Origin of the sequence: Okeania sp. (assembly GCF_035285525.1) — a bacterium.
Lineage (GTDB): Bacteria > Cyanobacteriota > Cyanobacteriia > Cyanobacteriales > Microcoleaceae > Trichodesmium.
Genome location: NZ_JAYKGW010000182.1, coordinates 1 through 57,671 on the forward strand (window position 1 = coordinate 1; position 57,671 = coordinate 57,671).

45 protein-coding genes and 1 pseudogene are annotated in these 57,671 nt (G+C 34.1%); 17 read left to right on the forward strand and 29 right to left on the reverse strand.

The window, feature by feature from the left end:
- Nucleotides 1–673: formylglycine-generating enzyme family protein (locus tag VKJ25_RS17675; RefSeq protein WP_324237954.1), on the forward strand; the 673-nt coding region annotated here is incomplete at its 5' end.
- Here VKJ25_RS17675 and VKJ25_RS17680 read toward each other — a convergent pair.
- From VKJ25_RS17680 to VKJ25_RS17690, 3 genes are all read right to left on the reverse strand, one after another.
- Entirely contained in the window at nt 663–815 is a 153-nt protein-coding gene (locus tag VKJ25_RS17680; RefSeq protein ID WP_324237955.1) for a hypothetical protein, read from the reverse strand. The genes VKJ25_RS17675 and VKJ25_RS17680 overlap by 11 nt on opposite strands.
- Nucleotides 816–854: 39 nt before the next feature.
- Nucleotides 855–1,340 carry a hypothetical protein gene (locus VKJ25_RS17685; RefSeq protein WP_324237956.1) on the reverse strand — a complete coding sequence of 162 codons (486 nt, stop codon included), beginning with the start codon at nt 1,338–1,340 and terminating at the stop codon, nt 855–857.
- Nucleotides 1,341–2,182: 842 nt separating this feature from the next.
- Complete coding sequence (locus tag VKJ25_RS17690) at nt 2,183–3,760, reverse strand: NAD(P)H-quinone oxidoreductase subunit N (protein ID WP_375340342.1); 1,578 nt, start codon at nt 3,758–3,760, stop codon at nt 2,183–2,185.
- A gap of 788 nt (nt 3,761–4,548) precedes the next feature.
- On the opposite strand from VKJ25_RS17690, the gene pirA reads away from it, so the two are divergent.
- Nucleotides 4,549–4,713: an arginine synthesis PII-interacting regulator PirA gene (gene pirA / locus VKJ25_RS17695; RefSeq protein ID WP_324237957.1), complete on the forward strand. Its 165-nt coding sequence runs from the start codon at nt 4,549–4,551 to the stop codon at nt 4,711–4,713.
- 574 nt (nt 4,714–5,287) lie between these two features.
- Here pirA and rpiA read toward each other — a convergent pair.
- A complete protein-coding gene (rpiA, locus tag VKJ25_RS17700; protein WP_324237958.1) occupies nt 5,288–6,001 on the reverse strand; it encodes a ribose-5-phosphate isomerase RpiA in 714 nt (237 codons plus the stop codon).
- A gap of 308 nt (nt 6,002–6,309) precedes the next feature.
- Here rpiA and VKJ25_RS17705 point away from each other — a divergent pair, with 308 nt between their 5' ends.
- The 5 genes from VKJ25_RS17705 to VKJ25_RS17725 all read left to right on the forward strand — a co-directional run bounded on the left by VKJ25_RS17705 (nt 6,310) and on the right by VKJ25_RS17725 (nt 13,095).
- A complete protein-coding gene (locus VKJ25_RS17705; RefSeq protein WP_324237959.1) occupies nt 6,310–6,651 on the forward strand; it encodes a TIGR03792 family protein in 342 nt (113 codons plus the stop codon).
- A 304-nt stretch (nt 6,652–6,955) separates the two neighbouring features.
- The gene (locus VKJ25_RS17710; protein ID WP_324237960.1) at nt 6,956–10,606 is read left to right on the forward strand and encodes a tetratricopeptide repeat protein; all 3,651 of its coding nucleotides are present in this window, start codon (nt 6,956–6,958) and stop codon (nt 10,604–10,606) included.
- A 285-nt stretch (nt 10,607–10,891) separates the two neighbouring features.
- Entirely contained in the window at nt 10,892–12,208 is a 1,317-nt protein-coding gene (locus VKJ25_RS17715) for a DNA methyltransferase (RefSeq protein ID WP_324237961.1), read from the forward strand.
- Nucleotide 12,209: 1 nt separating this feature from the next.
- Nucleotides 12,210–12,881 carry a hypothetical protein gene (locus VKJ25_RS17720; RefSeq protein ID WP_324237962.1) on the forward strand — a complete coding sequence of 224 codons (672 nt, stop codon included), beginning with the start codon at nt 12,210–12,212 and terminating at the stop codon, nt 12,879–12,881.
- 7 nt (nt 12,882–12,888) lie between these two features.
- Entirely contained in the window at nt 12,889–13,095 is a 207-nt protein-coding gene (locus tag VKJ25_RS17725) for a hypothetical protein (RefSeq protein ID WP_324237963.1), read from the forward strand.
- Nucleotides 13,096–13,214: 119 nt separating this feature from the next.
- Here the strand turns inward: VKJ25_RS17725 and VKJ25_RS17730 are convergent, their stop codons facing one another.
- From VKJ25_RS17730 to VKJ25_RS17775, 10 genes are all read right to left on the reverse strand, one after another.
- Nucleotides 13,215–13,913: a prepilin-type N-terminal cleavage/methylation domain-containing protein gene (locus tag VKJ25_RS17730; protein WP_324237964.1), complete on the reverse strand. Its 699-nt coding sequence runs from the start codon at nt 13,911–13,913 to the stop codon at nt 13,215–13,217.
- A gap of 448 nt (nt 13,914–14,361) precedes the next feature.
- The gene (locus VKJ25_RS17735) at nt 14,362–14,931 is read right to left on the reverse strand and encodes a pilus assembly FimT family protein (protein WP_324237965.1); all 570 of its coding nucleotides are present in this window, start codon (nt 14,929–14,931) and stop codon (nt 14,362–14,364) included.
- 335 nt (nt 14,932–15,266) lie between these two features.
- The gene (hpsC, locus tag VKJ25_RS17740; RefSeq protein WP_324237966.1) at nt 15,267–16,235 is read right to left on the reverse strand and encodes a hormogonium polysaccharide secretion pseudopilin HpsC; all 969 of its coding nucleotides are present in this window, start codon (nt 16,233–16,235) and stop codon (nt 15,267–15,269) included.
- A 42-nt stretch (nt 16,236–16,277) separates the two neighbouring features.
- Nucleotides 16,278–17,000 (reverse strand): hormogonium polysaccharide secretion pseudopilin HpsB, encoded by a 723-nt coding sequence (gene hpsB, locus VKJ25_RS17745; RefSeq protein WP_324237967.1) that lies wholly within the window; start codon nt 16,998–17,000, stop codon nt 16,278–16,280.
- A gap of 193 nt (nt 17,001–17,193) precedes the next feature.
- Nucleotides 17,194–22,188 (reverse strand): hormogonium polysaccharide biosynthesis protein HpsA, encoded by a 4,995-nt coding sequence (hpsA, locus tag VKJ25_RS17750; RefSeq protein WP_324237968.1) that lies wholly within the window; start codon nt 22,186–22,188, stop codon nt 17,194–17,196.
- A gap of 813 nt (nt 22,189–23,001) precedes the next feature.
- A complete protein-coding gene (locus tag VKJ25_RS17755) occupies nt 23,002–23,829 on the reverse strand; it encodes a sulfotransferase family protein (protein WP_324237969.1) in 828 nt (275 codons plus the stop codon).
- A 446-nt stretch (nt 23,830–24,275) separates the two neighbouring features.
- Nucleotides 24,276–25,229 carry a hormogonium polysaccharide biosynthesis glycosyltransferase HpsE gene (hpsE, locus tag VKJ25_RS17760; RefSeq protein WP_324237970.1) on the reverse strand — a complete coding sequence of 318 codons (954 nt, stop codon included), beginning with the start codon at nt 25,227–25,229 and terminating at the stop codon, nt 24,276–24,278.
- 399 nt (nt 25,230–25,628) lie between these two features.
- Nucleotides 25,629–26,567, reverse strand: a complete 939-nt coding sequence (locus VKJ25_RS17765; protein ID WP_324237971.1) for a sulfotransferase family protein — start codon at nt 26,565–26,567, stop codon at nt 25,629–25,631.
- 2 nt (nt 26,568–26,569) lie between these two features.
- Nucleotides 26,570–27,766: a glycosyltransferase gene (locus tag VKJ25_RS17770; protein ID WP_324237972.1), complete on the reverse strand. Its 1,197-nt coding sequence runs from the start codon at nt 27,764–27,766 to the stop codon at nt 26,570–26,572.
- A gap of 13 nt (nt 27,767–27,779) precedes the next feature.
- Complete coding sequence (locus VKJ25_RS17775; RefSeq protein WP_324237973.1) at nt 27,780–28,721, reverse strand: sulfotransferase family protein; 942 nt, start codon at nt 28,719–28,721, stop codon at nt 27,780–27,782.
- A 276-nt stretch (nt 28,722–28,997) separates the two neighbouring features.
- On the opposite strand from VKJ25_RS17775, the gene VKJ25_RS17780 reads away from it, so the two are divergent.
- Complete coding sequence (locus VKJ25_RS17780) at nt 28,998–30,236, forward strand: glycosyltransferase family 4 protein (RefSeq protein WP_324237974.1); 1,239 nt, start codon at nt 28,998–29,000, stop codon at nt 30,234–30,236.
- Here VKJ25_RS17780 and VKJ25_RS17785 read toward each other — a convergent pair.
- From VKJ25_RS17785 to htpG, 7 genes are all read right to left on the reverse strand, one after another.
- Nucleotides 30,217–31,323 (reverse strand): glycosyltransferase, encoded by a 1,107-nt coding sequence (locus VKJ25_RS17785; RefSeq protein ID WP_324237975.1) that lies wholly within the window; start codon nt 31,321–31,323, stop codon nt 30,217–30,219. The two genes, VKJ25_RS17780 and VKJ25_RS17785, sit on opposite strands and share 20 nt — an antisense overlap.
- A 63-nt stretch (nt 31,324–31,386) precedes the next feature.
- On the reverse strand, nt 31,387–32,346 hold the full coding sequence (locus VKJ25_RS17790) for a glycosyltransferase (RefSeq protein WP_324237976.1): 960 nt from the start codon (nt 32,344–32,346) through the stop codon (nt 31,387–31,389).
- A 321-nt stretch (nt 32,347–32,667) separates the two neighbouring features.
- On the reverse strand, nt 32,668–32,931 hold the full coding sequence (locus VKJ25_RS17795; protein WP_324237977.1) for a glycosyltransferase: 264 nt from the start codon (nt 32,929–32,931) through the stop codon (nt 32,668–32,670).
- 13 nt (nt 32,932–32,944) lie between these two features.
- Nucleotides 32,945–33,949: a hormogonium polysaccharide biosynthesis glycosyltransferase HpsE gene (hpsE, locus tag VKJ25_RS17800; RefSeq protein WP_324237978.1), complete on the reverse strand. Its 1,005-nt coding sequence runs from the start codon at nt 33,947–33,949 to the stop codon at nt 32,945–32,947.
- Nucleotides 33,950–34,225: 276 nt separating this feature from the next.
- On the reverse strand, nt 34,226–34,462 hold the full coding sequence (gene rpmB, locus VKJ25_RS17805) for a 50S ribosomal protein L28 (protein WP_324237999.1): 237 nt from the start codon (nt 34,460–34,462) through the stop codon (nt 34,226–34,228).
- A gap of 225 nt (nt 34,463–34,687) precedes the next feature.
- A complete protein-coding gene (locus VKJ25_RS17810; protein WP_324237979.1) occupies nt 34,688–35,647 on the reverse strand; it encodes a sulfotransferase in 960 nt (319 codons plus the stop codon).
- 139 nt (nt 35,648–35,786) lie between these two features.
- The gene (gene htpG, locus VKJ25_RS17815; RefSeq protein ID WP_324237980.1) at nt 35,787–37,796 is read right to left on the reverse strand and encodes a molecular chaperone HtpG; all 2,010 of its coding nucleotides are present in this window, start codon (nt 37,794–37,796) and stop codon (nt 35,787–35,789) included.
- A gap of 474 nt (nt 37,797–38,270) precedes the next feature.
- On the opposite strand from htpG, the pseudogene VKJ25_RS17820 reads away from it, so the two are divergent.
- Nucleotides 38,271–38,594 (forward strand): annotated as a pseudogene (locus VKJ25_RS17820) (XisH family protein).
- An 81-nt stretch (nt 38,595–38,675) separates the two neighbouring features.
- Nucleotides 38,676–39,011: a XisI protein gene (locus VKJ25_RS17825; protein ID WP_324237981.1), complete on the forward strand. Its 336-nt coding sequence runs from the start codon at nt 38,676–38,678 to the stop codon at nt 39,009–39,011.
- Nucleotides 39,012–39,247: 236 nt separating this feature from the next.
- Here VKJ25_RS17825 and VKJ25_RS17830 read toward each other — a convergent pair whose 3' ends face one another.
- On the reverse strand, nt 39,248–39,454 hold the full coding sequence (locus tag VKJ25_RS17830) for a hypothetical protein (RefSeq protein ID WP_324237982.1): 207 nt from the start codon (nt 39,452–39,454) through the stop codon (nt 39,248–39,250).
- Between the two features lie 426 nt (nt 39,455–39,880).
- On the opposite strand from VKJ25_RS17830, the gene hpsE (VKJ25_RS17835) reads away from it, so the two are divergent.
- Genes hpsE (VKJ25_RS17835) through VKJ25_RS17845 form a run of 3 tightly spaced genes read left to right on the forward strand, consistent with a single transcriptional unit; the run spans nt 39,881 to nt 43,129 of the window.
- Entirely contained in the window at nt 39,881–40,852 is a 972-nt protein-coding gene (hpsE, locus tag VKJ25_RS17835; RefSeq protein ID WP_324237983.1) for a hormogonium polysaccharide biosynthesis glycosyltransferase HpsE, read from the forward strand.
- A 41-nt stretch (nt 40,853–40,893) separates the two neighbouring features.
- On the forward strand, nt 40,894–41,964 hold the full coding sequence (locus tag VKJ25_RS17840; RefSeq protein WP_324237984.1) for a nitroreductase family protein: 1,071 nt from the start codon (nt 40,894–40,896) through the stop codon (nt 41,962–41,964).
- A gap of 1 nt (nt 41,965) precedes the next feature.
- Complete coding sequence (locus tag VKJ25_RS17845; protein ID WP_324237985.1) at nt 41,966–43,129, forward strand: polysaccharide pyruvyl transferase family protein; 1,164 nt, start codon at nt 41,966–41,968, stop codon at nt 43,127–43,129.
- A 205-nt stretch (nt 43,130–43,334) separates the two neighbouring features.
- Here VKJ25_RS17845 and VKJ25_RS17850 read toward each other — a convergent pair whose 3' ends face one another.
- The 3 genes from VKJ25_RS17850 to VKJ25_RS17860 all read right to left on the reverse strand — a co-directional run bounded on the left by VKJ25_RS17850 (nt 43,335) and on the right by VKJ25_RS17860 (nt 46,250).
- Entirely contained in the window at nt 43,335–44,240 is a 906-nt protein-coding gene (locus VKJ25_RS17850; RefSeq protein WP_324237986.1) for an O-methyltransferase, read from the reverse strand.
- Nucleotides 44,241–44,410: 170 nt separating this feature from the next.
- Nucleotides 44,411–45,190, reverse strand: a complete 780-nt coding sequence (locus VKJ25_RS17855; RefSeq protein ID WP_324237987.1) for a photosystem II electron transport protein, Sll1252 family — start codon at nt 45,188–45,190, stop codon at nt 44,411–44,413.
- Nucleotides 45,191–45,737: 547 nt separating this feature from the next.
- On the reverse strand, nt 45,738–46,250 hold the full coding sequence (locus tag VKJ25_RS17860) for a hypothetical protein (protein ID WP_324237988.1): 513 nt from the start codon (nt 46,248–46,250) through the stop codon (nt 45,738–45,740).
- A 170-nt stretch (nt 46,251–46,420) separates the two neighbouring features.
- Here VKJ25_RS17860 and serA point away from each other — a divergent pair, with 170 nt between their 5' ends.
- Nucleotides 46,421–48,004: a phosphoglycerate dehydrogenase gene (gene serA, locus VKJ25_RS17865; RefSeq protein ID WP_324237989.1), complete on the forward strand. Its 1,584-nt coding sequence runs from the start codon at nt 46,421–46,423 to the stop codon at nt 48,002–48,004.
- A 466-nt stretch (nt 48,005–48,470) separates the two neighbouring features.
- Nucleotides 48,471–49,364 (forward strand): 50S ribosomal protein L11 methyltransferase, encoded by an 894-nt coding sequence (gene prmA, locus VKJ25_RS17870; protein ID WP_324237990.1) that lies wholly within the window; start codon nt 48,471–48,473, stop codon nt 49,362–49,364.
- Between the two features lie 233 nt (nt 49,365–49,597).
- Here the strand turns inward: prmA and VKJ25_RS17875 are convergent, their stop codons facing one another.
- Nucleotides 49,598–50,161 (reverse strand): hypothetical protein, encoded by a 564-nt coding sequence (locus VKJ25_RS17875; protein WP_324237991.1) that lies wholly within the window; start codon nt 50,159–50,161, stop codon nt 49,598–49,600.
- An 898-nt stretch (nt 50,162–51,059) separates the two neighbouring features.
- On the opposite strand from VKJ25_RS17875, the gene VKJ25_RS17880 reads away from it, so the two are divergent.
- Nucleotides 51,060–51,824: a Uma2 family endonuclease gene (locus tag VKJ25_RS17880; RefSeq protein WP_324237992.1), complete on the forward strand. Its 765-nt coding sequence runs from the start codon at nt 51,060–51,062 to the stop codon at nt 51,822–51,824.
- A 292-nt stretch (nt 51,825–52,116) separates the two neighbouring features.
- Here the strand turns inward: VKJ25_RS17880 and VKJ25_RS17885 are convergent, their stop codons facing one another.
- The 3 genes from VKJ25_RS17885 to VKJ25_RS17895 all read right to left on the reverse strand — a co-directional run bounded on the left by VKJ25_RS17885 (nt 52,117) and on the right by VKJ25_RS17895 (nt 54,049).
- Nucleotides 52,117–52,374 (reverse strand): hypothetical protein, encoded by a 258-nt coding sequence (locus tag VKJ25_RS17885; RefSeq protein ID WP_324237993.1) that lies wholly within the window; start codon nt 52,372–52,374, stop codon nt 52,117–52,119.
- A 151-nt stretch (nt 52,375–52,525) separates the two neighbouring features.
- A complete protein-coding gene (locus tag VKJ25_RS17890; protein WP_324237994.1) occupies nt 52,526–53,146 on the reverse strand; it encodes an endonuclease NucS domain-containing protein in 621 nt (206 codons plus the stop codon).
- A gap of 726 nt (nt 53,147–53,872) precedes the next feature.
- A complete protein-coding gene (locus VKJ25_RS17895) occupies nt 53,873–54,049 on the reverse strand; it encodes a hypothetical protein (protein WP_324237995.1) in 177 nt (58 codons plus the stop codon).
- Nucleotides 54,050–54,866: 817 nt separating this feature from the next.
- Between VKJ25_RS17895 and VKJ25_RS17900 the strand changes: the two genes are divergently transcribed.
- The gene (locus tag VKJ25_RS17900) at nt 54,867–57,113 is read left to right on the forward strand and encodes a recombinase family protein (protein ID WP_324237996.1); all 2,247 of its coding nucleotides are present in this window, start codon (nt 54,867–54,869) and stop codon (nt 57,111–57,113) included.
- Nucleotides 57,114–57,671: the final 558 nt, after the last annotated feature.

Below are 57,671 nucleotides of genomic sequence, written 5' to 3' on the forward strand. Positions count from 1 at the left end.
GGGAAGTTTTCTCATGGGTTCGCCAGAAAATGAAGCGGAAAGAAAAAGTAATGAAGGTCCGCAACATGAAGTTACTATCCAACCTTTTTATATGAGCAAATATCCGATTACTCAAAACCAGTACCAAACCATTATGGGAAATAATCCTTCTAGCTTTAAAGGAGGAAGTCGCCCAGTAGAATGGGTGAGTTGGCAAAATGCTGTAGAGTTTTGTCAGAAACTGTCTGAGAAAACAGGGAAAATTTATACTTTGCCCAGTGAGAGTCAGTGGGAATATTCCTGTCGCACAGGGACGACTACTCCTTTCTATTTTGGAGAAACTATAACCCCTGAGTTAGTTAACTATGACGGCAACTATCCTTATGGTAATGCTCCTAAAGGAAAATATCTAGCAGAAACGACGAATGTGGAAGCTTTTAAACCTAATGCCTTTGGTTTATATGATATGCACGGGAATATTTGGGAATGGTGTCAAGATGTTTGGCACGAAAATTATAATGGAGCGCCTACTGACGGAAGTGCTTGGGAAGTTGGGGGAGATAGTAATATAAGAGTACTCCGTGGCGGTTGCTGGTACGGCTATTCTAGAAGTTGCCGCAGTGCCAGACGTAACTACGGCAATGCGGTCATCCTCAACAACAATAGGGGTTTTCGTGTCGCGATCAAAAAATAGCAGATGAATCAGAGAAACTTAGCCAATAATTACGAGATAACTTCAGAATTAATCGACTAAGTTCCTCAGAAGGCAAAGCTAATAATTGTTCAATAATTCCTAATAATTCATCATCCAAAGAATCAAAACGAACCCGAAGCAAATTTTCTACAATTAATCTTTGACCTTGTTGTAAACCTTGTTATGTTCCTTGTTGTATCCCTTGTTGAGTAGCATATTCTAAACGTTGTAAATAAACTGGCAATAATTCCATAATTAACTCCTGATCTTCTGATTCTAAACCTTCATTTAATTCCAACATTGTTAGTAAACTATAAACTAATTCTAACACATTAAAATATAACGGACTGTCAATAGATAAATTTCTTAATTCCTGAATAGCTTCCTTTTGTACTTTTCCTTTATCTAACATTCTCAAACACAAAGTTTCCTCAGTTTTTGGTAATTGATGAACTGCTACTATTTTAGTTCTGTAAATATTTCCTAAAGTGTAAATACCAGAACAATTAAATTCGGGAGGGTTCTGAGCACCAACTCCAGCAATAATTGCCGATGGAATAGTAGGTGTAATTATCCATAATAGAGGTAAATTTATTTCATCAGTTTTCTCCTTTTTGCGATTAAATTCTCTTTCTAAACCTGCACAAATATCAAATAATTTTCCCAAACAACTACGAATTTCTCCAGGAGTAACTGCATTACGAAAAGGTTCAATAACACAGACATTGACAGCAAATTTTTCCAGTAAACCTAAATTTAATAAATTGTCTGGAGTCTGAGCATAAGGGATAAAATAAACATCAGCTTGTCTAATTTCTCCAGAGATATCTTTAACTGGTTTCTACTTGACCTCTGTTAGACAATAATTCGGTTAAATATTGTTTAGAGAATTGGTCATGGATAAATCTTGTCATTGATTAACTTGAAATTGTACTTTAATAAATACTGATATTATTTCAGTTATCAGTTCTCAGCCTTTTGAGTGAAAAACTATTTTATCTATTGCCAATGAGTATCTAAATATCAATCAAACCATAGAACTATTAGCATTAGATTTAGTTAAACTAGGATTTCAATTATATGATGCTTTACACTTAGCTTTTACTCAAATCTATAACCTTGATGTATTTTTAAACACCCATGATAAACTTTTATGAAAAACTAAAAAGTATTCTAAGTTAATAACTATAAATACAGAAAACCACTTGGTTTATTTAATAAATATTCTACAAGCGCAAAATGATGAAATTGACTAAAATTAGACAGCAAGAATATAAGGCTTTAATCAACTGATTAGGTGTTGTGGGAATTTTGCTTTTTATCCAATAATTTAAAGTAGTTTAGGTCGATTATACCAATGAACAAAATTTAGCAGACTTTAAACAATTTGCTAGAAAAAAAACGTACAGAATTAAAATAATTCAAAAAGCTGATAACTGAAAAAAATGCTCGACTAAATTTAGTCGAACATTTATCATTCCGAACTTTACTTCCTAAACACCAATCAAACTAATTCTTTGAAGACCAAGAAATATCTACTTTACTTACTACAGAATTAGTTTCCAAAGTCTGAACTAAAGCCGAATTTAACATCGGGGTTTTAGCAATAGAATTATTAGCTAAAGTAAACAAAGGGTTAGATAAAATTCCAGCTAAAGAAGTTGCCAAAACTGATACAATTAATCCTACTTGTAAAGGACGCATACCAGGAAGGTTCCAACGAATAGGAGGATAATTCTTAATAACATCCGACATCTCTTGCGGTTCTTTTACCACCATCATTTTCACCACACGAATGTAATAGTAAATAGAAGCCACACTGGTAATTAATCCTAACAGAACTAACCAATATAATCCAGCTTGCCAACCTGCCCAAAACAGATAAATTTTCCCAAAGAAACCTGCCAGTGGCGGTATACCACCCAAAGACAATAAACAAAGACTTAACCCTAATGTCAAAAGTGGGTCTTTTTGGTATAACCCTGCATAGTCACTAATTTTGTCTGTACCTGTACGGAGAGAAAATAAAATCACACAGGTAAAACCACCCAAGTTCATAAACAGATAAACTAGCATATAAAAAATCATACTAGCGTAACCTGCTTCAGTATTAGCCAAAAGACCAATCATTACAAAACCAGCTTGTCCAATAGATGAGTAAGCAAGTAGACGTTTCATGCTAGTTTGGGCAAGAGCAACGATATTACCCAATACCATACTCATAATGGCTAAAGCTGTAAATACAAAATGCCATTGTTCCGAAACTAATGGGAAAGCTGTAACTAACAAACGAATAGCTAGAGCAAAACCTGCTGCTTTAGAACCTACAGAGAGAAACGCTACAACTGGAGTCGGAGAACCTTCATAAACATCTGGAGTCCATTGGTGAAAAGGAACAGCAGAAATTTTGAAAGAAATACCCGCAATAGCAAATACTAAAGCAATAACTAAAGCTAAAGAAACTCCACTACCTCCATTTGCTATACCAGGGGCGATCGCTGTTAACCGAGTTTCTCCACCGGACAAACCATAGAGTAAAGAAATGCCATAGAGAAAAACGGCAGAACTAGCAGCTCCAATGAGTAAATATTTTAATGCTGCTTCATTGGAACGAGGGTCACGTTTGGTATAACCAGTTAATAAATAAGAGGAGATACTCAGAGTTTCCAAAGAGATAAAAATCATTACTAACTCATCTGCTCCAGAAAGGAACATTGCTCCCAAAGTAGCAGTGAGTAGAATACAAATAAATTCTCCCAGTGGAGTACCAGTTTGTTCTATATATGCTATGGACATTGATATAGTCACAATGGCTGATAGAGCAATAATGCCTCTAAATACTATGCTCAGAGCATCAGCATTAAAGCCTCCTAAAAAACCGATAGTATTGGTACTGTCCCATTGAGTATATAAGGCCACAATTGCTCCAAAGAGACCAACCATGGCAGCATAAGGAGTCCATTTAGTAGAATTACGTCCCACTATCAGGTCTCCAACGAGAACTACTAGCAGGGTAATAAGGACTATTCCTTCTGGTAGAATAGTACCCGCATTGAGTTGGGCTGCAATATCAGAGAAATTTATCATTTTAGATAATTTGAAGTTTTCCAGTAATTAAGAATTTTTGCTAATTCATAATCCTTTACTGTAAAGGATTTTAGCTTGTATCTGGTAAACAGGGAATAGGTATGGAGGTATGGAGGGAACAAGGAACAGTTGGAAAATTCTACACTCCCCACACTTCCCACACTCTCCACACTTCCTACACTTCCCACACTCCCGACTCTTCGTTTCTTAGTCTTTGTTATCTAAAATACACAAACAAGACTTACGCAGCAACTCCAGATATAGTGCTTAAAACCCCATACGCAATGGTTTTTTAACTCTATATATAGTACCTCCCGTGTAAGTCCTGACAAATTTAGGATTTCAATAGTTTAATAGACACTATATTTTCTTGGCAAACTGTCTCTTAATAAAATTTAAAATAATTATTTTTAATTCAATATAGGCTTTGATAAAAATATATGGTATCGGCTCAAACATACTCATTAAAATCAGTATTTTCAGGAAATTATTGTACAATTATAAAATTTAAAAACAATAAAAAACGAATACAAAAATATATTAAATAATAATAATAGTTGTCTTTATTGATTTATAGTGATTTTTTGTAAATAAAATTTTTCTAGTTAATTTTGGGATACTATCTTTGATAATTATCACAAAGATAGGAAGTTTAATGTTTTCCAAAATTATTTGCTATGTAACTATTACCTGGGAAAAATTTTTCGATTACAAGATATAAACTGATTGATATTTTCCAGTTATGCTAGAGTAAAAAAATAACGAATACAACACAAGTGAGAAAAAAAATGTCCATAATGAACAGAAATACACCAAAAAGTCTAGTTAACTTAAATCAAGTTCATAAAGAAAACCTCAAAAAAAGATTGACTCATCGCCTGGAAGCAGCTAGAGCCAAAGGAAATCAAGATTTAGTTCAAATGTTAGAGGCAGAAAAACAATTACTGGACTAAATCAGATTGCTTTAATATCTAATTTAATCTACCAGCAATTATTTTTAATATTCATTAATCAGATTAAAACCCGGTTTCCTGTAGAGACCGGGTTTTATTCAGTTATCAGTTATGGCGTTACCGCGCTAGGGAATAGGGAACACAGAAGGTGGGAACAGGGAACAATAATATTAGGGAACAGTATAATATTAAAGAGTTTCAAAATATAGAAATATCTTAACCTTTGCTTCGACTTTTATATCAGTTCCTCTGACTGAAGTCAGAACCCTAAATATTGAAGTTGATTTTTTTTGGTCTTTGATTCAATAAAGAATTTATAACCATAAAAAAAGATTCGTGAAAAAACTGTAGGGGTTTGGTTTCCAAATCCCCTGACTCTAGGTTTGGAGACCAAACCCCTACCAGAAAATTTGGCAACCTAAATTTTAAGATTATTACTTGATTTCTCAATCCTATCTGGTTGGGAGTTGGGAGACCAAACCCCTACCAGAAAAATTATTACTTGATTTCTCAATCCTATCTGGTTGGGAGTTGGGAGACCAAACCCCTACAATAAAATTTGGCAACCTAATTTTTAAGAAATTTCCTTAATTATCGGTTGCCCATCTTGAATTTCTCCCACTAAAATTATATCCGCAACCCCAACAAATAAACCATTCTCCAAAACCCCAGGAATATTATTTAAACTTTTTTCCATTTCCCCAGGATTATCAATATAATCAAACTTAACATCAATAACCAAATTACCTTGGTCTGTCACTACAGGACCAGCCTTCTTCACGGCCATTCGTAATTCTGGTTGACCACCTAATTTAGCGATCGCCCGCATAACAGGACTTACTGCCGTAGGTATGACTTCTACTGGCAACAAAAAAGTAGAACCCAATTTATCTACCAATTTAGAACTATCTACCACCACAATAAACTGTTCTGCCAGACAATCCACAATTTTCTCACGAGTGTGAGCTGCTCCACCACCCTTAATCAAATTTTTCTGTGGGTCAACCTCATCAGCACCATCAATAGCAACATCTATTTGGTCAACCTCATCAAGAGTAGTTAATGGTATACCATATTTTCTAGCTAATACGGTTGACTGAAAAGAAGTAGGGATACCTTTGATATCTTGAAGTTGTCCACTTTGGAGACGTTCTCCTAAAAATTGAATCATGTAAGCAGCGGTTGACCCACTACCTAAACCCACTATAGTTCCAGATGTTACTCGGTCAGCAGCAGCTTTAGCGACTTGCTGTTTCATTAATTTTGTGGGGTCTTGTTCTGTTATCATATTTTAATATTCCCAATCGAAATTATTAGGTAAGCATTTAGCCATCAGCTAACAGCTATTGTTTTTGGTTTAAGATTGAAACCTTAACCTTAAGACTATACTTTATAAACATCTTTAATTAACATAAAACTTTATGTTGATCATAGATAGCTTTAAAGATTGGTTTTTATTGCTGATAGCTGAAGTGCTAATAGCTGTTTGCGCAGCATTATCCAGGAAATGTTTACATTATTAGCACTGTTTAATTTAAGTAAACTAATTAGCAACTTCAAGTCAAGTATACTTTTTTCTCTATTGTTAAAAATACCATGATAATTGAATGGCTACAATTTAAGATTGAGGAGAGTGTCAAAAAAGAATTTATCCAAAAAGATGGAGAGATTTGGACATCTTTCCTAGCTTTACAAACGGGTTTTTTGAAAAAAGAAGTCTGGTTTAATAGCGATAAAAGTGATGAAATTATTATTATAGTTTATTGGGAAAATCGAGAGAAATGGAAGTCTATTTCACAAGTTTTATTAGCTCAAACTGAATTGAAATTTAGGGAAGCACTTGGGGTGGAAAATTACTCTTTGTTAAGCTCTAAAGAATATGAACTTGACACAACTTACCCACAGGGTCCATATTTACTTTCAGTAATTAGGGAGTAGGGAGTAGGCAGTAGGGAATAGGGTAATTAAATTGTTTATTTTAGATATTGAAATTCATATAATTAAATTTTTTGCAATAGGTCTATTTTAGTTATATAAGTATTTATAACAATATGAAATTATTCGCGATCAAAAACTGTAGGGGTTTGGTTTAGAAACCCGTTGGAGCTTGGATTTTGAAACCAAACTTCTACGAAAAATCTCACAACCTATTTAGGATTTTTATAGCTATTAGCTGATAGCTGAAGATTGACAAAATAAAGTACAGTTTGAAATATTATCGCCATCAGGGTTAGGAAAGAAAATGTTAGCTGAAAATTATTTCAATACAGCAAATAAATTGAAAGATTCTGGACAAATTTATACAGCAATGATTACTTATCAAAAAGCTTTGAGTATTAAACCAGATTATGTCGAAGTTTACAATAAATTAGCTGAAATATATTGGAGGCAAGAAAATTTTGATGCAGCAATTTCTGCTTGCCAAAAAGCAGTTAAAATTAAACCAAATTTTGCATCTGCTTATCTGACTTTAGGGAATATTTTTCAAAGTCAGAGTTTATTTGAAAAAGCAATTAATGCTTATCATCAGGCTTTAGGGTTTGAACCAATTTTTCCAGAGGTTTATGCTAATATTGGCAGTGTTTATTATAAACAGAGACAGTTTGATTTAGCTATTTTTAATTATCAAAAAGCTTTAGAGATTAATCCAGAGTTGGCATCTGTGCAGTTAATGTTAGGAAATGTATTTGCTCATATAGGGGAATTTGATCGGGCGGTTTATTGTTATCAAAAATTGCTAGAAATAAAACCAAAAGATTATAAAGCTTATTTCAAGTTAGCAGAGGTTTTTGCTTTGTATGGAAATCTTGAATCAGCTTTTGATTATTATGAGAAATCTTTATCTATTCAGCCAAATTATCAATGTGCTTTTGCCAAGTTATATACTTTACTAAAACCTGAAACTAAGAAGCAAGAATTGGAGGTATTATTTTCTGAATGGCAAAAATTCGCACGGAAAAATAATCGGAATATCAAGGAATATATTAATTTGGTAATTCCGGAAAAATTAACGATTTTTTTAGACAAGGAAAAATTAAGGGAAAAACAAAATATAGAAGCTATTAGTGTTAATGCAGAAAATGGAGTTCAATCTGGTACTTTAAATTTAATTCCTGATGAAAAATTAGATAGTTTAGAGAAGAATTACGATAATTTACCTTACCCAGATGAGGTTAAAAAAAATCTGGAAAAAAAAGGTGAAACTAAGACTTGGGAAAATCAAGAATTAAAGTCAGAGTTAGCCAAAAAATTATTAAGGTTGCTGGAAGTAGATAGAGAAAATTATCAGATTAAGTCTACTGCCTTAGACTTAATTAATCAGCCAAAAATAGAGAGTTTAGACAATATTTCTGAGAATTTACTTTTGCCAAATAAAGTAGAAGAAAGTCTGGAAAAAAAAGGTGAAACTAAGACTTGGGAAAATCAAGAATTAAAGTCAGAGTTAGCCAAAAAATTATTAAAATTTACCGGAGTAGAAACTTATATAAATCAAGCTAATATTGCCTTAAAACAAAAAAATTTAGAATTGGCGATCGCCTCCTGTAAACAAGCTTTAAAAATTCAACCGAATTATTCTCCCTGTTATGTAACTTTAGGCAATGCTTTTTATCAACAAAATAATTTAGAATCTGCTTTATATGCTTATAGTCAAGCATTAAAAATTGAACCAGAAGTTGCAGAAGTTCAGGGAAATATTGGTAGTGTCTATTTCCAATTAGGTCAATATAAACAAGCACTTTTTCATTATCAAAAAGCTGTCGAACTAAAACCTAATTTAGCTGGTATTTATTGGAACATTGGTAAACTATTTCAACATTTAGGAAAAGTTGATGAAGCTCTTGAAGCTTGGGAAAAAGCATTAAAAATTCAACCAGATATAGTCGAAGCAAACTTTCACTTTAAATTAGGTAATACTCTAGTTAAACTGAGTAAAACTAATGAAGCAATTAAGTATTATCAAAGAGCAATTAATCTCAAGCCAGATCATACCGAAGCTTATAGTAGTCTAGCTAATATTTTAGGTAAACAAGGAAATAAAGAAACAGCAATTAAATATTATCAAAAAGCACTAAATATTAATCCAGACTTCAAACATTTACATGAAAAATTAGCAAATAACTTATTGCTAAAAGGCGACTATGACCAAGCAATATATCATTATCAAGAAGCCATTAAATATAACCCTAAATCTTATGATGCTTATGCCAACTTAGGAACAGCACTTTCCAATAAAGGATTATTAGAATTAGCACTACAAAAATATTATCAAGCATTAGAACTTAAACCAAACTGGGCAGAAGTTTACTCTCGCATTGGTCATATTATTAAACAAGACAAAATGGAAGAAGCGATCGCTTTATTTGAAAAAGCCATCCAAGCCAAACCAAAATTTGTCGAAGCTCATCAACAATTATGTGATTTACTAAGTCATACAACTAAACTTGCTGAAGCGAGAAAAGCTGCCGATAACTTCTATAATCATTGTGGAGAAATAGCTCCTATTCTTTCAGGAGTTGCCTTCTTATTTTCCTACTTCCAATCAGGAGTAAGTGACATAGCAAACTCCAAGCTTTCAGAAGTAGAAAAAATCTGTTATCAGAGAGTTGAAACTTTCGGTGAAATAGAAACAAAACTACTCTATGAAATTTTCTTATTTGCCGTTCCTCACCTCAGAGATGACTTAGAACAAAACGCTAATTTTTACAAATTAATTGCCAAACAATATTATCAAAATCGAACCAAAATTTATCAAACCCCAAAAACTAATACTTCTACTTCTCAACCCTTAAAAATAGGATTCCTTTCCAAACATTTTCGTCGTCATTCAGTAGGTTGGTGTACCGAAGCTTTAATCAGAGAATTATCTCAAATTACACCAGACCTTCATCTCTATATTACAGGTCCGTTGAAGAGAGACGATATTACTCAAAGATTTGAACAAATGTCTGTTAAAACTTATTGGCCGAAAAAATATCCTCATGGCTTTCCTTCCTATGAAGAAATTACCGCCAAAATATTAGAAGATAAATTAGATATAGTAGTAGATTTAGATTCAATGACATTACCAGTTAATGTTCATATTCTCTATGAAAAACCAGCACCAGTTTGTGTTTCTTGGTTAGGTTTTGATGCACCCTATATTTCTGAAAATAACTACTTTTTATGTGACTGGTATACCCATCCTCAAGGAAGAGAAAAATATTATTTAGAAAAGTTAATTAGATTACCAGAAACATCTGTAGCTGTCGGTGGTTTTGATAGTCTTTCTGTTGATAGAAATTCTACTAGAAATAGTCTCGGAATAGACTCAGATAAAATGGTTTATTTGTGTGTAGCACCGGGGCGAAAAACTAATCCTGAAATGGTACGCGCTCAACTGAAAATTTTACAATATACTCCAGAAAGCATATTAATTAGAAAAGGTCAAGGAGATGTTGATATAATTTATCAAACTTATCGTCAAGAATGTGAAAATTTAGGTGTAGATTTTAACCGAATTATCTTTTTAGGGCAAACAAAAACCGAAGAAGAACATCGAGCAATTTATCAGATAGCCGATGCTTTATTAGACTCTTATCCTTATAATGGTGGTACTCATAATTTAGAAGCTTTATGGTCAAATTTACCAATAATAACTAGAGCTGGCGAACAATATTTATCTCGAATGGGTTACTCATTTTTGCAGAATATAAATTTAGATATAGGAGTTGCTTGGAGTTGGGAAGAATATACAGAATGGGGCATTAAATTAGGTCAAAATAATAGTTTAAGAAATGCAGTCCGCGAACATTTGCAAAAGTCAAAAAATCCAGGTAATTTAGCGCCTTTATGGAATCCTCAAAAATTAGCAAAAGAGATGTATCAGGTATTTGCTGAACTAAGGAATAAATAAGAAGAAAGAAGAAAGAAGGAAGAAATAATAATTAATAAGTAATAATTAATAATTAATAAGGGTAAGCATTTAGCCTTCAGCTATTAGCTATCAGCTATAGTGTTTTAAAATGAGATGTAAATCTAGATTGAGTTTTTTTTATGGTAAAAAAGCGCTGTATTGAATGCCATATATCCTTATGTTTACTACTATTTAATGTTGTTTTTCCTTCTTTACTATTCCCTATTCCCTAATATCTCATAAATCATTGCTTATCCCTATGTTTCAATAAAAATAAATTAAATTATGAATCAACCCTTATTTCCCAGACAGTTAGAATTATTTCCTGTTGACAAATCAGAAAATTATCATCATCAAACACCTACTTTCTCTGATAATTTATCCCTTCCCATTCATAGATGGTTTGGTTATTCAGCAGGATTTTCTGCTAACTGGGTAAAAGAATTAATCCAAACAGAAAAAGTCAAAAGTAGACAAAGAATAATCGACCCATTTGTAGGTTCTGGAACTACACTTTTAGCTGCCGAATTTTGTAATATTGAAGCAATAGGAATTGAAGCTCATCCTTTTGTTGCCCGTATTGCTCAAGCAAAACTTTATTGGAGAGAAAACTATCAAGATTTTAGAGATTATGCAATGGGTATTTTGGCAAATGCTCAAACTATTTACCAAAAAGAAAATATCAACAACTTTGACGATTATCCAACTTTAATTCATAAATGCTTTCCTCCTCTAATTTTATCCAAATTAGATAGTTTGTTAAAAGCATGGAAAAATACTGAAGATAATAGCTATTTTTCTCAACTTTCATGGTTAGCACTAACTGGAATTTTAAGAGAATGTTCTCCTGTGGGAACTGCTCAATGGCAATATGTTTTACCAAAGAAAAATAAAGCTAAAATAACTGACCCTTACGAAGCATTTTTAACTAAGATTTACTTGATGAGTAGTGACATGGCTAAACAACAACAATATCAATTAAATAAGAGAGCAATATTATATTGTGAAGATGCTAGAAAATGTAATTCAGTTAATAATAAATGGGCAGATTTAGTCATTACCTCTCCCCCTTATGCTAATAACTATGATTATGCAGATGCTACTAGATTAGAAATGAGTTTTTTTCGAGAAATTAACAATTGGGGAGACTTACAAACTGCTGTACGTCAATATCTAATTCGTTCCTGTACTCAGCATATTTCTGACTTAAATAAAGAGATTGATAATATCCTCGCTCAACATAAACTTTTGCCAATTTATCAAGAAATTACTGAGACTTGTCAGTTATTAGCTGATGAAAGAAAAAATCATGGAGGTAAAAAACCATATCATACTATGATTGCTGCTTATTTCAGTGATATGGCTGAAGTTTGGATAACTTTGCGACGGCTAACTCAAGAAGGTTGTTTAGTTTGCTTTATAATAGGAGATTCTGCTCCTTATGGCATCTATGTTCCAGTGGACAAATGGTTAGGTAAGCTAGCTATTTCTGCTGGATTTAAGTCTTATAAATTTGAGAAAATTAGAGATAGAAATGTGAAATGGAAAAACCGTAAACATAGGGTTCCACTTCACGAAGGAATTCTCTGGGTGGAAGGATAATATGGCTAAATCTCCAGCACATCAATTTGGGCAAATTATTGGTGATATTTTAGAAATATCTATTGAATCTATATTGGAAAATTTTGCTAGAGAAAATCAACTTTATTTAGATAAAAAAGGTTCTCGATCGGCAAGGAAAGGAAAAAAAGTTAGTTGGGTAGACTTATACGGAAACCAGCATGATTTAGATTTTGTATTAGAAAATGCAGGTAGCGATACACAAATAGGAACGCCAGTGGCATTTATAGAAACTGCTTGGCGTCGCTACACAAAGCATTCTCGAAATAAGGCACAAGAAATTCAGGGAGCTATTCTCCCACTGGTTGCTGCTCATCAAAATGCTGCTCCATTTATTGGAGTAATTTTAGCTGGATGTTTTACTGAAAATTCTTTAAATCAATTACATTCTCTTGGGTTTACAATAGCTTACTTCCCTTATAATACTATTATTCAATCATTTGAATTTGTTGGTATTAATGCCTATTTTGATGAGAAAACTCCTGATGCTGAGTTTGTTGAAAAAGTGAGTAGATGTCAAACTTTGCCTAGAGAAAATTATATTAATATTGCTAATAAATTGGTTGAGTTAAATTCAGACGTAGTTGCAAAATTTATTACCCAACTTAGGTACTATATTACTAGAAAAATTACTTCTATTAAAGTTTGCCATTGAGGCAAATATGTTTGAGTATAATTCAGTAAAAGATGCTATTAAATTTATAGAAACATATCAAGGTAACTCAGGTTTACAACCATTAGTAAAATACGAAATTCAGATTAATTATAATACAGGCCATCGCATTGAAGGAAAATTTACAGATAAGCAAAACGTCATTCAATTTTTACGCACTTATCAACTTGCTGACTTACGACCTATTATTGATTAAATTCAACAACTCGTTATTCTTCCTGACTTCCCCTCCTGGGAAAGGGGTGGGTTTACTCCCCACTCCTCTAATCCTTAAAAAAAATTTCTTCTGCAAATCCTTACATAATTTAGTCCATTTTAATGACAGTATTTTCCATCCACAGCATTATCATGATCTTCTCCAGTTCGCATTCCCCCTATCAGAGTAGAAATAATCACACATCTTTTAGGTTTATCTTGATTTTGGGGTTTAATGGCTATACGTCCTTGTGCTTGAATGCTAGTTTGGGTACATTGATCCGTAGGATTGTAAACTGGACAACCCTTGTAGTTAAAAAGAGCGCGATAGATAGGGTCTGTTTTGTTGGTAGTAACTTTATTAGTGTCAGGTTTAACTATTCGTAGCGTAGTTTCATATTTGTCCTTGTCATTTTTCTCGTTGTCGTCTATCTCAATACCAGGTTCCAAATATTCCCAAGTTGAAGTTGGCACATCGTTGGGGACTGTCGTTGCTTTATGTACTGCCCACTTAATAACAGGTTGACCTTCTGCATTGGTGGTTTCTTGGAAACTTGCTTGCCAAGCGGTTTTATCTCTCGTAGCATTGCGTTTAGCTTTCAACATAGCTTGATATATTCTATCATTGGAGGTGCGGGTGCGTTGTCTATTAATAAAAGCATTCCAACCAGGGGCAGCGATCGCTGCCAAAATACCAATAATGAGAACAACAAATATTAATTCTAACAGACTATATCCTGTTTCTGGTTCTTTCAGTGATTTTTCTGATAGATTTTTAATAAGAGTTGATTTGACAAATCGCAATGTTTTTCCGTTCATTTTCACCCTGATATCCTGTTATTTAACATTAAAGTATTTTACTGATTAATAATTTAATGTCAAACATAGAACCGGGTTATAAAATATATCTTTATAAATCTATACTATACTTAAGTATGCAAGTATGCAATTAGATTTGATAAAATAATTATGCAAGTATGGAACTGGAATTAATAAAATAATTATGCAAGTATGCAATTAGATTTGATAGAATAATTATGCAAGTATGCAATCAAATTTAATAAAACAGGGTGATATTTTTGAATAAAAAAATTGCCCTGTCGTTAACCTAGAATAAGTTTGACAGGGCAGTTATTTTGTGGTAAGTAGAGCAGCGATTTTCATTTGAATAAACCAAAGTAGGGACGTATCGCTGCGCGACATGTAACGCATTTTTGTTATGCAACGTCCCTACAGAGTTATCGCTTTTTTTCGTATGTAAATTAAATTATGGGCAATTAGTATCTTCTGCTGTTCTCATCCCACCAAGTAAGGTTTCCACAATTACACATCGTTTAAATCCATTATTTGCTGTAGAAACTGTAACAGCAAAAGGTAAGTTATCTTCATTATCTAACGCACCAAGATAATTAAAAGAGATACTTGTAACATCTTGATAAGCGGTACAATTATTATCAGCATCTTTAGTTTGACATTCTTTGACAACTAATTTAACCATTTCTGCTTTGATTTCACCATTAGCATTTAGCTTTTCTTGGGGAAGGTCTCCTATTTTCACCTCTGGAGGGTCTTTAGTAGAAGTAGGAGTGAACGTAACAATTACATCCTCCTTTTTCGACTTAGCTTGACTTTGTGCTTTTCTTAAAGCTTGAAATACTGCATCATTAACCGTACGAGTGCGTTGTCTATTAATAAAAGCATTCCAACCAGGAGCAGCGATCGCGCTCAAGATACCGATTATCAGAACTACTACTACTAATTCTACTATAGAAAAACCAACAGTAGATGTCTTTGAGCGACTGCGTAGTAATATTTTTAATAAATTCAAAGGTTTCATATTAGTTAATTTTTCTTACAAATTGTTTGATACTCAGGACTGACGCGAAGGCATTATATAGAGTCTTGGTGCGTTGTGCTTTGTACGCTATTACATGTCGCGTAGCGTTTCGGCGCTTGAGCCGACATATAAAGCGGAGCTTTGCAGAACACAAAACACACCCTACCAATAGCATTTATGCGTAAGTCCTAATACTTTTAGAAACTGGGTTTCTTTCCATAAGTCCTAAATTAAACTCTCTCAGTGTCAGTATTTTGCTCCCGTGGGTGCATCTTACCAAAATGAAATCTGCTGTATTATCTTGTTTTCCCTAAGTCCTATTATTGTTTCCTAAATTATTCTGATGTTCCAAAGCCACTACGCGCTCCCACTTGAGCAGTTGCTTTTGGGCAATAGGTAGTATTCTTATCACTACAGTCAGCATTGTTTGCTTGCATACGACGTAAGGCATCCCCTCGAATTGTAATTTTAGCTAAATTGTTTTTGGTACTCACTGAGTCTAGAGTAAAGCCTTCTATGTAATTAACTAACACCAATACATCTTTAGTGTAGGTTTCATTTTCTTTTGTCCAGCTTTCGGGATCATTATTATATTTGCTATAGCCTGCATCTCGCATAAATTTTTTCTTTTCAGTAGTATTACATATAGTATCATCCCTACCATTAGTACCACAAACATAATTATTATTTTGAGTCTCTGTTACCCCATCCTGTATTTGAAACCTACCAATACGCTTGGCGCAATTACCAGTTCCAGGTTGACACCATGTAGTATTATTATCATCTATCAAATAATAGGCAACTAATGACTGAACAAAGGTATCATTACAGTTTATTGGCTCAGTTGTATCTGTACAAATACTACCCGACGGAGCTAGTGCATCTTCAACAAATTCTCGCTTCCAAAATACTAGAATAGGCTCTTTTTCTCCACCAGCATCTTCTGAGGGTGGATGTGGGAGTTGAGCGATGAAATTATCAATGGTTGTTTTTTCATCTTCTGTTTTGCCTTCCTTATTCAAGTCATAAATATAAAACGCTTGACTCATATCCTGAACAATATAATCAACTGCTGCTTGTAACTCTTGTTGACTGTTCGTCTTTGCCTGTTCCTTTATATCCCTGTCTGTGATATCCACAACAAAAGTCAAAATTGGGACAATGATTATCGTTGCCATGATTGTAGCAACTAATAGTTCTACCATGGTGAAGCCACTTATAGAGCTGCTTAACTTTTGCAACTTGCGATTTAACGGGGTTTTTATTAGTAATCTCAGTAAATTGTCGATCATAAATAAATACATTCCTAATTGTTCAAAATTTATCCCTAATGTAAGTTCAAATTGCTATTGGCAATCTCCTCCTCCTAAGCGATCGCAAATTTTTTGAAATGAACCATTGAGTGATTTTGGAGCTATTTCTACTTTAGTTACAAATAGAGGTCTTTCTACATCACCAGACCTAGTTGCTAACCCAGCGTTATTGACAGTAAATGGTACATCTTGATTTGATAATTTTACAGAGCTGGCAAAAGCTTTGGCTCTAAAAACTCTTACCTTTAAAATATAACCAAGTTTTGACTTAGTAGCTGAATCAGCAGTTAGTATTTGGTTCTTGTAATCACTATCTGGCAAATCGAAATAAATTATTGCTCCATGAACCATCATATCTGTTAGACTCTCAGGAGTACATTCACCATCACCATCACCATCTACACAATAAAATTGACCTAGCACTTGGGATATTAGTGCTGTTGGGCAATATTGTAGATTATTGCCATCAGTCTGGGAACATTCTGTCAAAGCAGTAGCTGAAATTTGTTGGTCGCTGACAAAGCCTTCTGGTGCAGAGAGTTGCCCTTTTCTAACAGCATCAATATAACTCCTCGCTGCCTGTGTTGCCAGTTCTACTCGTCTTGCCTGAACGCGAGTCCCCACTGACACAGCAATAATAGGAGCAACTGCACTCATAATCGCAGCTACTATTACCATTGCTATCAACCCCTCAATCATGGTATAGCCTGCTTCTGGGGAAAAGAAGTTATTTTTTAGTCTTTGTTTAAGTTTCATAGCAGTTAATCCTTTTTTTTATAAGACTTACCCATGAACGCTATTGGTAGGGTTTTTTAGCGGTAGCGTAACGCACCAAGAATCTATATATAGTGTCTTTGCGTAAGTCCTGTTTTAGTTAACTTTTACTCGTAATTATCACAATAGTAACCATCGTCTTCTTTGTCTGGACGATCTATGGCATTGTCACTACCTACTTTGGAACTACTTTGGAAGATAACAACGCTTTAACCCAGTCATCGTCCAAACTTACTTCCCGATAATATCTGTCTGGTTCACCACTTGAGTCTTCACCACTCTGCTGTTGAGCGAAGTAGTCAGGAGCTTGGGAAAGCAAACCCACATCATATCCCCAGTTACGATCTGGTGGTAGGAAGTATCCTATTCGAGCGCCTGCATTGTTAACAGTATAGTTGTTAAGTTTATATGAACCTCTATATCCAAAACGACTATTTGCACCTTGTTGACCGTTTATACCATTAGGTGGAAGTTGTGGAAAAGGTGCGGTAGCATAGGCACTACGATTTAATTGAATAAAACTACCAGTGATGTTAGTATCAGAATTATTACTATTACCTGTTGCCCAGTTTTCTAGGAAACGAGGCAAGTTTTGTAAACCACCATTGGCTTCTGGAGGACGAGGAGGTACGTCACCAGACCCTACTACTAAGTTAAATGTTGTACTTCCAGAAGCTCTGGTTAGCCATTTTGATGTACTGTTTAGCGTTTTATTACTCAGATTTAGGAATGTGGGTTGTGTCGCTTCAGGAGTTGTTGTTGGTAAATAATTTTGCAGAACAGGTACTAACAGAGGTTGTTGCACTGTTCCTACATTTGCGCTGGTCTCCACTAATGCACGCCAATAAAACAAAGGGTAGGTGTTACCATAATCTGCGTCCGCAGTTGGGTCGGTAATATTGCTAGAAGTTCTAAACCAAAGAGCGTTAGAAGTTGTTGGAGGTACACTAGGATAGGTATACAATGCAACTTTTTTAGAAGAATCTATTCCCAGTGGAATCGCTACACCATTTGCATCTAATACTAAGTTATTAGTATTTCGTTGAAATGCTATACGACGTGGATAACGACGGTCATCAGGGTTTAGTGCAGGGCGAGCGGTAGTACCTGCAATTAATTTATTGACACTTTGGTTTACTACTTGACTTGCTATTTCTTTACCAGTACCATCACTTAGACCTACAAACCAATCAACAGGTTGACAAGAGGATACAGGCAACTTACGACACATCTCCATTACATACTCTGGAAATTCTCCCCGTCGCTGAACAGGTGTTACATAGTTATTAAAATAAGAACTGTTGACAGCATCACCAGTATTAGTGGAGTAGTAACTATCTGTCATTGGTGTAACTGAATTTGGAGTAGGAGTAGCACCGTCAGTTGGGTTTCCCCCAGCGTCATAGGTTACTTCATTTACTGTCGGAGGTGTACCTGTTGCGGTAAAGTAAGAACCACTACTTAAACCATTAGTAACAAAATTATTACCATAGAAACCGTTTAACATCCGAGCGCCAGCAACAGTAATATTAGCTTCAGGCAAAGCTGCGTTTGTAATAACACCATCTCCATCCAAGTCAAAACCTAATACTCCCTCATCAATATCTGTCTGGTCGCCGTCACCATTTAGGTCTGTAGCTGCTACTGTTTCATCTAAACCTAGACTTGCATCTGAAGTATCATTGGTATTAAAGTCATATCCTGTTTGTGTGCTATTAAATACAACCTTAAAATTACCAGCATTATTTCTGAGATCAAAATCTCCTTCATTACGAAAACCAGTCCGAAAACCTGAATCTAAGTCATTAGGATTGTCAGACAACAAGGTAATGGCATCTGCCAGTACATTTGCCGGACGCCAACTATCCCCTGTGGTACAACCAGAAATCCTGGGGTCTCCTTTGCGACAAGCAAAATTCTGATTTATCTGAGCTGCGGTACGAGTGTAAAAATTGCTCCAGTTAGTTGTTAAGTCTTGAGTAAACTCTTGTTGAGTGTGAAGATTAAACTCACCGTGGATATAGACTGGTAAATTGCTTACCAAAGTCAAACCTTTTTCCTTCACAATATCTTCTACTTTACTAACAGCAGTATCATTTTGACCATCATCATTTTGATCATTCCTTGCTAAACGTTGACCATTAATCAACATGATACCATTAGGTCGTCGAGTCGGATCTAATTTATAATCTGTAGCACTAAGAGCAGCACTAATATCCTCATCTATAGCATTATTATCTGAATTAGGTGTGCGATCGCTTCTATCTGGTAAAGCATCATCACGGCTAACATAAATAATACCACTATTTGGCAGCAAATATTCTGGTGACGGTCCTGTAGTTATCGAAGCATTGAACGGAATCTCCTGCTCTCTCATTTGATTCAAATCTAGTTGAGTCAAACGAATTTCTAGAGGTTGCCGTTCCTCTAAGAACAAATCATACTTTGATGTTAAATTTGCCGGAGCTGCCAAAGTGCTAGCGAGGGTAAAAGTTTCATCCACAGTAGTTGTCGGATCGTCAGCATCCATCGCCTTTACTTGTCTAGCATCCAATAGAGTTACTTCTTTGATAACACCATGATTGATTGTTACTCCAGTTGAGGGAGTAGTAGTAGGAGCAAAAGTACCTCCCGCCAATATGTCTAGAGAGCAAAGAGTAGAATCTATAGCTGCCTGTTCTTCTAGGGTAAGATCGCCATTGTCAGATAATCTTTTTAAAGCTTTTCGCAAAGGTCTATTAGCAAATCTGCCATCTGGAAAAACCATATTCGCTTGTTCTGCGAGTGCAGTTGGAGTTGTATTAGAAAATAAACCTGTAGCCGCAGTAAAAGTTGCTGTCGTTGGTCTAGCTGTCTTGGGTGGTGGGTAAACTACACCATTATTAGATTTACCATTTGCTGTTGCACCAAATCCTACATCTGGTAATTCTGTACCTGTTGGTGCGAAGTTTGCTGCTGTTATGCTGCTCGTTGGATCGTAGTAACTACTAATACAAGCAATAGGTTTTTGGTCATTGTCTACAGGATCGCCATTAGGATTGATGGGGTCTTGTGCGTAGTGATATAAAACTGTTGCCCGCATCTGGAGATCACCCTTCGTAGGTGGAGCATTTGGACTAATGAAAGCTGAAATATCTTGCCATCCGCCCCCAACAAGATTGGCATTGTCATAGACTAGACCATTAGCACCAGGTGACATTGGCATTGTATCCGGCCAGACAACTGTATATTGTTCAGTTACTGTGGTAGTTGCCGGGTCATCATATAGGGACTCATCCACTGTTGTCGTTCCTGGATCATCTATTCTTGGAGGTGGCAGAAAAGAATCAGTACGGGAATAAATTCCTGCTCCTGTAACTATACGCAAACCACCAATACCATCTAAACTCGCTTCTGGTACTTGCCCTGCTTTCCTTTCCCAGAAACCATTCCGAGCTGTAGAACCTACAGCAGGTAGTTCTGTTACACGAGGTATACGAGTACGAACAGGAGCATCAATGAGGTTTCCACTGTCATCAACCCATTTTCCTCCTGTTGTTTGTTCGGAACTAACAAACTCCGAACCATTCCACCATGTAGCAGGTAGATTATTTCCTACAAGTATACGTTCTCCCAAAAATTGTTCTGGGCGATCTTCTTCATCATTTGGTACTCTAGCTTGTAATTGATTTACATCTAAGGTTATTTTAGTTTCAGTATCTGTGGGCAGTATCCATTTGTCTGGTGGTCGAAGTGTATCCCCACTACCTTCTGGAGTTTCTGTAGGGTTATAATCAACTTTAGCACTTACTTCTCCAAAAGGCACTTTTCTAGTTCGATCGCGGAAGTAAGTGCCTAGTTCTTCACGACGTATTTCTGTTCTCCTCTCTGCATCATCCGTTCCTTCGTCTTCCATCCTTTGATTTACCTTTTCTATTACTGCTTCTTCAGGATCGGTTGTTTCCTGTTTTTTCATCTGATCTTCAACCATAACACTAATGCGCTTTTCGTATGCGTTATTGTTATATATTGTATCGTATGCAGTTTCATTATTAACAGACTGATTTGTAGTGCTAATCACTTGATCTGTTTTGACATCACTCCCATTACCCTGAAATAAATCCACTGCCACATTATTTCTCTTACTGCTACTTGACATTCCATTCACAACATTTCCCCCAACAATTATCTTGCTATTTTCTGCTTGATAGAAGCAAGACTCATCACTACTTACCTGGTAGGAGCGTAAAACGTTGTTATAGGGAGAAACTACTAAATTACTATTTGTTAACATCCTCCCATTAATGCGAAAGGCAGGACCGGGAGATATTTCTAGATCGTCCTCATATACTACAGCGTTGTTAGTTAGAGGCAGTCTTTTCCAGTCTTCTTGATATTCCAGAGCTGTAATACCTGGATTTACTGCTTTTCCATTCATTGGAACAGTTATAATATAAACAAAAAAACTTTTGGTTAATTTACCATCTAATTTGTACCAACCAGAATCTCCTACTAAGCTAGCACTACTACCTAAAGCTCCTTCACAACCTTGATTTTGCAGCACTCCCAAAGGTGACATTGGTGGAGTTCTGGCTTCTAGAGGTCTTCTTTTTCTCTTAAATTCAGTTCCATTACGTGGGGTACGGAAAAAGATACCATAAATTGTGTAGCTATCATTAGTTTCATCGTTGTCTGTATCAACAGGAAATCTCCATGCAGTTGTAATTTTTTCATCATCCTCTATAGTATTATCCTCATCTAAGTCGTAACTTACCTCTAATTTTTCTTCATCCCCAAATTCATATCTATTACTTGCTAAAGTTGAGTTAAGAACATCATCTGATGGTGTTTCTCTTGGTAAAATAGGGTCTTCTCTCAATAAATACTGAATTTTAGCTCTAGCTCGATCTAGAGCAGGAGTAGCAGCACTGAGAGCTTGCTGACTTACCCTCACGTTTCGAGCTTGTTCTGCTCGATCAAAAGAACGAAGCAATATTGCTGTTGTCAGTAACAATACTACTATCATTACCATTGTGGCTGTCGGCAATACAAGTCCAGCAATAGAAGCATTAGCAATATTTTTTCTGCTCAGAGCGATCGCTCTTACTAATGCCTTTTTTAGTAGTCTTAATTGTTTGCCTATGGTTCTGACTATGTTGTTAATGTTTTTTAATATACTATGGTAATACATACACTATTCCTTGGCCTTTAACATTATTGTTATTGTTAGATTAAGATTTGTTATTAAGGGTTAAGATATTAGTTTTTATTGTGCCCATATTGACTCGAAAAAATCACACTGCTAAAGTTTAATTCTTCAATGTAAATATTTTAGATTTACTAAACTAAGAGAAAAACTGTTCTACTTCATTTTATTCTCAGCCTACAATTTATTCTACCTATGCTTCAGTTTGTATGTTTTGCTATTTTAGCATATTCCTAAAGGGAGGAATAAAGGTGAATATAATCACAAAATTATGATTTAACTAGGGTTTGCTGAAAAAGTCTTATTGTTAAAGTAGGCAGTAGTCGAAATTGAATTGATAAACCACATAGGGTTTGCTGAAAAAAGCAGAGTGTGGAGAGGGTGGAAATACGGAGATAGTAGAAGCAACAATTTTTTACCCTTGAGTTTGCTTAAAGTCCTAACTTTTTGGTAACTTGGGCTGAAAAATTTGCACTTTTTATAGCCTTTAAAAAGGCTATAATTATTAGTATTTTATTAATTGATCATGACCTCTCCCTGAAAGGGAGAAAATTGCCTAAAAAGAAAAGATTTATTTTTTCCCCCTGAGAAAGGGAGGTTTCAAAGCGCGAATTATTTAATTATTTAATTATTTCGGTAAAGACTATTATATTTATTTAGGAAGCCCCACATAGATAAATATAACTAAAACACTCTTGGGATGTCTTATTAGAGGTATCTACTGTGGTCTTAAGAAATTAAAAATTCTGTAATAAAGTTGACTGTAGCTGATAATTGAAATAGCAATTTTCTAGATTTTTATAATTTTAATAGCTCTAAATTAAACTCATAAATACTATCTAAGATATATTGTTTCTGAAACTCATTAAATATTTTATTAAATTTATCAGAGCCAGATTTTTTAATTTTACCGCTTACCCTTCTTCCCGCCTTTTCTGAACTCAAATATTTAGCTACTTTCCCATAATCTGCTATCATTCTCTCTTCAAATTCTACATTTAGAAAATCACATATTTTTTTGAGAATAGCAGCAGGCTCTACAACCAGTTCCTCATAATTAACTAAAATATGATTAGATTTGTGAGAATGCTTCAGACTAATTTCTATTGACTCTTTCCATCGTTTTAAACAAAAGTCTATATCCCATGGTTTGTGCCATTCTTGAGGATATTTATGAGTCACTTCATACAGGGAAGCTACCACATCAGAACCATTTCTTAAAATATGAATCATTCTGGCTTCAGGCAACATCTTTTCTATATAATCTAAAGAAAGTAGATGCTCTGGTGTTTTTTCCAACCACACACTCTTACCTTCTTCTAGAGTTAAAATATTTAATACTTTAATAAAGCTACGAGTATATAAATCTAGAAGTGGAATCTTAGGGAAATATTCTAACATTTCTGGACGATTAATTTCATTTTTAAAATATTGATTTAGATGTTGTTTTAAGTGCCGTGAAATTAATCCCAATTTTTTTCTATTTTTACCTATTCCATAAAAGAAAAATTTTGTTTCAGGAAAAGAAGCTATTGCAGGGTGAGTTGCCAATAGACTTTGTAATAATGTTGTTCCAGAACGAGGACATCCGAATAGGAAAATTGGTGCTTGAAGTTTTTGTTTCATAATTAACAATAACAATAAACTAATCTAATAATATAGTAATCCTAAATAGGTGGTGACAAATTAAAAGGTAAATACAAAAAGCTGAAACTCTTATTTATAGCAGTTAAGCGTTCCTTGTTCCCGAAAAGCTTTTGAATTTTGTACACGAATCAAATAGGATTGCTATATTATTTATTCAACCAAACTTGTACAAAATACTACCAACTATGCCATATATACGAACGAGTTCTTAATCGTACTTTCTTTGTGAAATTAAAGTTGAGCCATAACTCGTTTTAAGTTAAGCAAATTAGATAAACTTTCCTGATACTAAGGGGTTAACCTTTACTGTTATTGCGTTATTGTAATTGGTACACTAATGGTAGTTGTCTACTCTACCTGATCGATAATGTTTCAGTACATTTGAAAGAGTCATGCTATTAATCAGCTTAAAAATTATCAGCGATCTATTTTTTGTTTTTGGTAAATAGATAAAAACTATAAAAAGGACTGAGGAAGCTACCCCAAAAGAATTCTAATTCAAAAGCTGGAATTAAATCTTTTCTAACTCGACCACGGTACTTAATCAAATGCAGAATTATCCGGCGCGAACTTCCCAATAATGTTCTTACAAATAGCATGGGTTTTTCCCAGTTTTTAGCATTAATTGTTAGTAGGAAATAAGTTGGTAAACCACAAGCACGACTTAAGGATAATAAATAATCTTTTTCTAATCTATGAGCAGGTATTTTATGATAACTTTCCATCTCAGGGTTGTACCAAATTTCCCAACCATTCTTGTAGATATATAATAATAATTCATAATCCTCTGAAGCCACCATTGAACTACCAACTCTACCACTTAAAGTCAAGCGATCAGGAACAGATTCATTCCAAGCTTTTTTACTAATTACTAATGAAGCTGTGGTTGGTAAATTCAACCTATTTGGTTCAAAAAGAAGGGGTTTAGAACCATGTTCTCTAATAGACAAAAAAGGGTATACTTCTTTATATTCTGGGGGTAATTCGACTTCAAAATCACCATGAATTTGACCACCTATTGCTCCAGCTTGAGGATGAGTTTGACAAAAAGCATAAGCAGCAGATATCCAATTTTCTGTGGGCAAAACATCATCATCTAGAAAACCAATATAATTGCTTTTTGCTTCTTTAATAGCTTTCAAACGAGCAAATGCTGCTCCTTGTTGATGTTCAAAAAAGTATTTTATAGAGACAAATTCCGAAAAGCGAGATTGATAGTCTTGAACTATTTCCGAAGTATTATCGCTACTATTATTATCAACTACAATTACTTCCCAAGAAATATTTTCTGTATTAATTTGCGCTCGCAACTTCTCTAAAACTAAGGGCAATTTATTTGCCCCATTATATGTTGGTATAGCAACGGTAAAATCTAACATTATTTTTCACACTTAAACCTATTTTAGATTCTATTTCATCAGTATTCTAATTTAGAGCAACTTTATTCAAATAACCACTTTTCAATATCAAAATATAGCAGAAGAAAGAAGGAAGAAGGAAGAAGGAAGAATCTGGCGTTGTCTGAGTTTTCAGCTTTTGAACTGTCCGCGCCCTTTGCTTCGACTGCTGTAACTATATACTACTGTATAATATCATGTCTGGTAGCATCGGTATTGCAAGTGAGAAGGAAGAAGGAAGAAGCTTTAAGAGAAGAAAAAAACCTTATATGGCGGTAGATATTTCTCTAACTTTTACACTGGACTATACTAACGGACATGATATAATAATTATTAATAGTAACAATTTCAATGGAGACAGACTACTACTAAGCCAATATATTAATTCTGGTAATAACCCAACTTTTCTAGCAGTTCACCAGCTTCTAAGTATATTTGTTGAAGTTGTTCTTCTGATAATTCCCTTTTCCAATTACCAATAGAATCAGTTCTAGCTTTACTAACAACTGCATGAAACAAATTACGAGATTGAGAACTAGAAATACCTAAGTAATTTAACAGGCGATCGCCTTCTTCTATGGGATTATTAACTAAAGATTCATATCTCAGTTCGTGATATTTTTCTGGCCGAAAATTGGAGAAAGCACCCAACGCTGTTTCTGTATGCCGTCGCCAAGCCCAGATACAACGGTGAATATCTGTAGTCTCTTGAAATTCTTGACGTCTGTCTACCTCTACCCAAAATCTCGGATAAGGGCCATAGGGATATCCTCCAGACTCACGTTGACTTGATTTGGCCTGAGCTGCCTGTAACCAAGGTTTTTTGCTATGGGAAAGAGCTGCATCTCTACCATCTCTAATAATATGGATAAATTGAGCTTCAGGAAATGTAGTGGCCAAAAAATCTATGAGAAAACAATTACGAGGGGTTTTCTCAGCAAAACGAAGGTCGGCATCTAGGTGGAGTCGCATTAACCAACTATAAACGGAACCATAAAACCATTTACCCTTTGTTATTCCCCAATTTTTTTCATAGATATAGCGAGCAGCAGCTTTTGTGGCCACAGGTTCAAAATGATAAGAAATTTCTGGCAGGGAACCTAAACAAGTCCCCAGGAAAGTTGTGCCAGAGCGGGGAGACCCAATAATAAAAATTGGTCGTCGTAAATTTGGTATTAGCAGAGAGAGCAAGCGACTGGAAGAAATAGGACGTTTTCGAGATTGATATTTTTTCCGGTCTTCTTTTGCAGTTTTTTTAGCCCATTCTAAAATATTTGACCAGTTAATTTCGGTAGTTTTTGGGATATTCTGAAGTTTCATATTTAATGATTTTTCACTACATTTTGATAAACCTTTAAATGTTGATTAAAAATATTAGAAATAGAAAGTTTTTCACGCAAACTTATTAATAAATCATTAGGTTTTTCTTCTGTTTCTACCATTGATAATTCTTCTTTGATAGCTTCAGCCAATGCTTCAGCAGTATAAGGTTGGAAAGTTTGAATTGCTCCTGGTTCTATTTTATTATATTCTGCTATTTGAGGTAGATCGGAAGCTAAAATCGGACGAGCTAAAGATATCCAAGTTGATAAGGAACCAGAGGCTGAAAGAATTTCAAACGGACAGACTGCCAGATGACTTGCCATTAGATAAGTTTCTAAATCTTTTTCTGACAAATAGCCAGTTACTAATAAACGGTCTGCTACTCCTATTTTTTCTGCTAATTTTAACAGTTCTTGCCAAAAATTCTCTTGGTTTGGTGCTGGTTCTCCAGCAAATACAACTTTAATATTTTCTGATAATTTTGGCATAGCTTCAATCAGTAATCTATGACCTTTTGACCTAAAAATAAACCCTTGCAAAGTAATTACTTTAAATTTTTCTAAACCTAAAATAGAGCGAGCTTCTGGAGGGCTAATACTAATATTTCTTTCCTCAACAAAATGGAAAATATTGACTAATTTTCTACTAGAATAAGGAATTAATCTTTGAGATTCTGCCTTCGTACAGGTAATAACTAATTTTACTTTTTTTAATAGCCAACGAATAGTATAAATATTTGGAATGTTATGAGAAATGTAGTTATTCCAAAAATTATTAATCGTACTTCTAAGTGATAATTTTTGAAAGTTTGAATATTTTCTTTGTTGATAATACTCCCGTTGGAAAGCTTCTAATAAACTGTAGGGAGGATAATTAGCAGGTAAAACATCGTGGATAGTTGCTACAATTGGAGCTTGACAGTTATTAATAAAAGCTTTAATATTCTGAAATTGCTGCCATTTTTTTCCCCAAGTGTATATATTGAATTGAATATGAACTACATCAGCTTCAGAAAGTTTTTTTGCTGCTTGACTGAGTAATTTTAAATTGTTCGTTGTATTAGTTGTTAATTCTACATCAGTTTCTAGTATATCTAGATGAGATTGTTTACGAGCGGCACTAGCCAAAAAATGACCATATCTAGTTACCCCACTCTTACTTCCAGCTAAACTAATATGTAAATATCCAATTTTCATATCAACAATCTCCTCACTTTTTATTAATTAAAGTTTTAATCTGCTGCTTAATTTGACTTCTTTTTTGAGAGAGAAAAAGTTTTGATAACCGGAATAGTAATTTGAATAAATTACTATTTAACTTATACCCTATACGAATCATATCATTCCAAACTAAAGTTTCAATATCAAGTATCATAGATGCTGATAATTCTGATTGCCAACGATTTATTAATTCTGGATTTAAAGGTTGCTTGGCATTAGCTTTCCAAGGTTCTCTCTCCACATTAACTGATGATGTGTTTCTTTGGTAAAAATTTAGCATTCTTGGTTCAAATTCAACACCAATAAAGTCACATATATTTTGTAGTGTTTTTTCAGATTCTAGGACAAGCTTTTCATAATAAATAGTCAAAACTGATGGTTTAATTTGGATGGGTAAATGATTGATAATGTTCATATCTTTATGCCAAATTCTAGCATCACCTATGATACTTCCAGTAGACCAATAAACTTTTCGCCAAGAATTTACAACAGCTCTAGGATCGCGGATTATATTTATAAATAATGCTGAAGGGAAAAATTTATAAATAGGTTCGATATATCTAAGATGATGAGGGGTTTTTTCTCCTACTATTTGAGCTTTTTTTAATACTGCAAATTCTTCTAACAAGAGATTAAATAAACTACCATAGTCTCTGTTTTTTTCCAAAGCTAGTTGACGAAATTTATCTTGGTTAAGCTCCATTTCCGTAAATTCAGGTAGAGCAATTATATCGGCAATTAACTTATAATAATTTTCGTCTTCATATAAGTTACCATAAACATCCTTTTTTTGCCAAAATAATCGCATAAAATGGGTTTCAGGAGCGATCGCTATCTGGGAATGGGTGTCTAACATTTCTTGTAGTAGAGTAGTCCCAGAACGAGGACATCCTACCAAAAAAATCCTTGTTTTAATTTTATGGTGATTCAAGGTCTTTTTTCTTTAAGTTTAACTCGATCAATATCATATAATAAAAGTAAGCATTTAGCTAATAGCTAACCGCTGAATATTTACCAAGAAAAATAACTTGACTATTATTGACAATCTTTTTCCTTGTTCAAAAAAATCCTTAACTTAACTGTATTGTTTTATAAATTATAGACCTTTAAAAGCGGTTGAAAATCAAGCCTCTAAAATCAAACAAAATAGCTAATAGCTAATAGTAGATGGCTGAATGCTTACAAAGATTATAGGAGAAACATATTAGTGACTATTCCTTCATTTCGGACTTTATTTATAGTTTATCAGTTACCCTATCCACCAATGGGTGGTTCTCCATTACGAAACTGGCAAAATATTAATACGATCAAAAAATATGGGGAAGTAGGAGTCTTTTCACTTTCTTATAAAAACCATAAATTTAAAACTCTTCCTGGGATTAATTCTTGGCATAATTATAATATGAATTATCGAGGGAGCTTTAATCAAAGATTAGCTAAGAAACTATCTAAATTTTTGACTTGGCGATATCCTCTTTTCGATGACGCTTATGGAGAGGTAGGAGCCAAAAAATTACATGAACTTATGAGAACTTTTCAGCCAGATTTAGCGATAATTTCTCAGCTCACTTGTTATCCATATTTACAGATAGTTAAAAATTATAAATGCAAAATTATTTTTGATGCCCATGATATTGTTGCAGATGTTTTTCGTCAGAAATCTGGTTTATTAATTGGTGGGAAAAGAAAGCTAATAGAAAAACTGCAATTAATGGATATTAGCTCCAAAGAAGCTAAGTTAATTCGTACAGTTGACCAAATTTGGGTATGTAGTGAAACAGATAGAAAAATTTTACAAGATTTATATGGAAAAAACAGACTTTCATATATTGTACCTAATGGCATTAATATTTCTGACTATGCAAATGTGAAAAACGACAATTGCTCTCTTCCCGATCGGTTAAACTATTATGAGAAAACGATAATATTTATTGGTTCTTTTGGCTATCAACCTAATATTAATGCTGCTAATTTTCTGATTGATAAAGTTTACCCACGACTGAGAAATATTTATCCAGACTGTCAATTATTATTAGTAGGAAAAGACGTACCTAAAGAACTTTTAGAAACTGCCAAAAAGTACCCTAATATTATTTGTACTGGTACTGTTCCTGATGTTAAACCTTATTTAGCTGCATCTAGTATTGTTGTGACACCTTTGTTTGAAGGTGGTGGTACTCGTCTGAAAATTTTAGAAGCTTTTGCTGCTGGTAGACCAGTTGTTAGTACCACTAAAGGGGTGGAAGGAATAAATGCTCAAGATGGAAAACATTTATTAATTAGAGATGATGTTGAAGGAATAATTTGGGCTATCTGTCAACTTTGGTCAGATTTATCTTTGGGAAAAAAATTAACTGCTGCTGCTTATGAACTGGTAAGCTGGGAATACTCCTGGGAAGCAGTGGCAAAAAAAATTGAACCAGCAGTTAAGGACATTTTTCGATAACTGAGCGGTAAACTTCAACTGTTTCTTGGCCAATTAAATTCCAATCTAGGCGATCGCAAGCTTTTACAACCAGTCTACTCAACTCATCCAAATCAATTTTGGTACTTTTCTGCATTGTCTTCAGCAAACCTTCTTGATCTTCTGGATCGTACAATAAATCGTTTGCTTCTCCTACTACTTCTAATAACCCACCTAAACGAGGAGCAATAACTGGTTTTCCAAAAGACATTGCTAAAATCAAACTACCAGAATTTAAAATATTTTTAAATGGTAAAACTACCACATTTGCTGCACTAAAATATAGATGCAGTTTACTATTATCAACAAACTCTGGGGAAATAATTACTCCCTTTATTTCTGTGGCTAATTTTTGTAATTTTTGGGCATAACTTTCATCCCAAGGTTTACCAACAATTAACAACATATCACCAGTAAAAATATCTTGATTATCTTGCCAAACCTGCAATAAATTTTCGATACCTTTATAAGGTTTCAACAATCCTAAATTTAGATATACTTTTCCAGTTTTGGGCAAATTTAACTCTTTTCTAGCTTCTGTTAAATCTATTGGTTTATGATAAACATCTCGATAATGACCGTGGGGAATAACTATAGCTTTTGCCGGATTAAATTTATATTCTTTGGCAATTGTTTCTACGGTCATTTTATTCAAACAAATTATTCGATCGACCAACTTAACAAACAGTCGTCGCGTCCATAATTCTAAACCTGGAAACTTACTATCGTGACTCAAATAGTTATGCACCGTCCATACAAATTTAAAACCAGTTAAACGAGTGATTAAAACATCAAAAAGAAACTTCAAACAGGAGAAAAAATAAAGATATTTATTCTCCCCTGTAATATAAAAAGATATCCAGTGAATATGAACTACATCACAATGCTTTTTTCTAGCTACAGCCCCTTTAAATATAGGCAATTTACCTTTGTTATAAAGCCAATGCTCTACAGATATTCCCTGAATTACTAATGCCTGAGCTAGTAAAAATTGATAAGGATTTAGAGCTTTTTCCAGATGATCATCACTAGGCACCATTAAAACTCGAAGTTGACTAGATTTATTCACAACATTTATATTCCTACTTAATTCCTTTTTTTACTAAAATTAATTTGTTCATTTGTTAAATTTTCAATTATTTTTGGTGGATATGCTCTTAATATAACCTAACAATTTTTTATAAAGTATAGGTGGTAAAAAAATAAATCCCAGGCTTTTAACAAAGATTGCAAAAATCAACCTGAAATCCGATTTTAAATAAGGATCATTGAGAGCATAAAGCAAAATAAATTTCATCACTATCAAGCCTTTTTTTGGTGTTGGTTGAGAGTCAATTGTTTTGCAAGTAAGATATTTATAAATATTTGCCAAGCTCTGTTTTTTTAGGTGTTGAAGAGATGCTGGGGCGCGTTCAAAAGCACTTTCTATTACCTTCAAACATTCTTGCCCTTGTCTAAGAGCATTAGAAGAAATTGAATTAGTAGAAAATCTGTACAAAATCTGAGGTTTTTCTACTGCCACAAAATGATATTTTTTTCCCAGTCTTAAATACAGTTCCCAATCTTGACCTCCCTTTAACGACTCATCAAAACCACCTATGTCGTTGATAGCTTCTCTTTTAATTAGAGGATTAGAACCATTTTCTAAAAAATTCCTCACCAATAGCTCAGAATAAACATCGCCATTAAAAACAACACGCCCACCATGCTTGATCAAATTTCCAGACTTATCAATATAATCAGTCCAACTATAAGCAACTGCTGCCTCTGGATGAGATTGCAAAGCATTTAATTGAGATTCTAATTTATCTGGTGTCCAAAGATCGTCAGCGTCAAGAAAAGCAATAAATTGTCCAACAGAATTATTAAATCCACGGTTACGACTAGCAGGGGCACCAGCATTTTGATAAGAAAAAAGCTTAATTCTGGGGTCTTTTATTTGAGAAACTACCTCTACAGTTCTATCTTGAGAATCATCATTAATAATGATTAATTCCCAATCAGAAAAGGTTTGTTTGATAACAGATTCTATGGTCTCTTGAATTGTTTTTTCTGAGTTGTAAGCTGGAATAATTACAGATATTAAGGACATCTTTTTTTTCTGAGTAATTATTCAGTCTTTCTCCGGTATCCACTCAGAAAATCGGGATAACCAGAGGAAAAGTACGGCTAATGTTGTAGAACATGAAGCATGATACAAAAGACTGTCATCAGAAAAATTAATGGCCACATTACTGCAATCAATTGACCCAAGAAAAATTGCAGAGGTTGGAGTGCGTCAAACAGTAGAAGTATTACTGAATCTGGTAGAGCAACTCAACTCCAAAGTCAAACAATGAGAGGAAGAAAACTAAGAGCTACGGGAGGAAAACAACTATCTTAAAGGTGAACTTGGTAAACCAGACATTAAAATTTAAAGAAGTGTAAAAAGAGACGAAATAAGGACTACCCATCTCGAAAGAAAACAGTCTTCACAGAAATTCAATGGTATATTTTCTGGCAAATTAGCTTGCAAGTTTTCTAGAACTTCCCTAATATTATCGTTACTATTATTATCAACTACAATTACTTCCCAAGAAATATTTTCTGTGTTGATTTGCGATCGCAACTTCTCTAAAACCAGGGGCAATTTACTTGCTCCATTATACGTTGGTATAGCAACAGTAAAGTCTAACATTATTTTTCACAATTTATTTCACACTTAAGCCTATTTTAGATTCTACTACTGAACTAGAATCTGGAGAAACTTTGCTCAAATAACCATTTTTCCACAAATAAAAAGGACTGATTAAACTATTAATATATAATTCCAATTCACAAGCTGCTACTATATCTGTTCGTAACTTGAGATTATACTTAACTAAATGGCGAAGAATTTTTCGAGTATCGTTTGCTGTATAAGCTAAAAAAGCTAATGGTTTTAACCAAGGTTTAACCCCCAACATTCTGGTGACATAACGACTCAAACCAATACCTCGGAAAAAAGGAATTAAATAATCTTTTTCTAATCTATGTTTAGGAATTTTGTGAGTTATTTCCATTTCAGGATTATACCAAATTTCCCAGCCAGCTTGTTGAATATAACTAATAGTTTCTGTATCTTCAGCGGTTAACATTGAGCCTGGTTTTCTACCATTTAATATACAGTGCTTAGGAACACTTTCTAACCAAGCTTTCCTCCGAACTACTAATCCTGCGGAAGGAGGTATTACCTTCAATTCTGGTTGATAAAGTAATGGTTCTTCTCCTTTTTCTGTAATTGCAAAATATGATTTAATTCTGTCAAAATCAGGTGGTAATTCTCCTGCAAAATCTCCATGAATTTGACTAGCATAAGCACCTGCTCTGGGATATTTTTGAGCAAATTCATAAGCTGCTACTACCCAATTTTCCGCAGGAATATTATCATCATCTAGAAAGCCAATCAAAGGAGACTTTGCTATTTTAACTGCTCTATTCCTAGCAAATCCTGCACCTTGTTTTTTTTCAAAATAGTATACTAAAGGAACTTGCTGCAGCCAATTTTCTTGATATTTTCTAACTACTTTTTCTGTATTATCTTTACTATTGTTGTCTACAACAATGACTTGCCAAGATATTTTTTCTGTATTGATTTGAGAGCGTAGTTGTTCTAGAACTAATGGTAATCTTTCAGAACCATTGTATGTAGGGATTGCTACAGTAAAATTAATCATAACAATTTATGTGCTTAATTAAGCCGTTCTACATTTAAAGTATATCCAATATTACCCTTATATAACAAGAGTATATTTATACATCTGTATTAGTTTCTAATTTAATGTAGTTCTATAACTATAACTATATCCTCTTGCATATCCCTTCAATTGTTATATGGTAGCGGATTAAATATTAATTGAAAATCATACACTTATCAAGAAAAATAAATAAATAACCCTATCCTAAAGTTAATGAGGATAGGGCTAAATTAGAGGGGTAAAAGGAGAAATATATCAAAACTTATTCAAGTCAATACCAGCTTTTTTGGCCATAGCTTGGATGCCTTTGTTTTCTAAAGTTTTAATTGCTTTAGTGGATAATTTTAGCCTGACCCAACGATTACCTTGAGGCCACCATACTCTTTTCCATTGGAGGTTTGCGTATTGTAATTTGTGGGTCCGAATGTGGGAGTGGGAAACTGCAAAGCCATTGTTGGCTTTCTTTCCCGTCAATTGACATTTACGACTCATTGTATAATCTTGACTATTTGACGACAATTTTCTATTATACAAACAAAAAAGGAACTTCCAAGTAAAAAAAACATCTTATTAGTTACGAAAATAGATATGAAACGCTGCGCAACATGGAAAGCGGAGCATTCCCTATACGAAAACAAATTTTTGTCGGTCCAACGTCCCTACAAGAGGTTATGTAGTAAGTAATCGGTTAACGATAAAGTAGAAAATTGGGATGATTTATATTTTGCTATTCCCTAAATGTAAACTGCAAAAATATTCTTGGTAATATGGAATCCCAAAAGGTTGCGCAAAATCCCTAATTAATTTAATTTGCTCAGGTTCGAGTATTTTTTTCCATTTATCAGGTTCTTGTGAAGATATTCTTTTTGGTATATAATACTTACCACTATCACCAGTTGTCGAAGCATCCAAGATATAGTCTGTTACTCTGTTCCAATGGAGATTGAGTTGTTTAAATAACTGCCGATATTGCTCCACTGGCTCTTGACATAAATCTTCATGTTTGACTACTATCCAGTTAGGATGATTTTTTCGCTTTTGTTCTAGTAAGACATAATAACAAGCACCCCATAAAGCTCCTATACTTGTGAAAAAATCTTTTTGGGCTTCCCTCAATAAGGATTCAAATGGCTGTAAATAGTCTTCTATAAGTTTGGGCTGATTCAAAAGTTTTTTAATAGATTTTTCTGGTTTCCACGAAGCTTGAAACCAGCTAGAAGCTAACCCACATGGGTGACGTAAAGCAATAACTATAACTGGAGTAATATGACGATCTATCCATTCTAATGCCATTAATGAATGGACATCCTTAATCATTAGTCTGCCAGGCCACCAAGGAACCTTTTTGTCTATCAAATAATGGACATCCTTAATCATCATTCTATCAGACCAGTAAGGGTTCAAAACTTTCCGACAGTAGGCTGCAAATTCTTTATCCTCATCATCAACCTGCAAATACTTGCTACTATATTTTTCTGCCTCTGGGAAAATATATGGATTAAACGGTTCGTGAAAATATTTAATTCCTGCTGCTGTAGTCAGGGTATAAACTATCCATGTAGTTCCACTTCTTGGCATTCCAGCAATAAAAATTGGAGGTTCACGCACGACGGCACCTAATACAGGAGCTAATACATCCAATGTCAGCTTAATTAGCTTATGCTTTTTGTCTAACATTACTACCTTGTTTTAGGTCTAATATTTTAATGAATTCTGATTATAAGTTTCTTACTACAAAACTTCATAAAAGTTTTGTAGTAAGCTTTTAGTTGCTTTTGATTATACTATTTTCCAGTCCTAAAGAACTGAGTAAAATTTATAGTGCTTTTTCGGTCAACTTAGTCAAAACCTGATTAGACCTTTCGACAAATTCTTTCATTCCCTCTGCATCAAAACCTTTTTGTGCCATCAAAGCTAAATCGTATACATGATGACAGATTTCTTTAGCTAATTCTGCTGATGGAGATTCTCCACTACCCTGAATAATACTACCTTGACTAATACTAGCCAGATTCTGAATTAGTGGATGGGCCGTATTAACTAATAAAACGTGGTCTTCGGGAAATTCTGTTTTTTCTTGCTGCAATAAAGCTGTCATATCCCGTAACCTGCGCATTGCTTCTGGCAATAATACCATTGCTGGAGGAGTAGTTTTGGTATTTTCTGATTTTAATGCTGTAGCTTTAACATTAACTTTGGGTTTATTTAGGGCTTTTTCAAATAACTCTTTTATTTGTTCACTGCGAGTTTTATTGGTAGTTGGATCGACTATTTCTGATTGATTTTCTTTATCAATTAAAGTTTCATCTAAATCTGAATCTACCCTGGAAAATTTAACATCTTGATATTCTCTTTCTAGGAAACTAATAAAGTGAGTATCTATGAAAGAATCAAGGAATAAAACTTCTAATCCTTGGTTTTTATGTAGCTCTACATAAGTTGCTTGAGATGCAGGTTCAGTACAATAATAAACCCGATTTTCGTGACGTTCTTTATTACGCTCTAAATATTCTTTGAGAGTAGTGTAAGAAAAACCTTGTTCATCAGTATTTTTAACTTCAGAATTTTCTGCTGTTACTTCTTGCCAAACATCTTCTCCTTCAGCTTGTACTTCTACTGCTGCTTTGGCATCAGTTTCAGTTGTTTTGCTTTCATTTAATTGAGCTGTAGTGCGATAAATTATAATGTCTTCTACTTGCTTTTTAAACTTATCATCATTCAAAGCGCCGAACTTAACAAAAGTACCAACATCTTGCCAGCCACTAATATATTTATCTCTCTCATCGCGATAAAGTTCTTTTAGGCGATCGCCTACTTTTTTGGCTATATAATCAGCGATTCTTCTGACAGTTCGATTACTTAATAAGGAACTCCGAGAAACATTTAGAGGAATATCTGTACTATCAATTACTCCTCGTAAAGGCATCAAAAATTTAGGAATAATTTCTTCACAATGGTCAGTAACAAATACCTGATTACAGAACAATTTAATATTGCCTTGAGTAACATCTACATCTGGCTTTAATTTAGGAAAATATAAAATCCCATTAACAATAAAAGGATAATCAGTATTGAGATGAACCCATAAAAGTGGGTCTTCTTGGAATGGATAGAGATGACGATATAATTCTAAATAATCATCTTTTGTCAAATTTTGAGTGGATTCTCGCCAGATTGCTTTATGTTTATTAACCTCTTCACCCTCAAATTTGATGGGTACTGGCATAAAATCACAGTAAGTTTTAATTAACTGTTTAATGCGACTTGGTTCGAGATATTCTTTTTCTTCATCTTGGAGAGTTAAAGTAATAGTTGTACCTCGTTCTGTACGAGTCGAATCTGATAATTCAAATTCTGGAGAACCGTCACAACTCCAATGAACAGCTTCCGCTCCTTCTTGATAAGAAAGGGTATCAATATCTACCTTTTTGGCAACCATGAAAGATGAATAGAATCCTAAACCAAAATGACCGATAATAGCATCATTATCGCTACCTTTATATTTAGAAATAAACTCTTCAGCACTAGAGAAAGCAACTTGATTAATGTATTTTTTAATCTCATCAGCAGTCATGCCAATACCATTATCAGTAATGGAAAGAGTTTGATTATCTTTATCTATTTTGATTTCTATTTCTGGATTAGTAACATCACCACTATATTCTCCAGTTCGAGCCACCATTTTCAATTTAGCAATAGCATCTACACCATTAGAAACTAACTCTCTGAGGAATATTTCATGGTCAGTATAAAGAGACTTTTTGATAATAGGGAAAATATTTTCAGTATGGATACTGATTTTACCTTTTTCTAGAGTTGTACTCATAATTTTTATCTATTTTATCTAGGTGAATTTTGTAAGCATTTAGCAGTCAGCTATCAGCTATCAGCTATTAGTTATTAACTTACATTATCACACTAAAAGGCAATTATCCTTCAAGGAGTGAAATATGAATGAAATTAGTCATCTTTAGTTAAGTTTAAAAGCTGATAGCTGTTTGCGAAGCATTCCGCAGGAAAGGAAATGCTAATAACTCAATGATTACCTCAATACTATGTAATAATTGTGATTTATTGAAGATTTTTTTCAAACAGGGATTGTACCAAACATTTGATTCGGATTTCACTACCTAAGGAAAATAATTAACAATTTATTGTTTTGAATAATTGGTTGGGTTAAGCAACAGCAGAACCCAATAACAAACTTATATCTGTTAAGTTTCATTTCTTAAGCAAACCAACAAAATTTCAATATTTTTTTATTTAAGAGTAAATTAGTATAACAATGGGGTGTAAAACTATGGCTGCCAAAGATGTTTTTCATAATGCTGTCGAAAATGCCTTAATTAAAGAAAATTGGATTATTACTGATGATCATCTTTTTTTAGAATTTGGTGGAGTCGATATGTATGTCGATCTGGGTGCTGAAAAACTTGTTGGTGCAGAAAAAGATGGGAAAAAAATTGCTGTATAAATTAAAAGTTTCATTCAAAAATCAATAACTTATGAATTTCATACAGCATTAGGTCAGTATTTAAATTACCGTTTTATTCTTAACCAAAAAGACTCGGAACGAATTTTATATTTAGCTGTTCCTGAAGACACTTATAAAAGTTTTTTTTAGGTTACTATTTACTCAGGGAGTTATTGCAGAACAACGTCTTAAAATAATTATTTATAATATAGAGCAGGAGGTAATTATAGAATGGAAAAATTAGACAAATACAGAAATTATATTGAGCAAATAATTAAAAAATACGGACAATATAAACCATCTTATGGAGAGGTAGAAGTACAAACAATTTTCGACCGGAAAAGCGACCATTATCAACTTTTAAATGTCGGTTGGGATGGCAATGAAAGAATTCGAGGTTGTGTTTTACAAATAGATATTAAAAATGAAAAAATCTGGATACAACATGATGGAACAGAAATTGGTATTGCTGGTGAATTAGTAGATTTAGGAGTTCCATCATCAGATATTGTTCTGGCTTTTCATGCACCTTATAAACGAAAATATACAGGTTTTGCTGTAGAATAAATTAGGGAATTTGAAAGTCAAAAGTCAAAAATTAAAAGCAATATTATATAGCTATAAAAGATGATTCCTGAAAAAAACCGTAGGGGTTTGGTCTCCAAACCCATTTACTTTTTCCACCAGAAAATTATTTAATGGATTAGACATCTCCAAAAATGCAAAATCAAATCAATTCTTATCCATAAATTATCAATTCTTTCTTCCTGTTCCCACCTTCTGTGTTCCCTGTTCCCTCTTTTCTAGAGATGTCTATTGGGAGAAGATTCAGGAGCAGAAAATGATAACTGCACAAACTTTTCTAGAAAACTAAAACCATAATCTACTTGTTTAATAGACCTATCATTTCCATTTTCCCAATCTTGATTTTCTTTAGCAACTGAAGCGAGAAAAAGAATCACATCTTTTTGTTTAAAACTTATCGAAGCTGCTACCTTTTCCCAATCCATTCCCAAAATAAAAATTAAATTCTAGTCATCAGAAATGATCATATTTAGACCTGGCAATAAATCAGCAAATTTACCCAATTCGCAACGATCGAGGTCATCAATAAAAACATAGATTTTCTCATTTTTTCCTACATAAACACCAACAATTTTAGAAAAATATTCGTGAAACTTTTCAATAAAAGCAGCTTCCTTTTCATAATCAGAAAACTTTTGATCGTCTGATAGCTGACAGCTAAGAACTAATAGCTGAATGGGAGCGCGTTCCGCAGGAAATGCTGATAATTAATAGGGAGTAAAAGCCGACAACTATTGTCGTTAATAAAAATAGCAGAACTACTTATCAAATCAATAAAAGTATTCAATATCACTTGATAAATTTTATGTTATAATAAATATAAATATTTTTACTCATAAGGATGAAATGTGATGGCAGAAAATCAACGGGATTTTACTGTTGCTATTCGAGCATATAATGCAGCAGATCGTTTACCTGATATAATAGATAAACTCAAAATTCAAGAAGGAACAGAAAAGATAAATTGGGAGATTGTTATAGTTGATAATAATAGCAAGGACAATACAGCTCAAATAATCGCTAATTATCAATCTAATTGGCAAGAAAAGTTTCCTCTCAAATATTTCCTAGAAACTCGACAAGGAGCATCTATTGCTAGAAAAACCGCAATGGAAAAAGCCCAAGGTTATTATGTCGGTTTTTTAGATGATGATAATTTACCTGCTCCTGACTGGGTAGTTCAAGCTTATAATTTTGGTAAATCACATCCTCAAGCTGGTGCTTATGGAGGACAAATTCATGGAGAATTTGAAGTTGAACCACCTCATAACTTTAAGAAAATAGCTCCTTATTTGGCAATTATTGAACGAGGAGATCAACCATTTTCTTATAATGAACATAAGAAAAAAGTTTTGCCACCAGGAGCTGGTATTGTTATCTGTAAAAAAGCATGGTTAGAAAATGTTCCTAAAAGTTTATTACTCACAGGGCCTTCTGGAAAATCTTTAGCACTTAAGGGAGAAGATTTAGAAATTTTATCTCATATACAAAATGGAGGATGGGAAATTTGGTACAACCCTAATATGCACCTCTATCATCAGATACCTTCTTGGAGGTTAGAACGAAATTATTTAGTATCCTTAGCAAGTAATTCAGGGTTACACAGACATCATATTAGAATGATCAGATTGAAATTTTGGCAGAAACCTTTAGGGTTTTTGGCTTATTTAGTTAATGATTCTTACAAGGCTCTATTGTACTTTATTAAAAATTATAGTTTGCTAAAAACTGATACAGTTATTGCTTGTGAAATGGGACTATTATTAAGTATTTTAGTAAGTCCATTTTATCTATGGAGAGTACAGTTATTGAGAAAAATTTAACCTATTTGCCTAGATAGATAGTCGAGAGGATGAACTAATTAATGAAAGAAAAAATCAAATTAGTAGTACCAGAGTCGGGAATAGAATTTCTAAAGTCAATATCAGATCGGATTAGAAAAAACACTTTGAGTTTGTTTGTGAAGTCAAAATTTTTGAGTTCTCTACACTATGTTTTGTTATCAAATAAGTTTGGTAGAGAACATCAAGGTGTTATTTATGGTCAATTAAAATATGATGAAGACCTCAAATCTAGTCTAGAAAGTCAATATTTATTAAGGCGTAATATTCATCGTCTTGAGAAAGGAATTATTATGAAGAATAGACGTGATGTTTTCGCTCTTGATTATATAGAAGAAACAGTGAAATGTTACGAATATGCTGTTGTTAATAACAAACAAGAAATTTCTCAATCAGATGAATTACAATGGGCGAGAGATGTTTTATCAAATTACTTTGATATTGTTAGTTCCCATCCAGTTATTGATAAAGTAAAAACTACTTTCTTAGCTCTTAATACCAAATCAAAAGATGAAAAAAAACGCATTCCTTATAAACGAGAATTAACTAATCCACCTCCGGTATCTTATGAAAATTTATTAGAGCTTTCACACAGACGTAGATCGGTGAGATGGTATTTGCAAAAAACTGTTCCACGAAATTTAATAGATCAAGCTATTTTAATAGCAGCACAATCTCCCAGCGCATGTAATCGCCAACCTTTTGAATTTAGAATCTTTGATGAACCAGAATTGGTTAAAAAAGTTTCATCAATACCAATGGGAACTAGAGGATTTAACCATAATTTCCCTGTTATTGTTGTAGTAGTTGGTAAACTTAGAGCATATTTTGATGAAAGAGATCGCCATGTAATATACATAGATGGATCGCTAGCCTCTATGTCATTCATGTACGCTTTAGAAACATTAGGACTTAGCTCTTGTCCAATTAATTGGCCTGATATAGAAGAGTCAGAGAAGAAAATGACTTCTTGTCTTAATTTAGAGCCAGATGAGCGGGTAATTATGCTTATTTCTGTTGGCTATCCCGATCCTGATGGAATGGTTCCCTATTCTCAGAAAAAAGAACTCGATTTACTAAGGAGGTATAACTAATATGATATTTGAAATTCAAGGTGTAGATTTTATCAATAAAGGTGGGGAATTAATGACTCATGCTGTTGTGCAGCATTTTGATTCTTCAGAAAAAAAGGATATTGTCGCAGCTCATTTAAGAATGGGAACTTTTGAACAAAGGGAAAAAACTTCATTATATCATTTAACGTGGGCTTATGTTGAGAAATTTCCTCAAGCTGGTTCTTTAATAAATAATCTGAGTAGTTTTTTGCCTCAAAAATTACGTCGTTCCTTCAAGTTAATTACTGCCAAAGAAGTTCAAGCTATATTGGATGCTTCTGGTTTTACTTATGGGGATCAGCAGGGAGCCAGAATGATAGAAATAATGGCAAATAGAATTAAGACCCGGAAAAAAGAAGGCAAAAAGATTATATTATTACCTCAAGCTTTTGGACCATTTAAGTCGAAGCGTGTTAGGGAAGCTTTTTTGGAAATATTAGAAAACGCAGACTTAGTATTTGCTAGAGATGAAATTTCTTATCAGTATCTTCAGGAAATTCAGGGTTTAGTGAAAAATTGCCCGCCGATAAAAATATCACCTGATTTTACTAACTTAGTTAAAGGTAAAGTACCTGAATATTTTGATAAAAAGTTGCGTAGGGGTTGTATTGTTCCTAATTATAGAATGGTACAAAGAACTACTAAAGAGATTAAAGAAAAATATATATCTTTTTTGGCTTTGTGTGTTAAATATCTCATCAAGAAAGAAATAGAGCCATTTGTTTTAATTCACGAAACCAAAACAGATTATGAACTAGCTTTACAACTACAAACTCAAGTGGGGCGATCGCTAGAAATAATTCAAGAACAATCACCTTTATATATTAAAGGTATATTAGGTAATTCTTTTATAGTTATTGGTTCTAGATTCCATAGTTTAGTTAGTACCCTTTCTCAAGCGGTTCCTTGTCTAGGTACAGGATGGAGTCATAAATATCAAATGCTCTTTGATGACTACAACTGTTCAGAATGTTTAATATCTCCTGCCGATCCAGAGGAAAAAGTATACAATGCTTTGGATATTATAGTAGAAGAACCAAGTCGTTCAGATATTATTAATCGGTTGAATGTAGCAAGTCAAGAGCAGAAAAAACTAACCTCTGAGATGTGGCAGGAAGTTGAGCAATTTCTACAATATAAATAAAAATAAATATTGTTGAAAATGTGACTCATAAAAATAGACTTCTCTGATAATTAATCTTAAACTCTTGAATTGTCTCGGTAAAAATTTAGTTTTTTGGAGATGTCTAGTACATTGGTCGATTCTTTTCAATGGCCATATTAGGAGCTAGACACTGTAATGAAATCATTAGGTTGAATTAGACATTACAGTTGCCTAACCTCTTTGATTAATTCCATCCAAGGGGCTTACCTATTCCACACCTTCCAATAATAGGCTGAAGATTCCAATATATAGGTTCCACTTCAGTGCTATCGAACTTTGTTTTCATAACACAAACTCCGATGACTCCAAGATCCATAGCATCTGCAAACTCAGATCGTTTACTGAGAATATTCCATGCATCACGCATATCAGATGACCATGATATATCGTCAAAAATGACTACAGAATTAGGGTTCAGAAATGGTAGTAGTCTATTAAAATAATGTATTGTAGCTGTTTTTTCATGGTGGCCGTCAATATAGGCAAGGTCAATCTTAGAGTCTAATGATGGTAGTTCAGAGTCGATTGCTTCATCAAACAGAGCGTTTATTACCTTGACATTTTTTATAGACTTGAGGCTTTCCTGGGCAATTTTTGCTAAAGCCTCAGATCCTTCTACTGTTATAAATTTTTTCAGGTTAGGAGCTGAAGACAGATAGATTCCTGAAATACCAGCACAAGCTCCTAATTCAATTCCCACTGAAGACTCAAACTCTCTTGCTATTAGATAAAGTGCAGTCCCCCATGTCTTGTTTTTTCCAGTCTTTGCAATATCTCTCATTGTGAACTCTAAGACCTTACCTGTTTGCGGGCGTGCATCAATGCTGGAATCATTACCTGAGCTTCCCGGCTTCGGAGAATAATATATTTCTATTCTCTTATCACCCTGACTCGCAATTTCTCTTCGCCTATCTTCGGCAAGCTTTGCTACAGCAGCGGTATTTTCGTCTACAGTCCTAGTTACCAAATAATTCAACACAGGTCTCATTTGTTTCGGCAAGCCAGTTGAAATAAGCCTAGAAACTCTTTTTATTCTGAAACCACGCATAATGGCAGAGTCGAATATTGCATTAGCTAACTTTCTGATCATAATAATTATTTTTTAAAATTTTAGATTATTATAAGCCACATTCCACACTTCAATTTTTACCATGAAAATTAGCATGAAAAACAGTAGTTTGTTAGATATCTATTACTTTAAACTTCAAAAAGCATGAGTGAATAACTAACAACTGGATAACTAACAACTGGATAACTAACTTAAACATACCTTGTTAGATTTACCCGATAACGTTCTTTTTTAGTAATAGCAACTTCCCCTACTTCTAACCTCCCTTTTCCGCGAATGGCAATTAAATCTCCCGATTTAACTTGATAACTTGCCTGACTAATTTCTTTCCAATTAACTCTTACATCTCCCCCATCAATTAAGTCTACCATTTTACTCCGAGACATTCCAAAACCTGCGGAAGCAACTGCATCTAATCTCATCGAAGCTTCTACAGTTGTTAACTCTTTCTTTTTCGGTTCTCTTATTCTTAATTCACTCAATTCTATGGGTTTAATTTTAACAGGAACCGACCGAACTTGTTGAAAATTCATTTCTAAATATTCTACCAGTTCAGGAATTACTATTGCCTGGGCACCTCGTTCTCCTAAAACAATAATATCCCCCGTTTTTTCTCTAACGATTCCTGTTCCTAACATCGAACCTAAAAAGTCTCGGTGAGTAGCAGTATCGAACAGAAAATTTCCCTCAATATTAATAGCTTGTAATTCCACACTTCGTATATCAATAGGTAAATCAGAACGAGCGATCGCTAATCTTTTTCGTTCAGCTTGAGGATAACCACCCCATGAAATTATTTCTACTTCAGTTAACTTTTTAAATATTGTTTCTGACTCAAATATTTCTGGTGGAGATAAAAAATCACTTTGAGTAATTTCCCAAGTTTTAATAGCTTGTTCAGCTAAGTCTATTATTCTGGTAATAGTATCGCGATTTTCGATTCCTTTAAGTAATTCTTCTTTTGGTAACATAATTTTTTATAAGTAAAAAGGAAGAAGGAAGAAGGAAGAAGGAAGTTAAGAGGAAAGAAGTAAGAGGAAAGAATAAATCAATTAAAGATGTGGAAAAGAGGCAGTATATTTGTCGTGCAGGCATCTTGCCGACGATGGATGTACTTTACCAAAGTAGAATCTGCTGTAGGATTTTTATGAACCTTTTTGTATCAAAATTCAGAGTTTGATTTTTTCTATAAAACTGCCTCCATAACAGTAAGCATTTCACAAGAAATGCTTCAAAAATAGCAAACCATATCTAAATCTAAAAATAGCTTTAAATAAATATCATCTTTAAAATCAGGTTTGATAGTAAGATTAAATTTACCTCAACTAATAAAGCTATTTAGAACTAAAATAAATAGCTGATTGCTGTTTGTGCAGCATTGCGCAAGAAATGTTGACTGCTGAATACTTTACTACAATATCCTCTTAAATTATAAACTTTTTACTTCCATAAAAATTATTGTCAAATCAAAATTTTCAGTAATCATAAATCTCACTTTTAACTTCTTCCTTCTTCCTTCTAACTTTCCGGTGCGGAATATCCTTGAATATTTTCTGGTTTAAACTGATATAAAGTCCGAGTCGCTAAACGAGTCAAAGCCTCCGAACCTTTCACCACAATTAAATACTTACCCGCCCTCAAACGATTACGATAAGGTAAAGCATCACCACTACCAATAATCAAACCCACTCCACCACCAACAAAAGTACCACCCATAGCACCAGAAATAGCACCCAATATACCCCCAATAAAATGATTACCAAATTCCCCTGCCCAAGCAAAAGTATTCAACCCAGTAATCAGACTAAAAGTAAGACCAGCAGCAAAACCAAAAGGTACGAGCCAAGTAATCATCTGTAGCGTTTGTTTACGGGCCTGCTCATTAGGATCGATGAGGCCATATTCATCAGCAGATTGATAACCCCGGCCCAATATAGCCACTTGTTCCATAGGCAAACTCTCTTTTTCTAAAGCAGAATAAGCAGCCTCAGCTTGAATACGGTCTGATAATACAGCGACAAGATAGTTCATAGAAATTAATCAAAGCAATCTAAAATATTTCTGACAATAGATATAAATTATAGGCCCATACTGGTACTCTGAAGGGTATAGTTGTTATCTAAGGCACAAAAAAATTAAACTGAAGCCAAAGTTTCAGTAACAAAAACAACCAAATAACCCAATTATTTCCATAATTACCTATGCCAAAAGTTCTTGTATCAGATTCAATCGATCAGAGTGGAATAGAAATTCTCTCCCAAGTAGCTCAGGTAGATGTCAAAACAGGTCTACCTCCAGAAGAATTAGTGAAAATCATACCAGAGTACGATGCTTTAATGATTCGCTCTGGTACTAAAGTTACCAAAGAAATAATAGAAGCTGCCGATCGACTACAAATTATTGGTCGTGCTGGAGTAGGGGTAGATAACGTAGATATACCAGCAGCCACCCGTAAAGGTATTGTGGTAGTTAACTCTCCAGAAGGAAATACTATTGCTGCAGCAGAACACGCTCTGGCGATGATGTTATCTATGTCTCGCCATATTCCAGAAGCTAATCAGTCAGTTGTGGATGGCAAATGGGACCGCAAAAAATTTATCGGGGTAGAAGTCTACAAAAAAACTCTTGGTGTTGTTGGCTTAGGTAAAATCGGTTCCCATGTGGCTAAGGTGGCTAAAGCTATGGGTATGAAAATATTAGCTTACGATCCATTTATCTCGGCAGAAAGGGCAGAACAGTTGGGTTGTAGTTTGGTAGATATGGAATTATTAGTCAAGGAATCTGATTATATCACTCTCCATATACCTAAAACTAAAGAAACTTATCATTCTCTGAATGCGGAAACTTTTGCTAAAATGAAGCCTACAGCTAGAATTATTAATTGTGCTAGAGGTGGAATTATTGATGAAGCTGCTTTAGCTGATGCTTTAAAAGAAGGAAAAATTGCTGGAGCTGCTTTAGATGTTTATGAAAATGAACCTCTAGAAGCTGAGTCTTCCCTCCGAGAGTTGGGACAAAAAATTGTGATGACTCCTCATTTGGGTGCTTCTACTGCTGAAGCTCAAGTTAATGTGGCAGTAGATGTGGCCGAACAGATTCGAGATGTATTATTAGGGTTGCCTGCTAGATCGGCAGTAAATATTCCTGGAATGTATCCAGATACACTGAAAAAATTGAAGCCTTATTTATCTTTAGCGGAAACTCTGGGTAATTTGGTGAGTCAGTTAGCGGGTGGACGGATTGATTCTCTGGATGTTCGTCTTCAAGGAGATTTGGCCTCTGGAGATAGTAAACCTGTAGTAGTGGCTGCTTTGAAAGGATTACTTTCCCAAGCTTTGCGAGAGCGAGTTAATTATGTGAATGCTTCTATTGAAGCGAAGGAACGAGGTATTCGTGTTGTGGAAATTAAAGATGATTCAGTACGAGATTATACTGGTTCATTGCAGCTAGAAGCAAAGGGTTCTCTGGGAAACCATGTTGTAAGAGGTGCTTTGTTGGGAGAGGATGAGATTAGGATTACTAATATTGATGGTTTCCCGATTAATGTTCCTCCTAGTCCATATATGTTGTTGACTCTCCACCGAGATATGCCAGGAATTATTGGTAAAATTGGTTCGCTGTTGGGCAGTTTCAATGTTAATATTGCTAGTATGCAGGTAGGTCGGAAAATTGTTCGGGGTGAAGCAGTAATGGTATTAAGTGTTGACGATCCATTACCTGAAGAAATATTAACTGAAATTGTTAAAGAACCAGGTATTAGAGATGCTTATAAAGTTGCTCTTTAGGTTTTTCAGTTAAGTTTTCCCTCTTAAGTGAAAATGATAAGTCGCCAAGGATTAAAATCCTTGGCTGATAGCTTAAGTCATCTGAAAGATGACTAAGTTAACTTTTTACTGATATAGCGCTTTAGGTAACAGGCAACAGGGAACAGGTATGGAGGAAGAATGAATAGCCTATAATATAAGGTTTTTAGCTATTAGATACCTCCGGCAATTTGTAAATATTAAGTGCGCACATTGCTATAACTAAAAGCTGATAGCTGAAAATGATAACTTGCCAAGGATTAAAGTTTTAGCTGATAGCTAAAGTTAACTTTGAAAATGATAACTAAAAGCTGATAGCTAAAAATGATAACTTGCCAAAGATTAAAATTTTGGCTGATAGCTAAAATCATCTGAAAGATGACTAAGTTAACTTTGAAAATGATAACTAAAAGCTGATAACTAATAGCTTAAATAACTGATAACTGAAATGACATATAACTGGTGGGAAATTAGAGTCTTATGTGACCAAAATCTGGAGGAAGTCATCTTCTGGCGTTTGGATACTTTTGGTTGCCGGGGGACTGCAAGTCAGGTTAAAGGTAATGATTGTTTGGTATTGGGTTATTTACCAGAACACCAAACTCAATTGTTGGATTTGTCAGCTCTGGCTTTAAATTTGCGTCAAGATGCTCTCTGTATGAGTTTACCTGTTCCAGTAATGGATTGGAGTTTAATCGAAGAAGAAGATTGGGCAAGTAGTTGGAAGCAATATTGGCAACCTCAAGAAATTGGCGATCGCTTTCTAATTAATCCTGCTTGGTTAGCTTTACCAGAGAAGTCAGATAGAATAATTTTGCGTTTAGATCCAGGAGCAGCTTTTGGTACTGGTACTCATCCTACTACAGAATTATGTTTAGAGTCATTAGAAATGCGTTTGGGTTTGGAACCTAATTCTCAAGCTACAATTGCTGATATTGGTTGTGGTAGTGGTATTTTGTCTATTGGAGCAGCATTATTAGGAGTAGGTCAAATTTATGCTGTAGATATTGATGCTTTGGCGATTAGATCGACTATTAATAATGGCAAATTAAATCAAATAGGGGGAGAAAAATTAATTGTTGAACAAGGAGATATTGAGAATTTAATTAAAATGGTTTCTCAACCTGTAGATGGTATTGTTTGCAATATTTTGGCTGAAGTTATTATTGATATAATTCCGCGTTTTGAGGCGATCGCTAAACCGACAACTTGGGGAATTATTAGTGGAATTTTATTGGAACAAGCTAAATCAACTGCTGATACTTTAGAACAAAATGGTTGGGTTGTAGCTACTCTTTGGAAACGAGGAGAATGGTGTTGTTTTAATATTCGGCGGTCTTAAAAGAAAGAAGGAAGAAGGCAGCTATGCTGAGGGCAGAAGGAAAGAAAAGGTTAGGAGGAAGAATTTTTTTTGATCACTGATGATTAGGACATGATATACAGCGCTTTTGGTTATTATGAGGTACACCCAAGCGAGCTTTCCAGCCCGTAGTACAAACTTTATGATGAATATTTGTACCTACCTCATAACGCGCAGAATTTGCCGTAAATTCTAACTACTCCCTAGTCTCTAATTTAAAGATAAAAGTAAATATAACCACCTAAATAAAATATATTTACTAAAATTATTAATCCCTTTCCTAAAACAGAATTAATTTCGGGAAATACCCTTAAAGTTGCTAACAAAACTAACAGAATTTCTACAAAAGCAACAATTGAACTATAATGGTTGGGATTCCAATAAGAAATAGGGCTAATAAATCTATAATTACTAAAAGGGAAAAAGTGTCGATGAGCATCATTATTATGTACTGGAAAATCTAGTAGAGAATGCCATACCAAACTAATACAAAATACTTGCATAATTTGCCAACCCAAATAGTAAGAAATTAGTAATCCAATCATAGCTAAAGGAATAGAATGAAAGGTAGCAATAACATCTTGAACTAATGGTTGATAATATGCTTCTGACCAGATTTTTGCCTTTGGTAAATGAGCAATAAATTTTGCCCAAAAGTAGAAAATAAAGATAGGAATATCCGGTAAAGTTCCACCAATTACAATAGCAAGATTAGCTTGTGGTAATTGAGGTTTAGTCAGAAGTGTTAGATTTATAATGGCATGACTTGGTGTATTCATTTCAGTTCTGTTATTAGTTATCAGCTTTTACAGTTCCCGAAAAATCAGTGAACAGTTATCAGTTATCAGTTATCAGCTTTTTTAGTGAACAGTTATCAGTGCCTACCGCTAAAGTATTCGGGTTTAAATAGTATAGCTAATTTTATTTACAGCGGTTTTCATTTCAGTAAACCACAGTAGGGACGTTGCATAACAAAAATGCGAACGTCCCTACAAGATTTTGGTGATGATGATGTGGTTAATTCATTTGAAAAGCGCTGTAAGGGATTTACGCAAACTCACTCAGAAACCCGGTTTCTATAACAAACCGGGTTTCTTTGCGTAAACCTTTAGATATTAACTGGAATCAGGCAAAGGTACTATATATAGAGTTAAAAAACTATTGCGTAACAGTTTTAAGCGCTATATGTAGCTTCACTACCTATAACAAACCGGGTTTCTTTGCGTAAACCTTTAGATATTAACTGGAATCAGGCAAAGGTACTATGATATAGAGTTAAAAAACTATTGCGTAACAGTTTTAAGCGCTATATGTAGTTTCACTACCTAATATTATGTTCGGATAATCACTGACAATAAAATCCGCAGCGACTGGAACTCCTTGAAAGGAAGCCATCTCATCGGTTTGAAATATTTCTTCCATCTATATCCTAATCATAACTATTTAACCGAACATAATATCAGGACTTACGCAAAGGTACTATATGTAGAGTGAAAAAACTATTGTACAATAGTTTTAACCACTATATCTAGTGTCTCTCCGTAAGTCCTAATAATATAAGTCCTGAGATATTAACATAAATTCATGGTAATCTTTGAGGCTTAGTATTTCCTTGATGAATATTTTCTTATAATTAATAGATATAGTTCATTTTAAGCAGTAAAATAAACATTGAAAATGGTTTTACAAATACAACCTACTAAATCAGAACCAACCGTAACTTGGACGGCACTGCCAGAAGATTATATATTACCAGATGACCCCGTGGAAAATATTCAGCAACCACTCCTAGCAGCAGCACTAACTGAGGCTTTAACTGTGGCAAAATTGACTCAACCCCAAATGTTAATTGGTTCCAATTTTGGATTAGTAGCTACAGTCAACGACAACATAATAGTTAAAGCTCCTGATTGGTTTTATGTTCCTGAAGTGGAACCTGTGGATGAGGGAGTGATTCGTCGTAGCTACACTCCTAACTTACAAGGGAAACCTGTAGCTATAGTTATGGAGTTTCTTTCTCACAAAGAAAATGACGAACTGTCAGGATGTTCGACTCTCCCTTATGGGAAGCTTTATTTTTACGAGCAAATTCTCAAAGTACCTACTTATGTAATTTATAATCCTTATAAGCAAAGTATAGAAGTGCGTAGGTTAGAGTCGGGAAAGTATAAGTTAGAGTCACCTAATGAGAAGGAACATTTTTGGATACCAGAATTAGAGCTATTCCTGGGAATATGGAAAGGAGAAAGACTAGGACAAAATATTAACTGGTTAAGATGGTGGGACAAGTCGGAGAATTTGTTGTTGTGGAGTGAGGAAAAAAATAAACAGGCAGAGCAACGAGTTGAACAGGAAAAGCAACGTGCTGACCTGGAAAAGCAACGTGCTGAAAGGTTAGTTGCTAAGTTACGAGACTTGGGTATAGACCCTGATTCATTATAATTAGGACTTACGCATTTAACTCTTGAAGCTGGCAAATTTTAGTTCATCAATCCAGTTTCTGCCTAGTTCACCTTAAACATTAAAATAAACATTGAAAATGGTTTTACAAAATGATTAGTCTGAAGTTCCCCTATAGAAATATATAGGAGAAATCCAATCATAAGTTAATGTAGCGATCGCCTACCAAAAAAAAGACGGTTATAGATAATTTATGTTATGTGCAACTTTTTCAAATTTATGAGATTTATTTAACTGTTTTCCTAAATCTTTCCTAAATCTAATATTGACTAATTTATGATGAGTTTCTGCTTTCCCATTCTGATAAAGCTATATCAATTAAATCATCTATAGATTTAGATTTAATAGATTTCCCTATGATTTTTTCATACATTTCTAAATATCCTTCAATTTCATAATATTTTGTTTCACCTCTATAACTATAGCGACTGGGAATTTTATATGCTAATGCTGTCTTCCAATCTTCAGTTAAAATTAAAATTTTAATGTTTTTTAGATAGTTTGATTTTCTATATGGTAAATAACAAAACATTTGTAAACTAGAGAAACTTTTTGGAAATTGAAATGCTGCTCAAAGTTTGTGTGGTGGTTTACAAAGTTCACCGTCTTTCCTTTTTTTAAACGTAAGTAATAGTAACATTGGTGCTTTTTTCTCCAAGAGATTTGTGAAACTTCAGAATTTTTTATCGTAGCTTTAAGAAAATATTTTGTGTTTCAATACTTTTATTTTCTAAGATTTTTAAAAGTGATTTAGGCGGTTCAGATATGGTAATTAAATCTGGTTTGGGTTGATGGGCAAGAATAATTTTTTCTTGAGGATCAGGAATCTTAATTTGTGAGAATGAATTTTCTTCTGTATTCTTTAGAATAAAGTTAAGCTGGTTTTCTGATTCAAGAATTTCAAATATAAAAAATTCAAACAAGAGTTGATGATGTTTTCTATCAATAAAGTTATGTCTGTGAAAAGAAGGAGCGATCGCTATTAAATGAACTCGTTTTCGATAATCTATATCTGTAGCTAATGGTTTTTTATTTAATAAATTATCATAGTAACGAGTGAGTTGTTGAACCACATAACTATCTTCAATATTTTTCAATTCTATTATTGCTAGTTGTCTTTCTTCAGATATTGCTAAAATATCAGATTTTTCTCTATTAATAGGATATTGGCGTTTCAGTGGATTTAATTTTAATAAAATCTGCAAATTTTCCCAAACAAAGTTTTCTAAATCTTCTTCACTTTCAAATTCCCATTTATCTTCTGTTTTTTCAGCATGATGTATAAGATGTTCCTGATTGCTCAAAATTTACTGTCGTTTTTGCCACTCTTATAAAGCTATATCAAAAAAGGTTTCTATAGAATTATAGTAATTGTTTTTCCTGTTAATTTTTCGTACATTTTTAAATATTCATCTATTTTATATGAGCTAAGATATAAGATTAATTTTGAGTTTTTTCTATGTCTATGTAGATAAAGATCGGTTTTTCCTATTAAACAATTAAAAATTATTTGATTGCCATCATTTTTAGAAAAAGGTAGACATAAATAAAATTGTAGGTGTTCATCTAGACTCGCACAAAGTTTATTTATACTCTTACAAACAAAGTTTACCTTTCCCATTTTTTTTGCCATAGAGAATAATTGTGCTTTTACTTTCTTCTCCAATTATTTCATCGAATCTAAGAATTGTTTCTCTAAATTTTAAGACTTTACTTTTGCGTTCTTAACTACAATTTTCTAAGCCACTACTTAAGTTTTTTGGAAGCTTAGGTAAAGTTGTATTAGATATTTTTTCAGGATTAATTACATATTCTTCAGAAAGAGGAATTTTTAACTTCACTAATATCTGACTATCAATATTTTTCAAATAGAAATAAACTTCATTTCCCTCTTGAACAATCTCAAATAGCCAAAACTATAAATTCAGCTTACTATATTTTAAATCAATGAAATTATGTTTGTGAAAAGAAGGAGCGATCGCTACTAACCGCACCGACTTTTGATAATCTAATTTCTCGGAAAAAGGCTTTTATATTAAGATATTTTGATAATACCGATTAAGCTGCTGAACCACATATCGGTCTTCAGTATTTTTCAACTCTAATCTTGCTAATTTCCCTACTTCCAATATTGCTAAAATATCACACCATTCCCCCATCATAATATGCTGAGGTTTCAGAGGTTCTAAATTAAAGAGATGAGACAAATTTTCCCAGACAAAATCTTCTAAAGCTGCCTCACTTTCAAATTACCATTTGTTTTCTGTCTTTTTCAGCATTTAACAACTATCTAAAAATTTTACTGTCTTAGTTACACTGTAGTGAAATTATAACTTGTTTCAGTTGTCACAGTAATTTACCTCAAATACTGACATTAAATTTTAATTTACTTGTTACACTTGTATCTCATACTTTATGAAATTTACAAGATATGATAGGATTTTCTTCTGAGTTATTCAGTAGTTAGGCAAAGGTAATATATTTAGAGTGCAAAAACTAGATCGTTATAGTTTCAAAATCTATATATATGATATTTACCTAAGTTCAGTTATTTAGCTCAGGAGTTAGGCAAAGGTAATATATTTAGAGTGCAAAAACTAGATCGTTATAGTTTCAAAATCTATATATATGATATTTATCTAAGTTCAGTTATTTAGATCGGGAGTTAGGCAAAGCAAACAAGAAACCGGGTTTGTTACCGTGATATTTTTGTTGAAATCACGAAATTTCCGTAAAGAAAACCGATTTCTGCGTAATTCCTAAAACAATCAAGTCAATTATTTCCCCTGACCAAAAAATCAGGGCATGTGCCTCGCTTTTTCATCCCCTTAAAAAGCGGTCGTCAGCGGAGCTTCCCCAAGGCTGAGATGGATGGGTTCCTTAACCATATCCAATCGACCAAGAGAAATATTTAACTTCAGTATTTCAAACCTCCGAGTTTAGTTGGAAGTTCACTCTCTACTGATAACTGATAACTGATAACTGAAATAACTCCCTATTCCGTTTTTCCAAGGATAATTAACAGTGCCGAATACTTCTCTATGGATTACAGGGCCGACTCTTAGTGGCAAAACAAATCGGTTAATACAAGAATTTCACTTCAGGGGTCAACAAATTCAATCTCCCCTAAATCAAGTTGTTCCCACAGGGGAGCAACAAAACTTTAGAAGCGATCGCTACAATCAAACTGAACCCCAAATATTAATCTTAGCTGCTAATGCAGAGAACCGGATGAACTTAATAGATCGAATTTCAGAGGCGACATCAGAACAATACCCCTATCGCTCAACTACTCCGTTAGGTTTTTTTGAAGATGAAGTCATCTTATTCTGGCCGTTGCTAATCCAAGCTTTAGATTTGAGGGGGCAATTTCCTTTGCGATTACGTCCTGAAACAGAGCAGGAACTTGCTAGCAGATTTTGGCGTCCTCAAATGGATAAACTACAACAACCTGGAGTCAATCAAGAACGGATGATACGTCGAACCCTAGATTTATTTCAGTTAGCTGCTTTCAGTTGTACTCCCACAGAAGAAATTGGAGTAATTTTACAAGAAGGATGGGAAGAAGTAGAAACTGATACAACTAGCGATGGAGGGAACTTCTATAATAATATAGTTGAATTACTTCAAGAGTGGCGAGATTGGTGTTGTCAAAGAGGTTTGCTAACTTATGGAATAATTACTGAGTTGTACTGGCGATATTTATTGCCAAACTCTACCTATCAGCAATATTTAATTAATCGTTATCCCTTTGTGTTAGCGGATGATGTGGATGAATATCCAGCTATAACTTATCATTTGTTCGACTTTTTGTTAGATAATGGAACCTCTGGTGTTTTCACTTATAATCCTGATGGTAGTATTAGACTGGGTTTGGGAGCAGATCCAGAATGTTTAGCACAACTACAGAAACGCTGCCAAATAGAAACCTTAGAGCCAGCTTATAATTTAGCACAAGAAATAGGGGAACCTATTGTAGAATTTATCGTCGATAACAATTTCAATAATCCTATTTATCAACTTCCAGGATTTTTTCAATCCATAGAAACTAGATCGCGAGCAGATTTATTACGAGAAACAGCAGACATGATCGTTAAAGAAGTAAAACTGGGTATAGTAAAACCTGATGAAATAGCAATAATAGCTCCTGGTTTAGATGCGATCGCTCGTTATAGTTTGATTTCTATTCTTAACTATGGTGGCATTGCTGTGGAATCTCTTAAAGAAAAACGTCCTCTAGTTACTTATCCGATGATTCGAGCATTATTGAGTATTTTAACTCTAGTTTATCCTGGTTTAGGTCGCCTCGTAGATCGTGATGCTGTGGCAGAAATGCTGGTGGTATTAAGTCAGAGGTCGATTAGTAAACGAACTAAAAAAGATGAAAAAGATGGTCAGGAAAATTTACAAAAGACTAATGATATTGATCCAGTGCGAGCAGGTTTATTAGCAGATAACTGCTTTTATCCAGATATTAAAAATCCACATTTACTACCCATAGAGACTTTTTCTCGATGGGATAGGGTAGGATATCGAGCAACTCGAATTTATAATCGAATTTTAGAATGGATAGAAAAACAGCGATCGCAATACCAACAACGTCAACTACCAAGTCCTATCTTTTTACTGGATAGAGCAATTCAAAAATTTTTTACTTCTAGTTATCTTTCTTTTGCTCAGTTATCAGCACTACGGGAGTTAATGGAAACAGCAACTCACTATTGGGAAGTAGAACGCAGACTGAAACAAAATTCCCAATTTCTCTTACCTGAAAAAATGAGTGATGACCCAGTGGAAGAAGATTTATCCTCCAATACGGTAGAAAAATTTATCCAATTCTTACGGAGAGGAGTTGTCGGTGCCAACCCATATCCAGTTTCTGCAATAAATTCCCCACCCGCAGTTACTTTGGCGACCATTTTTCAATACCGAGCTAGTCGCAAATATCATAAATGGCAATTTTGGTTAGATGTTGGCTCTCCTCTCTGGTTAAGTGGAGGTACTACTACTCTTTATGGAGCGCCATTATTTTTACAAGACCAATTAGGAAAATGTTGGACTATTGAAAATACTCAAGAATCTAACCGGGAAAGATTGCGACGAATTTTGTTAGATTTATTAAGTCGTGTAGCTTATCCTGATTCTAGTTTAGTTAATGGAGCAAATGAACATCGAATTTACCTTTGTCATAGCGATTTGGCTGTCAATGGACAGGAACAAACAGGGCCACTTTTACCTCTAGTTTACGGTTCTATGTCTGATACTGTTTAGTTGGACAATTCAGAATAAATACTTATTAGGGAGTAGGGAGTAGGGAGTAGGGAGTAGGGAGTAGGTAGGGACGTTCCATGCAACGTCCGTACAGAGTCAATAGGAATCAGGAGTTGTAGAGAACCTACACGGTTCCCGATAAATCAGAAAAATTGTCCTTTGACTTGAGTGCCCCAATATAACCAAAATACTCACTTTTTTACCCAAAAGAGGCGAAAATCTGGTACTTTTATGGTTCCCGGATCGATCGCGACTAAAAAAGGCTAAAAGCATTAATATGTAAAGCTTTTAGATTTATTCAGCCAGCCCTAATTATTCCTAGAACTTTGTACTGTCTAGTAAGGAATAATTAAACAGGACTTACCCATGATGAACGAGTTTTAGACATTTGAGATTGCTATCCTGACGGACTGCGACCCATTCATGTCGCGGAGCGAAACGCTGTCGCTCGTATCGGACAAAATTGCGTTGCCCGTGCGTAAGTCCTGATTAAAAACTAACTATTTGCTTACTATAAAAAAAGTTATTTGTCAATAAATACCCCAAACAAATTTAGAT

Coding starts and splice junctions, on each gene's coding strand:
- hpsA (WP_324237968.1), bottom strand. CDS start 22,188: ATGTATTACCATAGTATATTAAAAAACATTAACAACATAGTCAGAACC.
- hpsE (WP_324237970.1), bottom strand. CDS start 25,229: ATGTTAGATTTTACCGTTGCTATACCAACATATAATGGGGCAAATAAA.
- VKJ25_RS17690 (WP_375340342.1), bottom strand. CDS start 3,760: ATGATAAATTTCTCTGATATTGCAGCCCAACTCAATGCGGGTACTATT.
- VKJ25_RS17755 (WP_324237969.1), bottom strand. CDS start 23,829: ATGAAACAAAAACTTCAAGCACCAATTTTCCTATTCGGATGTCCTCGT.
- prmA (WP_324237990.1), top strand. CDS start 48,471: ATGACATATAACTGGTGGGAAATTAGAGTCTTATGTGACCAAAATCTG.
- htpG (WP_324237980.1), bottom strand. CDS start 37,796: ATGAGTACAACTCTAGAAAAAGGTAAAATCAGTATCCATACTGAAAAT.
- VKJ25_RS17770 (WP_324237972.1), bottom strand. CDS start 27,766: ATGAAAATTGGATATTTACATATTAGTTTAGCTGGAAGTAAGAGTGGG.
- VKJ25_RS17825 (WP_324237981.1), top strand. CDS start 38,676: ATGGAAAAATTAGACAAATACAGAAATTATATTGAGCAAATAATTAAA.
- VKJ25_RS17810 (WP_324237979.1), bottom strand. CDS start 35,647: ATGTTAGACAAAAAGCATAAGCTAATTAAGCTGACATTGGATGTATTA.
- VKJ25_RS17845 (WP_324237985.1), top strand. CDS start 41,966: ATGATATTTGAAATTCAAGGTGTAGATTTTATCAATAAAGGTGGGGAA.
- VKJ25_RS17790 (WP_324237976.1), bottom strand. CDS start 32,346: ATGTCCTTAATATCTGTAATTATTCCAGCTTACAACTCAGAAAAAACA.
- rpiA (WP_324237958.1), bottom strand. CDS start 6,001: ATGATAACAGAACAAGACCCCACAAAATTAATGAAACAGCAAGTCGCT.
- VKJ25_RS17875 (WP_324237991.1), bottom strand. CDS start 50,161: ATGAATACACCAAGTCATGCCATTATAAATCTAACACTTCTGACTAAA.
- rpmB (WP_324237999.1), bottom strand. CDS start 34,462: ATGAGTCGTAAATGTCAATTGACGGGAAAGAAAGCCAACAATGGCTTT.
- VKJ25_RS17860 (WP_324237988.1), bottom strand. CDS start 46,250: ATGAACTATCTTGTCGCTGTATTATCAGACCGTATTCAAGCTGAGGCT.
- VKJ25_RS17765 (WP_324237971.1), bottom strand. CDS start 26,567: ATGAAACTTCAGAATATCCCAAAAACTACCGAAATTAACTGGTCAAAT.
- hpsC (WP_324237966.1), bottom strand. CDS start 16,235: ATGTATTTATTTATGATCGACAATTTACTGAGATTACTAATAAAAACC.
- VKJ25_RS17715 (WP_324237961.1), top strand. CDS start 10,892: ATGAATCAACCCTTATTTCCCAGACAGTTAGAATTATTTCCTGTTGAC.
- VKJ25_RS17855 (WP_324237987.1), bottom strand. CDS start 45,190: ATGTTACCAAAAGAAGAATTACTTAAAGGAATCGAAAATCGCGATACT.
- VKJ25_RS17735 (WP_324237965.1), bottom strand. CDS start 14,931: ATGAAACCTTTGAATTTATTAAAAATATTACTACGCAGTCGCTCAAAG.
- VKJ25_RS17795 (WP_324237977.1), bottom strand. CDS start 32,931: ATGTTAGACTTTACTGTTGCTATACCAACGTATAATGGAGCAAGTAAA.
- VKJ25_RS17720 (WP_324237962.1), top strand. CDS start 12,210: ATGGCTAAATCTCCAGCACATCAATTTGGGCAAATTATTGGTGATATT.
- hpsE (WP_324237983.1), top strand. CDS start 39,881: ATGGCAGAAAATCAACGGGATTTTACTGTTGCTATTCGAGCATATAAT.
- VKJ25_RS17885 (WP_324237993.1), bottom strand. CDS start 52,374: ATGTTTTGTTATTTACCATATAGAAAATCAAACTATCTAAAAAACATT.
- VKJ25_RS17850 (WP_324237986.1), bottom strand. CDS start 44,240: ATGATCAGAAAGTTAGCTAATGCAATATTCGACTCTGCCATTATGCGT.
- VKJ25_RS17730 (WP_324237964.1), bottom strand. CDS start 13,913: ATGAACGGAAAAACATTGCGATTTGTCAAATCAACTCTTATTAAAAAT.
- serA (WP_324237989.1), top strand. CDS start 46,421: ATGCCAAAAGTTCTTGTATCAGATTCAATCGATCAGAGTGGAATAGAA.
- VKJ25_RS17830 (WP_324237982.1), bottom strand. CDS start 39,454: ATGGATTGGGAAAAGGTAGCAGCTTCGATAAGTTTTAAACAAAAAGAT.
- hpsE (WP_324237978.1), bottom strand. CDS start 33,949: ATGATTAATTTTACTGTAGCAATCCCTACATACAATGGTTCTGAAAGA.
- VKJ25_RS17880 (WP_324237992.1), top strand. CDS start 51,060: ATGGTTTTACAAATACAACCTACTAAATCAGAACCAACCGTAACTTGG.
- VKJ25_RS17710 (WP_324237960.1), top strand. CDS start 6,956: ATGTTAGCTGAAAATTATTTCAATACAGCAAATAAATTGAAAGATTCT.
- VKJ25_RS17705 (WP_324237959.1), top strand. CDS start 6,310: ATGATAATTGAATGGCTACAATTTAAGATTGAGGAGAGTGTCAAAAAA.
- hpsB (WP_324237967.1), bottom strand. CDS start 17,000: ATGAAACTTAAACAAAGACTAAAAAATAACTTCTTTTCCCCAGAAGCA.
- pirA (WP_324237957.1), top strand. CDS start 4,549: ATGTCCATAATGAACAGAAATACACCAAAAAGTCTAGTTAACTTAAAT.
- VKJ25_RS17840 (WP_324237984.1), top strand. CDS start 40,894: ATGAAAGAAAAAATCAAATTAGTAGTACCAGAGTCGGGAATAGAATTT.
- VKJ25_RS17725 (WP_324237963.1), top strand. CDS start 12,889: ATGTTTGAGTATAATTCAGTAAAAGATGCTATTAAATTTATAGAAACA.